The organism is Duganella sp. S19_KUP01_CR8, from assembly GCF_036688705.1.
Lineage (GTDB): Bacteria > Pseudomonadota > Gammaproteobacteria > Burkholderiales > Burkholderiaceae_D > Rugamonas.
Window position 1 is genome coordinate 1 of the sequence record NZ_JAQQPR010000038.1, and the last position, 55,246, is coordinate 55,246.

General features: G+C 66.0%; 42 protein-coding genes. 26 read left to right on the forward strand and 16 right to left on the reverse strand.

The genetic code is table 11. The features are described from left to right. The first annotated feature begins 117 nt into the window (after nucleotides 1–117). Genes V6M89_RS27410 through V6M89_RS27420 form a run of 3 tightly spaced genes read left to right on the forward strand, consistent with a single transcriptional unit; the run spans nucleotide 118 to nucleotide 5,104 of the window. Nucleotides 118–1,473 carry a hypothetical protein gene (locus V6M89_RS27410; protein WP_332856182.1) on the forward strand — a complete coding sequence of 452 codons (1,356 nt, stop codon included), beginning with the start codon at nucleotides 118–120 and terminating at the stop codon, nucleotides 1,471–1,473. Continuing rightward, on the forward strand, nucleotides 1,466–2,269 hold the full coding sequence (locus V6M89_RS27415) for a hypothetical protein (protein ID WP_332856183.1): 804 nt from the start codon (nucleotides 1,466–1,468) through the stop codon (nucleotides 2,267–2,269). The genes V6M89_RS27410 and V6M89_RS27415 overlap by 8 nt, the downstream gene beginning before the upstream one ends. Nucleotides 2,270–2,272: 3 nt before the next feature. After that, nucleotides 2,273–5,104: an ATP-binding protein gene (locus tag V6M89_RS27420; protein ID WP_332856184.1), complete on the forward strand. Its 2,832-nt coding sequence runs from the start codon at nucleotides 2,273–2,275 to the stop codon at nucleotides 5,102–5,104. A gap of 16 nt (nucleotides 5,105–5,120) precedes the next feature. Here V6M89_RS27420 and V6M89_RS27425 read toward each other — a convergent pair whose 3' ends face one another. The 3 genes from V6M89_RS27425 to V6M89_RS27435 form a co-directional block, all read right to left on the reverse strand. Then, nucleotides 5,121–5,660: a hypothetical protein gene (locus tag V6M89_RS27425; RefSeq protein WP_332856185.1), complete on the reverse strand. Its 540-nt coding sequence runs from the start codon at nucleotides 5,658–5,660 to the stop codon at nucleotides 5,121–5,123. Nucleotides 5,661–5,761: 101 nt separating this feature from the next. Beyond that, complete coding sequence (locus V6M89_RS27430; RefSeq protein ID WP_332856186.1) at nucleotides 5,762–6,004, reverse strand: helix-turn-helix domain-containing protein; 243 nt, start codon at nucleotides 6,002–6,004, stop codon at nucleotides 5,762–5,764. Further along, a complete protein-coding gene (locus tag V6M89_RS27435) occupies nucleotides 6,004–6,525 on the reverse strand; it encodes a DUF2975 domain-containing protein (protein WP_332856187.1) in 522 nt (173 codons plus the stop codon). Before V6M89_RS27435 ends, V6M89_RS27430 begins: the two co-directional genes overlap by 1 nt. Nucleotides 6,526–6,605: 80 nt before the next feature. Between V6M89_RS27435 and V6M89_RS27440 the strand changes: the two genes are divergently transcribed. Beyond that, a complete protein-coding gene (locus tag V6M89_RS27440) occupies nucleotides 6,606–7,439 on the forward strand; it encodes an alpha/beta hydrolase (RefSeq protein WP_332856188.1) in 834 nt (277 codons plus the stop codon). A 90-nt stretch (nucleotides 7,440–7,529) separates the two neighbouring features. Here V6M89_RS27440 and V6M89_RS27445 read toward each other — a convergent pair whose 3' ends face one another. Then, nucleotides 7,530–8,063 carry a hypothetical protein gene (locus V6M89_RS27445; RefSeq protein ID WP_332856189.1) on the reverse strand — a complete coding sequence of 178 codons (534 nt, stop codon included), beginning with the start codon at nucleotides 8,061–8,063 and terminating at the stop codon, nucleotides 7,530–7,532. A 165-nt stretch (nucleotides 8,064–8,228) separates the two neighbouring features. Here V6M89_RS27445 and V6M89_RS27450 point away from each other — a divergent pair, with 165 nt between their 5' ends. After that, nucleotides 8,229–10,688 (forward strand): alpha/beta hydrolase family protein, encoded by a 2,460-nt coding sequence (locus V6M89_RS27450; RefSeq protein ID WP_332856190.1) that lies wholly within the window; start codon nucleotides 8,229–8,231, stop codon nucleotides 10,686–10,688. Between the two features lie 286 nt (nucleotides 10,689–10,974). Here V6M89_RS27450 and V6M89_RS27455 read toward each other — a convergent pair whose 3' ends face one another. Then, on the reverse strand, nucleotides 10,975–15,480 hold the full coding sequence (locus V6M89_RS27455; RefSeq protein WP_332856191.1) for a translocation/assembly module TamB domain-containing protein: 4,506 nt from the start codon (nucleotides 15,478–15,480) through the stop codon (nucleotides 10,975–10,977). Next, a complete protein-coding gene (locus V6M89_RS27460) occupies nucleotides 15,480–17,354 on the reverse strand; it encodes an autotransporter assembly complex protein TamA (protein ID WP_442882006.1) in 1,875 nt (624 codons plus the stop codon). Before V6M89_RS27460 ends, V6M89_RS27455 begins: the two co-directional genes overlap by 1 nt. A gap of 106 nt (nucleotides 17,355–17,460) precedes the next feature. Here V6M89_RS27460 and queC point away from each other — a divergent pair, with 106 nt between their 5' ends. Both queC and V6M89_RS27470 read left to right on the forward strand, forming a co-directional pair. Beyond that, the gene (queC, locus tag V6M89_RS27465) at nucleotides 17,461–18,168 is read left to right on the forward strand and encodes a 7-cyano-7-deazaguanine synthase QueC (RefSeq protein ID WP_332856193.1); all 708 of its coding nucleotides are present in this window, start codon (nucleotides 17,461–17,463) and stop codon (nucleotides 18,166–18,168) included. Next, nucleotides 18,169–21,228 (forward strand): sensor domain-containing diguanylate cyclase, encoded by a 3,060-nt coding sequence (locus V6M89_RS27470; protein ID WP_332856194.1) that lies wholly within the window; start codon nucleotides 18,169–18,171, stop codon nucleotides 21,226–21,228. Nucleotides 21,229–21,243: 15 nt separating this feature from the next. Here V6M89_RS27470 and V6M89_RS27475 read toward each other — a convergent pair whose 3' ends face one another. Together V6M89_RS27475 and V6M89_RS27480 are read right to left on the reverse strand one after the other, a co-directional pair. Then, the gene (locus V6M89_RS27475) at nucleotides 21,244–21,636 is read right to left on the reverse strand and encodes a hypothetical protein (protein ID WP_332856195.1); all 393 of its coding nucleotides are present in this window, start codon (nucleotides 21,634–21,636) and stop codon (nucleotides 21,244–21,246) included. Nucleotides 21,637–22,175: 539 nt separating this feature from the next. Beyond that, nucleotides 22,176–22,832: an Npun_F0296 family exosortase-dependent surface protein gene (locus tag V6M89_RS27480; RefSeq protein ID WP_332856196.1), complete on the reverse strand. Its 657-nt coding sequence runs from the start codon at nucleotides 22,830–22,832 to the stop codon at nucleotides 22,176–22,178. Nucleotides 22,833–23,182: 350 nt separating this feature from the next. On the opposite strand from V6M89_RS27480, the gene V6M89_RS27485 reads away from it, so the two are divergent. From V6M89_RS27485 to V6M89_RS27495, 3 genes are all read left to right on the forward strand, one after another. After that, complete coding sequence (locus tag V6M89_RS27485; RefSeq protein ID WP_332856197.1) at nucleotides 23,183–23,683, forward strand: hypothetical protein; 501 nt, start codon at nucleotides 23,183–23,185, stop codon at nucleotides 23,681–23,683. Between the two features lie 140 nt (nucleotides 23,684–23,823). After that, entirely contained in the window at nucleotides 23,824–24,363 is a 540-nt protein-coding gene (locus V6M89_RS27490) for an FxDxF family PEP-CTERM protein (protein WP_332856198.1), read from the forward strand. A gap of 123 nt (nucleotides 24,364–24,486) precedes the next feature. After that, the gene (locus tag V6M89_RS27495) at nucleotides 24,487–26,430 is read left to right on the forward strand and encodes a GAF domain-containing sensor histidine kinase (protein WP_332856199.1); all 1,944 of its coding nucleotides are present in this window, start codon (nucleotides 24,487–24,489) and stop codon (nucleotides 26,428–26,430) included. Nucleotides 26,431–26,499: 69 nt separating this feature from the next. On the opposite strand, the gene V6M89_RS27500 is transcribed toward V6M89_RS27495, so the two are convergent. From V6M89_RS27500 to V6M89_RS27510, 3 genes are all read right to left on the reverse strand, one after another. Further along, a complete protein-coding gene (locus V6M89_RS27500; RefSeq protein WP_332856200.1) occupies nucleotides 26,500–27,417 on the reverse strand; it encodes an SAM hydrolase/SAM-dependent halogenase family protein in 918 nt (305 codons plus the stop codon). Nucleotides 27,418–27,429: 12 nt separating this feature from the next. Next, a complete protein-coding gene (locus V6M89_RS27505) occupies nucleotides 27,430–29,907 on the reverse strand; it encodes a TonB-dependent receptor plug domain-containing protein (protein ID WP_332856201.1) in 2,478 nt (825 codons plus the stop codon). A gap of 89 nt (nucleotides 29,908–29,996) precedes the next feature. Further along, nucleotides 29,997–31,502 carry a DUF3369 domain-containing protein gene (locus tag V6M89_RS27510; protein WP_332856202.1) on the reverse strand — a complete coding sequence of 502 codons (1,506 nt, stop codon included), beginning with the start codon at nucleotides 31,500–31,502 and terminating at the stop codon, nucleotides 29,997–29,999. A gap of 334 nt (nucleotides 31,503–31,836) precedes the next feature. Between V6M89_RS27510 and V6M89_RS27515 the strand changes: the two genes are divergently transcribed. Beyond that, a complete protein-coding gene (locus tag V6M89_RS27515; RefSeq protein WP_332856203.1) occupies nucleotides 31,837–33,795 on the forward strand; it encodes an acyltransferase family protein in 1,959 nt (652 codons plus the stop codon). Nucleotides 33,796–33,839: 44 nt separating this feature from the next. Here the strand turns inward: V6M89_RS27515 and V6M89_RS27520 are convergent, their stop codons facing one another. Beyond that, nucleotides 33,840–35,762 (reverse strand): PhoX family protein, encoded by a 1,923-nt coding sequence (locus V6M89_RS27520; protein WP_332856204.1) that lies wholly within the window; start codon nucleotides 35,760–35,762, stop codon nucleotides 33,840–33,842. A 229-nt stretch (nucleotides 35,763–35,991) separates the two neighbouring features. Here V6M89_RS27520 and V6M89_RS27525 point away from each other — a divergent pair, with 229 nt between their 5' ends. Next, nucleotides 35,992–36,483 (forward strand): DUF3016 domain-containing protein, encoded by a 492-nt coding sequence (locus V6M89_RS27525; protein WP_332856205.1) that lies wholly within the window; start codon nucleotides 35,992–35,994, stop codon nucleotides 36,481–36,483. Nucleotides 36,484–36,497: 14 nt separating this feature from the next. Here the strand turns inward: V6M89_RS27525 and V6M89_RS27530 are convergent, their stop codons facing one another. Then, entirely contained in the window at nucleotides 36,498–36,941 is a 444-nt protein-coding gene (locus V6M89_RS27530) for a thioesterase family protein (RefSeq protein ID WP_332856206.1), read from the reverse strand. Nucleotides 36,942–37,070: 129 nt separating this feature from the next. Between V6M89_RS27530 and V6M89_RS27535 the strand changes: the two genes are divergently transcribed. Beyond that, nucleotides 37,071–37,574, forward strand: a complete 504-nt coding sequence (locus V6M89_RS27535) for a hypothetical protein (RefSeq protein ID WP_332856207.1) — start codon at nucleotides 37,071–37,073, stop codon at nucleotides 37,572–37,574. On the opposite strand, the gene V6M89_RS27540 is transcribed toward V6M89_RS27535, so the two are convergent. Beyond that, nucleotides 37,571–38,269 carry a dienelactone hydrolase family protein gene (locus V6M89_RS27540; RefSeq protein WP_332856208.1) on the reverse strand — a complete coding sequence of 233 codons (699 nt, stop codon included), beginning with the start codon at nucleotides 38,267–38,269 and terminating at the stop codon, nucleotides 37,571–37,573. The genes V6M89_RS27535 and V6M89_RS27540 overlap by 4 nt on opposite strands. Nucleotides 38,270–38,327: 58 nt before the next feature. Further along, the gene (locus V6M89_RS27545; protein ID WP_332856209.1) at nucleotides 38,328–39,956 is read right to left on the reverse strand and encodes a M28 family peptidase; all 1,629 of its coding nucleotides are present in this window, start codon (nucleotides 39,954–39,956) and stop codon (nucleotides 38,328–38,330) included. Between the two features lie 85 nt (nucleotides 39,957–40,041). Between V6M89_RS27545 and V6M89_RS27550 the strand changes: the two genes are divergently transcribed. The 3 genes from V6M89_RS27550 to V6M89_RS27560 all read left to right on the forward strand — a co-directional run bounded on the left by V6M89_RS27550 (nucleotide 40,042) and on the right by V6M89_RS27560 (nucleotide 41,546). After that, nucleotides 40,042–40,848 (forward strand): SDR family oxidoreductase, encoded by an 807-nt coding sequence (locus V6M89_RS27550; RefSeq protein WP_332856210.1) that lies wholly within the window; start codon nucleotides 40,042–40,044, stop codon nucleotides 40,846–40,848. A 143-nt stretch (nucleotides 40,849–40,991) separates the two neighbouring features. After that, the gene (locus V6M89_RS27555) at nucleotides 40,992–41,261 is read left to right on the forward strand and encodes a hypothetical protein (protein ID WP_332856211.1); all 270 of its coding nucleotides are present in this window, start codon (nucleotides 40,992–40,994) and stop codon (nucleotides 41,259–41,261) included. A 39-nt stretch (nucleotides 41,262–41,300) separates the two neighbouring features. Continuing rightward, on the forward strand, nucleotides 41,301–41,546 hold the full coding sequence (locus tag V6M89_RS27560) for a hypothetical protein (RefSeq protein ID WP_116992640.1): 246 nt from the start codon (nucleotides 41,301–41,303) through the stop codon (nucleotides 41,544–41,546). Between the two features lie 40 nt (nucleotides 41,547–41,586). On the opposite strand, the gene V6M89_RS27565 is transcribed toward V6M89_RS27560, so the two are convergent. Then, a complete protein-coding gene (locus V6M89_RS27565; RefSeq protein ID WP_332856212.1) occupies nucleotides 41,587–42,099 on the reverse strand; it encodes a hypothetical protein in 513 nt (170 codons plus the stop codon). Between the two features lie 411 nt (nucleotides 42,100–42,510). Here V6M89_RS27565 and V6M89_RS27570 point away from each other — a divergent pair, with 411 nt between their 5' ends. The 10 genes from V6M89_RS27570 to V6M89_RS27615 all read left to right on the forward strand — a co-directional run. After that, nucleotides 42,511–42,810, forward strand: a complete 300-nt coding sequence (locus V6M89_RS27570; protein WP_332856213.1) for a hypothetical protein — start codon at nucleotides 42,511–42,513, stop codon at nucleotides 42,808–42,810. Between the two features lie 48 nt (nucleotides 42,811–42,858). After that, on the forward strand, nucleotides 42,859–43,104 hold the full coding sequence (locus V6M89_RS27575; protein ID WP_332856214.1) for a hypothetical protein: 246 nt from the start codon (nucleotides 42,859–42,861) through the stop codon (nucleotides 43,102–43,104). Between the two features lie 226 nt (nucleotides 43,105–43,330). After that, entirely contained in the window at nucleotides 43,331–45,598 is a 2,268-nt protein-coding gene (locus tag V6M89_RS27580; protein ID WP_332856215.1) for a DEAD/DEAH box helicase, read from the forward strand. Between the two features lie 279 nt (nucleotides 45,599–45,877). Then, nucleotides 45,878–47,704, forward strand: a complete 1,827-nt coding sequence (locus V6M89_RS27585) for a Mu transposase C-terminal domain-containing protein (protein WP_332856216.1) — start codon at nucleotides 45,878–45,880, stop codon at nucleotides 47,702–47,704. 279 nt (nucleotides 47,705–47,983) lie between these two features. Then, nucleotides 47,984–49,591, forward strand: a complete 1,608-nt coding sequence (locus V6M89_RS27590) for a flavin monoamine oxidase family protein (RefSeq protein WP_332856217.1) — start codon at nucleotides 47,984–47,986, stop codon at nucleotides 49,589–49,591. Then, entirely contained in the window at nucleotides 49,588–50,007 is a 420-nt protein-coding gene (locus tag V6M89_RS27595; protein WP_332856218.1) for a c-type cytochrome, read from the forward strand. The genes V6M89_RS27590 and V6M89_RS27595 overlap by 4 nt, the downstream gene beginning before the upstream one ends. Nucleotides 50,008–50,018: 11 nt before the next feature. After that, nucleotides 50,019–50,546 carry a RidA family protein gene (locus V6M89_RS27600; RefSeq protein ID WP_332856219.1) on the forward strand — a complete coding sequence of 176 codons (528 nt, stop codon included), beginning with the start codon at nucleotides 50,019–50,021 and terminating at the stop codon, nucleotides 50,544–50,546. Nucleotides 50,547–50,591: 45 nt separating this feature from the next. Continuing rightward, complete coding sequence (locus tag V6M89_RS27605) at nucleotides 50,592–53,027, forward strand: TonB-dependent receptor plug domain-containing protein (RefSeq protein WP_332856220.1); 2,436 nt, start codon at nucleotides 50,592–50,594, stop codon at nucleotides 53,025–53,027. Nucleotides 53,028–53,164: 137 nt separating this feature from the next. Then, the gene (locus V6M89_RS27610) at nucleotides 53,165–54,070 is read left to right on the forward strand and encodes an alpha/beta hydrolase (protein WP_332856221.1); all 906 of its coding nucleotides are present in this window, start codon (nucleotides 53,165–53,167) and stop codon (nucleotides 54,068–54,070) included. 45 nt (nucleotides 54,071–54,115) lie between these two features. Then, nucleotides 54,116–55,246: helix-turn-helix domain-containing protein (locus V6M89_RS27615; protein ID WP_332856222.1), on the forward strand; the 1,131-nt coding region annotated here is incomplete at its 3' end.

Genomic DNA, 55,246 nt, shown 5'->3' on the forward strand with positions numbered 1-55,246 from the left:
CTGCTGTAGTTGTCGCTACAGCAGAGCTCGTGCACAAATGGGGGACCTGACCCCGGGTGGCTGTTATACTGACGCCCCCGCAATCCAGTCGTTGCGATGCGTACAGAATGGCAAAGAATGATAGAAATTATAACAAGTGAGCTGGATCAGCAACAGCAGCAGGACAGCCTGCAAGCCCACTTCCAGCCGAATTTTTCGGCCGACGAGATCGAGCAGGTCTACCAGCTGAAACGCGCGCAGCCGCTGCTGCAGGTATTCACGGCGCTGTTCCACGGCGGTTTTGACGGTGTGCTGGTGCGCCTGCTGGTGCTGCGCGAGCTGGCCTCGGACGCCGCCTCGTCCACCTTCTCGCGCGCCGACATCAACACCCGCCTGGCCTACCTGCTGCCCGAGTCGCTGGAAACGGTGCTGATGCGCCTGCGCACCAACCAGCTGCTGGCCTGGGACGCGCAACAAGCCGTCTACCGCGTCACGCCGATGGCGCGCAACGTGCTGTCGGCCATCGACGGCCTGCTGGCGCTGGGCAAGGACGAGGACAACGCCGACATGGGCTTCCTGCTGTCGCAGGTGGCCGGCGCCCAGGTGATGGGCGGCGTCACCGTCGACCAGCTGAATCACCTGCTGGGCCGCCTGGTCGACCTGACCGAAGAATTCTCCGACGCCATCGCCTCCGGTTCCGAGTTCCGCCTGCGCGCTTCGCAAGCCAAGTGGCACACCGCCTGCGACTGGGTGGAGAAGGGCTCCGAGATCCTGCGCGCCATCCTGTCCGACGAAAACGCCGACGGCGCCACGCACAAGGCGGCGCAGGCCATCGGCCGCGCGCAATCGGCGCTGCTCAATATGCAGGGCATGTTCTCGCGCGCGCTGAACCAGATCGAACGTCAGCGGGTGCACCTGGGCCAGTCCGGCCTGTCCACCACCGACATCAAGCGCTGGCTGCTGCTGCACGAAGACCTGGCCTCGCTGGCCGAAGGCGCGATCGACCAGCCGGTGGTTCCGCTGTTTATCACCCCGGCCGAGATGATCGACGTCGCCGAGACCGAACTGCTGCAGGATCGCGTCGCCAGCGCCGTCTCCGGCGGCCTGCCGGCCGGCACCGACGCCCCGACCACCATCAGCGACGGCCCGCAGATGCAGCGCGAGCTGGACGACTGGCTGGCGCGCTTGTCCGACTTCGCCGCGCTGGGCAACTTCCCCAGCATCGCCGACGAAGGCCCGAAATCGATCCCGGTGCAGGATTCGCTGTTGCCGGCGTCGTTCGCCGTGGCCTCCTACCGCGCCTCGCTGCTGCCGTTGTTGGGCGACGCCGACGAGGCCCGCCTGCAAGGCGCCACCGCCGAACTGGCGCGCCTGCCGGTGACCTTCACCCCGACCGACGAAATGATACAGCTGCCCGATTTGCACGTGGCGGCGATGTCCCTGGCCTCCCTCTCACTGTCTTTGAATACGGAAGGCGACAAGTCAGATGAATGACGATTCCCAAATCCTGATCGCGCGCCTGCTGACGCATCAAACCCTGCGCCGCGACGATAAACTGGTCAAGCGCGTGCTGTCGGACGAATTGTTCCGCGCCGAAGTCGACGCGCGTTTGCTGGCCACCGGCCTCAAACTGCTGGACAACGTCTACGCCGACCACGTGACGATCGCGCTGCACCGCGCCATCGAGCCGAAGATCTTCGGCGCCCGCGACGTCTGGCAGAACAATAACTTCGGCCTGTCGCGTGACGGCGTGGCCCTGCTGGTGGTGCTGTGGGCGCAGATCATCCTGCCCAAGCGCGAACGCCAGGAGACCCACCAGCACGCGGACGACGACCAGAACGATATGTTCGGCGTCGAGAAGCCGCTGCCGCGCGCGGAAGACACCTCGATCGGCATCGCCTACAAGGCGCTGCTGGCCGACTTCGGCGACAAGCTGGGCAAGAAGACCCGCCTGGACATGAACCTCGGTATTTTGGCCAAGCTGGGCTTCATCGAGCGCCGTGGCGACATCATCGTCGAAGGCCCGCTGCTGGACCTGATGATGGATACCGACCAGCTGAAAGAGCGCATCATCAACGGCGCGCTGGCCGACGTGTTCAAACGCTCGCCGGCGCAGATCATCCCGGTGCCGCGCAGCGCGCCGCCGGTCGCCGCCAACGACGAGGCGCCGCTGGAAGAACCTGCGCCGGAAGACGCGCCCGCCGAGGAAGAGATCATCCCGGCATTCGAAGCGCCGCCGCCGGCGCCGCTGCCCGAATCGATCGACACCGAACTTCCAGCCAAGGACTAAGCCATGTTTCACATTAAATCGTTAGAACTGGTCCACTGGGATTACTGGCAGCGCATCAAGAACATCCCGCTGGACGCCAAGATCATCACCATCGCGGGCCAGAACGGCTCCGGCAAGACCACCTTGCTGGACGCCCTGCGCACGCTGTTCGGCCTCGATTGCTCGATGGGCCGCACCTACAAGCACTACGCCCGCCACAGCGGCCAGCAGACCGCCTGGCTGCGCGCCGTGGTGGACAACAAGAACGTCGGCAAGCAGCTGTCCAACCGTCCGTTCCGCAGCTCCGGCTTCTTCAGCGACGACGAAGTCACGCTGTTCTGCCAGATCCAGAAAAACGGCGGCGACTGGAAGCGCCAGTACCTTATGCGTCCCGGTAACGTGCAGATCGAAGACATCGGCGAAGCCGGCAACGACTGGCTCGGCGTCGAGAATTACCGCAAGCGCCTCGCCAACGCCGGCCTGTCGCCGGCGATGGCGAAAGTGCTGGCGCTTGAGCAGGGCGAAACCGACAAGCTGTGCGAATACGCGCCGCGCCAGTTGCTGGACCTGGTGTTCCAGGTCTTCGGCGACAAGGAAGTGCTGGACGCCTACGACGAAGCCAAGCGCCACCAGCGCGACACCGAAGTCGAACTGAAACGCTTCGAGTCGGAACTGGAAGCCTCCAAGACCAACCTGGAGGGCCTGCGCCTGCGCGTGGCCAATTACCACCAGTGGGAAGACCTGAACAAGGAACGCCGCAACCTGCAGGAAGAAGTACTGCCGACGCTGGAGTACCACGAAGCGCGCGAGAAGCACGCCAACATCAGCCGCCAGTTGCGCGATGCCCGCAAGCCGCTGATGCAGGCCGACCAGCAGCTGACCGACAAACGCAACGCGCTGGCCGCGCAAGCCAAGGCGCTGACCGACGCGCAGCAGCACGAGACGGTGCTGGAGCAGGAATCGACCGCGCTGCAAAGCCGCCTGAATCAGATCAACGGCAAACTGAAGCCGTTGGACAGCCTGCTGGAACAGAAGGTCCGCCTGCAAAAGCTGGCCGACGACGCCGGCGGCGACCTGGCCGCGGTGGCGCAGCAGTTGCAGGAAAAAGAAGTCGAACTGGCGCGTCAGCGCATGGCGCGCGACGCCGTCGCCACCAAGATCGCCGGCGAACTGTCGACCATCGCCGCCTTGCAGGGCAAGACCGCGATGCCGGAACCGGAAGCGCAACGCGGCATGCGCCGCGCGCTGAACGACGCCGGCATCAGCCACGCCATGCTGTCCGACATCGTCGAGGTGACGGACGCGCGCTGGCAGGGCGCGATCGAAGGCGTGCTGGGTGGCTATGCCTCCGTGGTGCTGCTGGATAAATCGTCCGATGCTTCGGCCGCGTACCGCCTGGCGGAGAAGGAGCGCTATCGCCACTTCATCGTGCCGGACCTGGTGCACGCGCCGACGGTCAAGGACGACTCGCTGATGTCGGTGGTGAAGTTCTCGGCCAAGGTGCCTTCGTGGCTGGTGGAGCAGCTGTCTCGCATCACCCGCGTGGACACCGTGGATGCCGGCGCCAAGCTGGGCAGCCACGACGAGTGGATCACGCCGGACGCCTACCACCGCGAACGCCGCGGCGGCCGCTCGCTGTTCGTGGAAGCTTCGCGCTACCGCTTCGGCTCCGCCGGCCGCACCCAGCGTATGGAAGCGATCCAGAAATCGCTGCCGGCGCTGGAAGCGCAGGAAGATGGACTGACCCTGATCGTGTCCAAGCTGGCGACCGAAATCAGCTCGCTGAAATCGCGCCTGGCCGGTGTGGACGCCGCCAAGGAACTGGCCGCGCGCCAGGAGGAATTCGACGAGGCGGCGCGCAACGCCGTGCCGTTGAAGGAAGAACGCACCGAAGTCGGCACCCGCCTGGGCGAGCTGCAAACGCTGATCAAGAACGCCGTCGTCACGCGCACCCGCGCCGACACGACGTGGCAGAACGCGCGCTTTGCACTGTCGGAATCGGAAGCCGGTCTGCGCCTGAACAACAAGCGCCAGATCGAACAGCGCTCCGACCACGCGCGCGCCTTGCTCACGCTGCGCAAGGCCTGGCGACACCTGCCGAAGAGCTGGCGTCGTCCGGCGCGCCGTGCAGGCCTGGTCAGCGAACATCAGAACTCGCACCAGGTGGTGTTGCGCGTCCATTCGCTCGAAGCCAGCCTGGCCCGCAGCGACTGGGAACTGGACGCCACCGTGATCGACCAGTACCAGCGCCTGAACGACCAGCTGCATGGCCGCCAGTCGGAGACCGAAGAGCGCCGCTACCAGAACAACCGCGCCATCGAGGCCACCGGCAACGCGCGCGGCGCCTACATGGAGCGGCTGCGCTACACCATCAAGACCTACTCCAAGAACATCAAGGAGCTGGGCGAGCTGGCGGGCATCGAGGTGCATTCCGATCCGGTGCGCCTGGAGAACGACGATACGCTGCTGTCGCAGGCCGGCCTGCACGTTCGTTTCAAGTTCGACGGCAAGGGCATCATCGGCATGAACGACGGCGAAGCGTCCGGCGGCCAGCAGGTGATGAAATCGCTGGTGCTGCTGATTGGTTTGCTGAAGTCGGAAGAAGGTTCCGGCGGCTTTGTGTTCATCGACGAACCGTTTGCCCACCTGGATATCCGTAACATCCAGCTGGTCGGCGAGTTCCTGAAGAACACCGACGCGCAGTACCTGATGACGACGCCGCTGACGCACAACACCGACGTTTACGATCCTTCGGAGCTGACGCTCATCACGAGCAAAAAGAAGAAGGACACGGAGTGGGCGCAGCCTATCTTCGTGCTGCAACGCCGTCCGGTGGAAGCGGCGAAGGTGGCCTGAGTCTGACCGTTCGCGCTCAGGCTTGGGCCGGGCGGTCGTCGAGCAGCTGGTCCAGCTGTTCGGCGAGGGTGGCGGCGGCGAAGTTGCCCTTGGCTCTTTGCACCGCGTCCAGATAGGGGAGGCGCAGCTCGCGCAGCTCTTCGACGGAGCTGGCTTTTTCCACCTTCAGCTGCAAGGTGAAGCCGCGCAGGCCTATCGTGCTCTTGATGGTCTTGTTATAAAACTCGTACAGCGCCTTGAATTGACTGGCCTGTGCGACCGCCACCGGGGCCGGGGCTACGGGCGCCGGCACTGGCGTGGGCGGCGCGAGATTCGCGACCGGCGCCACCGCCATCGTTGCATAGCTGGTTGATAACACGATGAATTCTCCTTCCAGCAGTTCGTTCAGGGCGGCTATGGTGAGTCCCAACCCCGCTACATTCCGCAGCAATTCTTCTTCACTACGACGGCCGTCGATCAATACCAGCAGGCTGCGGAGACGTGGCGCGAGCTGGTACTTGCGCGTCGCGATCTCGTCCCGGCCCTTGGCGGTCTTGTCGTAAATCGAAGTATTCATGAAAGTGCAGATTAGTTGCTCTGTGGATACTCTCAGAATACCACCAAACGTTCTCCACACCGCAGGAAATACGATAGCACTGTCGTTAAAAAGACGTCGCTCTATAAGAGCTCGCCTGTGTCGCTGCCGGTCTCTCCTTCGTCCTGCACCCAGGTCAGGATGTCGCCGGGCTGGCAGGCCAGCCGTTCGCAGATCTTCTCCAGCGTGGAAAAGCGCATGCCCTTCACCTTGCCGGATTTGAGCAGCGACAGATTCTGCTCGGTGATGCCGACATAGGCCGCCAATTCGCGCGACTTGACCTTGCGCTTGGCCAGCATCAGATCGAGGTTGATCAGGATCGCCATCAGACAAAGCCCTCGTTCTCTTCGCGCAGGCGGCGGCCTTCCTGCATCAACCGCGTGATCAGGTAGAACATGCCGCACACCAGTATCAGCATCAGCTGCTCGGAATTGACGCCGATGGCGAAGTGCTGGTCGCCGTTGCCGGTCATGCGCAGCGCCAGCGTGCGCACCGGCAGTTCGAGGATGGACAGCAGCGTCGAAAGCAGGGTGGCGCCGGCGAAGGCCCGCAGGTGGCCGATCGACTGCGCCGTGAACAGATCCTGGCGGCGGAAGTTGAGCAGCAGCCGGTCCAGCCGCCACAGTCCATAGAACAGCACCAGCGTGATGGGCAGCGCCAGGGCCGCGCCGATCGCGCGCTGGGCCGGCGTCAGCGCCAGCTTGGCGCCGAAGGGCATGCCGATGGCGGTCATGTCGATGACCATGGAGCCGATGCTGGGCGCGTAGGTGGTCCAGGCCAGCACGAAGAAGGCCGCTTGCACGGCAACGCACAACCACAGCAGCGCGCGGATCAGGGTGATTTTCATATTTATCGTAATACAGTAAAAAATTATCGTTTTACATTAAAACTTTGTTGTTATATATTGTACATTCACTGGAGATAATCATGAAACTCATATTGGTACTAATGGTGGCGATGTTGTCGGGGTGCGCGGTGCAGATCGGCGAGGGCAGCGTGGTGCGTCCCGACCGCAAGGGCGAGGCCAGGCCTGCGGGCCAGGTCGGCGACGCCGGTACGGCTGCCTACAAACTGGCGCCGGTGTCGCTGGCGGCGGACGATGCGCAACTTAATGGTGTGAGCGCCAGCGGCGACGGTAATGCGCTGACGGTGCTGTACTTCGGCGGCAACGGCTTCCATCTGGACGAACATGGCGACCATGTGCTGGCCGCCGTCGGCCCGTGCCGCGCGGACGTGGTGATGATCGATTATCGCGGCTACGGCCGCAGCACCGGCGTGCCGACCATCGCCACCATGAAGGCCGACGCGCTGCGCGAGTTCGACCTGGTCAACGCCCGGGTGCCGGGTAGGGTGATCGTGCATGGACAGTCGCTGGGCAGCTTCATCGCCGCCTACGTGGCGCAGCAGCGGCCGGCCGTGCGCGGGCTGATACTGGAATCGACCACCACCAATGCGCGCGACTGGGCCAACAATATGCTGCCCTGGTATGCGTGGCCGTTCGTGCGGGTGGAGGTGAGCGAGTCGCTGAAGGGGATAGACAACGTGGTGGCGGCTTCGGGCTTCGCCGGGCCGGCGCTGGTGCTGGAGGGCAGCGACGACAAGGTCACGCCGCCACGCCTGGCGCGCCAGGTCTACGACGCCCTGCCGACGCAATCCAAGCGCATGGTGATGGTGCCGGACGCCGGCCACAATGGCGTGCTGTCCAGCGCCGCGGTGCAGCCGGCCTACTGCGAGTTCGTGCAGCAGCTGGCGGCGCGGTAGTACCCCGCACGGCCAAGCGGGGTCAGACCCCGTTCGGGGTCTGACCCCTAAGTGGCGCCGCATGCGTATCGCTTAAGCATGCGGGGTATTTCACTTGATATCGAAGATATCGATCGGGCGCGGCACCGGCTTCACGCTGCGGCGCCAGCGCAGCAGCATCAGGTGGTAGCAACCCCAGAAGCCGGCGGTCAAGCCAAACACCACGGACGACAGTGGATTGCCGATGAAGTCCGGGTCCAGCGGCAGATGGTCGTGCATGTGCAGGTAGGCTTCGAACAGGCGGTAGATCAGGCGGCCGAAGAACAGCATCGTCACCAGCAGGCCGAAACGGCGGTTCTGCGTGTAGAAGAAGCCTTCGGCCGTGTTTTGCAGGCGGGTCAGTTTCATGTTGCGGTGGCCCAGCGCGGCGCCGACGACGGCGCCGACCAGCAGCGCGGCCAGCGCCTGCCATTTTCCGATCAGGACCACGGCCAGCACGGCCAGCGTCACGCCCGCTACCGCCGCGTAGGTGGCGTGGCGCCATATTTCGGATTTGTTGCGGCCCATCATGCGTTTCAGGCGCGAGTAGATGCGCCAGATGGCCAGCGGCACCAGCAGCAACAAGACGATAGTAGGCATATCCATAAGCGATTCCAACGGCGTGATTCGAAGAACCGCGATTGTACGCCAACCGGCCGTCCCGCCACAGCGTTACAGATTGTCACGCATTATCCGGCAGTGATTGACAATCCCGGATAGCATAAGCAAACTGAACCGCAGCAGCCTCGCTTCTGGACCGAAAGGATATCCATGAACAAACCGTTAACCTTGCTGCCCCTGAATCTGGGATTGATGGCCGCCTCGCCGCAGGCCGGCGCGCAGGAGGGTGGTTACCGCCTGCCGCCTTCCGCCTTGCTGGACATTGTCGACGCGCCGCGCGCGCCGGCGCTCAGCCTGAGCCCCCAGCGCAACCTGGTCGCCGTGGTGCAAACGCCGCCGCTGCCGGGCATCGCCGAAGTGGCGCAGCCGGAGCTCAAGCTGGCCGGCCTGCGCATCAACCCTCGCACCTGTTCCTCCTCCCGTTTCTCCTTCGGCACCGACCTCGGTCTGCTCGACATTGCCACGCAAAAGGAAAGCCGTATCCGCGGCCTGCCGCGCGCGCTGCGGCTGGCGGACCTGGCCTGGTCGCCGGACCAGCGCTACCTGGCGTTCTCGCACGTGGCCTACAAGGGCGAGCGCGGCGCGGTGGAGCTTTGGCTGGTGGATATCGCCAAGCGCAAGGCCTCGCGGCTGTCGGCGCAACCTTTGTCGGCGGTGCTCACGCGCGGCTTCAACTGGCTGCCGGACAGCAGCGGCCTGCTGGCGCATTGGCGTCCGGCCGGTATTGGCAAGGCGCCGCAGTCGGACGGCGTGCCCACCGGCCCGATCCAGCAGGACAGCGAACCAGGTGGCGCCGCGCGCCAGCTGCGCACCTATCAGGATCTGCTGAAGAACGAGGACGACGCGCGCCTGTTCGAGTACTACATCACGGTGCAGATGGTGCTGCTGGACCTGCACGGCAAGCCGCGCATGATAGGCGCGCCGGGGCAGTTCTCGCGCACCTCGATCGCGCCGGGCGGCCAGTACCTGCTGACGCAAAGCGTGACGCGGCCTTACTCCTACATCGTGCCGGCATCGAGCTTCGGCGAGCGGGTCGACGTGCGCGACCTGAATGGCGACGTGCTGCACACGGTGACCACGCTGCCGCTGGAAGAAGGCCTGCCGCAGGGGAATGACGCGGTGTCCGAAGGCGTGCGCCATGTGTCGTGGCGGGCCGACGTGCCAGCCACGCTGGTGTGGGCCGAGGCGCAGGACGGCGGCGATCCGGCGCGTCCGGTGATCGACAACATCCGCGACATGGTCTACATGCACGCGGCGCCGTTCCGCGAACCTCCGCTGGTGCTGGCGCGGCTGACGATGCGCTACGCCGGCATCGCCTGGGGGCGCGGCGATGTCGCGCTGATCAACGAACGCTGGCACAAGACGCGCGACTACAAGCAGTGGATGATCGAGCCCGAACACCTGTCCGCGCCGCCGGAGCTGATCTACGCCGGTTCGTACGAGGACCGCTACAACAGTCCCGGCTCGCCGGTGATGCGGGCCGACGCCAGCGGCTTCCCGCGCCTGCTGATCGGCCCCGGCACCACGGTGTTGCTGGACGGCGCCGGCGCCACGCCGGAAGGCGACCGTCCCTTCATCGACCGTCTGAGCCTGACCACCAGGCAGAAGGTGCGCTTGTTCCAGAGCGCCGCGCCGTATTTCGAGAATGTGGCGGCGGTGCTCAACGACGAAGGCACGCTGCTGCTGACGACGCGCGAATCGCCGACCGAGCGGCCCAACTACTACCTGCGCGACCTGACCAAGCCGGTCGATGCGCAGCTGACCGCGCTGACCAATTATCCGCATCCGACCCCGCAGCTGAAGGATGTGCACAAGGAGCAGATCCGCTATCCGCGCCACGACGGCGTCGAGCTGACGGCCACGCTGATGCTGCCGTCCGGGTACGACGCCGGCCGCGACGGCCCCTTGCCGCTGTTGATGTGGGCCTATCCGCAGGAATTCAAATCGGCCGGCGCGGCCAGCCAGACCACCGGTTCGCCCTACCGTTTCAATGCGGTCAGCTACTGGGGGCCGGCGGCCTTCCTGGCGATGGGGTACGCGGTGCTGGACAATCCATCCTTTCCCATCATCGGCGCCGGCGAAGAGGAACCGAACGACAGCTATCTGCCGCAGCTGGTGGCGGACGCGCAGGCGGCGGTGGACGAGGTGGTGCGGCGCGGCGTGGCCGACCGCCACCGCATCGCCATCGGCGGCCATTCGTATGGCGCTTTCATGACCGGCAACCTGCTGGCGCACACGCGTTTGTTCCGCGCCGGGATAGCGCGCAGCGGCGCCTACAACCGCACGCTGACGCCGTTCGGCTTCCAGTCCGAGGAGCGGCCGTTCTGGCAGGCGCAGGAGGTGTATCAGGCCATGTCGCCGTTTAATAACGCCGACAAGATCAAGGATGCGATGCTGCTGATCCACGGCGCCGAGGACAGCAACACCGGCACCTTCCCCTTGCAGAGCGAGCGCATGTTCCAGGCCATCAAAGGGCTGGGCGGTACGGCGCGGCTGGTGATGCTGCCGAACGAATCGCACGCCTACCGCGCGCGCGAGTCGATCCTGCACATGCTGTACGAAACCAATGCGTGGCTGGATAAATACGTCAAGCACGCCCAACCCCGGTAGAGCGGGGTCAGACCCCGTACGGGGTCTGACCCCATGCCGAAGCCGTCGGGGTAAAATGGTGGCACGTGTCAGCTCAAGGAGTACCGACCATGCACAACACTCACCGCGCCCCCGATCCCGTACCGGTGGATGATCCGGCGCCGCCGGCCATCCCCCATCCCGTGCCGCAGGACGACCCGGTGCCGGACCACAATCCGAGCTAGCCCCGGTCATTCCCGCGCAGGCGGGAACCCATGCTTCCCGTGCTCTAAGGCGTCGTATGGATTCCCGCCTGCGCGGGAATGACTTAGTCAAAGGCCCAGGTGTAGAGCACGTCCAGCGCGTTGTTGGTGCCGGTCTGGAATTGCAGCGAGATGCGCGGGTTCAGCTTGTATTTGAGCTTGACCAGGCTGGTCGCCGTGCCCGCGCCCTGTTCAAAGCTCAGGTAAGCGCGCGACGACAGGCGCTTGCCCACCGTGACCACCGTGGTCTGCAAACCGGTCGCCGCGCCGGCCGCCGTGCCGGCGGCCTGGCTCACGCCCAGTTCATCCACTCCCAATGCATTGGCCAGCTTGCCCTGGCCTCCGCCGAACAGCGCGCCCGCCGCAGCGCTGAGCAGCGCCATGTCGTTGCCGCCGGTGTTGTCGATGCCGTGGCCCAGCACCAGCCAGGCCAGCTTGTCGCTGTCCGACACGGCCGGCGTGGACACCAGCTTGGCCACCGGCGCCAGCGCCGTGCCGCGCACTTCCACGCCCGCTTCCACATTGGTTTCGCTGAGCGCTTCGCCTTCCGGCCCACGGCGCACCGCCAGGATGTTCAGGCCGGGGTTGTCGTAGGCGCCGGTGAAGTTGATCACGCCACGGTCGATCGCCAGTTTTTGTCCGTAGGCCGCATAGGTGCCGCTTTCCACCCGGATGCTGCCGGTGACGCGCGGCGGCCGGCGGTCCGCCACGCGGATGCGCACCGTGCCCGCCAGTTGCGCGTCCAGGCCTTTGCCTTTCAGTTTGAAGGCGTCGCCCAGGTCGGCCTCGAGGTCGATGTTGAGCGGCTGGCCTTGCGGCGTTTTGACCGGGGCCGTGCCCTTGCCGATGATGACCACGTCGTCGCTCAGCGTCGGCGTGTTTTCGCCGGCCAGTTCGATGTTGGCGCGGTCGGCGCGGAACTTGCCGTCCAGCTGGAAGCGCTTGGCGTCGCGTATCAGCGTGCTCTGGCCGCTGATGACCAGGATGCGGTCGGGCCGCGCCAGCACTTCCAGCTTGTCGGCGCCGAGCTTGAGGTTCATGGTGGCTTCGTTGCCGGCGTAACGTATCCAGCCGTCGGCCTGGGCGTGGCCCTCGGCGCCGTCGAAGGCCAGCTTTTGCAGTTGCAGCTGGTCGCCGGAGAGGCGCGCCTGCAACTGGCCGTTGCGCAGCTTGATGCCCTGGTCGACCCAGTTCAGCACCAGCTTGTCGCCGCTGATGTCGCCGTTCAGCTGCGGCGCGCCCAGGGTGCCGCTGCCGCTGACGGCCAGCTTCAGGGCGCCGTCGATTTCCAGTCCCGGTTGGCCGGCCAATGGCGCCAGCCAGGCCAGCGAGCCCATATTGGCGTTGCCGTTCAGCGTGATGGCGCTGCTCTCGGCCAGGCGGCCTTCCTGCAGCTGCGCGGTGGCGTCGATGCGGGCCTGGCCGGCGCGGGTGCCGTCCAGGTTCAGTTGCAGGTGCAGGGTGCCGTCGTTGACGTCGACGCGGCCGTCCAGCGTGCGCAGGCCGAGCGGCTGCGGCAGGTCGGCGCCGGTGATGGTCAGGTCGCCCTGTTCGCGGTACACGTGCAGCATGCCGCCGAGGACCGGCGGGTTGCCCTTGCTGGCCGCTTGCAGGTTCATGCTCCATTCCGCGCCGATGGTCATGTTGCTGCGGACGTTGTCGCGCCAGGCGTCGGAGAGCTGGGCCAGGTAGTTGACCGGCACGCCGGCGGCGAGGCCTTTGCTGCGCCAGGCGGGGCCGGTTTTTTCCAGGCTGTCGATGCGGATGCTGCCGTCGGGGAGCTTGATGGTGGCGCTGCCCAAGGCGATCTGCTCCGGGTGCAGCAGGCCGGCCACGCCGCTGCCGGCGGGGGCGGTCAGCTTCAGCGGCGCCGGCGCGGCCAGCGTCAGGGCGAAGCGGCCGCGGTTTTGCAGGGTGTCGATGGCGCCGGTCCAGCTGTCGTTGGCCCAGCCGCCTTTGACGCGCACGGCGGCGTCGAAGTCGGCGTTGCTGGCGCTGACTTGCAGCGTGTGGCTGCTGCGGGTGCCGCTGGTTTGCAGGCGCGCCTTGTCCAGCGTCAGGGCAGGGGAGACGTAGCGGGTGATCTCGATGTCGCTGACCAGTGGGACGTCGGCGTAGGTGTCGGTTTCGGCGGCGCCGCGTGCTGCCGCGCCGCGCTTGGCTGGCGTTCCCGGCGTGGTCGCTGTTGCGGCGCTGGCCGTCATGGCAATGGTGCTGCCCAGCGTGGCGCTGCCGCGTATCGTGCCGATCTGCTGCTGGCCCGGGGCGCGCAGGTTGGCGCCGTCCAGCGTGAGGGCCAGCGCCGGCTTGGCGCCGGTGCCGGACAGGGTGCCGCTGGCGCGCAGCGCGCCGGCGAACTGCGGACCCAGCGCGGCCAGTTGCGGCGCGTTGAGCTTCCATTCCAGCTTGTCGAGCGCGCTGCCGAAACTGCCCTTGGCTTGCAGGCTGTTGGCGGCCAGCTTCAGGTCGATGTCGGCGTTGCTGATGCTGTTCTTGTCGGCGTTCAGTTTCGCATAACCGCTCAAGGGGGCGTTGGCGAAGGTTGATGGTTGCAGTGTCAGGTTCAGGCCTGCGCGCCAGTCGCTCGCCAGCCGCGCATCGGCCGTGAAGGTGGCGTTGACGGAACCCGCCTGCGCCGCACCGAATGCGGCGGGATTCAGGCGCTGTATGGCTCCGTTCATTTTCAGCTCGGGCGTTTTCTTCGCCCCGGCCAGTGCGATGTCGCCGGCGGCGTGGATCAGGCTATCGGGCGCCGGGCGTTTGGCGGAGGCCAGGCCCAGGCCCTTGACGTCGGCTTCGAAGGTGGTGCGCGGCGCTTCCATGCTGCCGCTGACGATGCCGCTGGCGCTGACGGCGCCGATCAAGTCGCTGGCCACCGCCGACAATTGGCGGGCGTCGATCTTCCAGCGCAGTTGTTCGCCCGGCGCGCCGAAGCTGCCGCTGATGTCGGCGGTGTTCTGCGCCATCGCCAGGTGGGCGTCGACGCCGCTGATGTGTTTTGCGTCGGCATTCAGCTTGCCGTTGCCGGACAGGGTTTGGCCCGCCAGTTTGCTGGCCTTCAGGTCGAAGCTTGCGGCGACCTGCCATGCCGGGACGACGTGGCCGCTGGCGTTGATGTCGGCATTGAGGTCGGCGATCGGATAGCCGGCGCCCAGCGCGGACGGGTCGAAGTGCTCGGCGCGCAGTTTGGCGCTGAACTCCTGCTTGTCTTTCAGGCTGGCCTGGCCGGTGGCGGTGATGCTGCCTTTCTTCGCCAGCAGGCGCGCCTGCTGCAGTTGCAGCACGGCGTCCGCCAGCGTGGCTTGCAGGTCGAGGCGCAGGCCGTCCTGCGACAGCCTGGCGTCCAACGTCTGTTTGGTGGGCGTGCTGGCCAGCGTGATGTCGCCGGCGACGCTGGTTTTGTTGATGCTGCTGTGGATGTTCTTCAGGTCGAAACGGTCGGTGTGCAGCGTGAACTGCGCGGCGTCGATGCCGGCTTCCGGGCCGCTGCGCTTGACGTGGCCGCCGCCGGTGAAGCGTCCCGCCGCGCCCAGGTCGAGCAGCACGCTTTCCAGCGTGGAGGCAGTCAGCGTGCCGGCCAGCTTGCCGCTGAAGGCTTGCAGGGGCAGGCCTTGCTGGTCGAGCGGGGCGGCCTTGTCCTGGTTCAGCAGGGCGAATTGGCCGGACAGTTTCTGGTCCGCCGTGATGGCGGCGCTGGCCTTGAGGCTGAACTTCGCCTGCGGCCAGCCGGGATTGAAGCCGGCCGGATTGAGATCGCTGGCGTTCAGGTCCAGTGTGCGCAGGATAATGGGATCGAACGGCGCCAGCGCCAGATTGGCGTTGCCGCTGGCGCCATTGGCGCTGCCCTGCGCCTTCAATGTCAGCAGCGCCAGGTTGCCGCCGGCTTGCAGCGACAGTTGCGCAGCACCGGTACCGGGAGCTTGCGCCAGCGATGCCTTGCCTTGCAGCGCGAACGGCTTGTTGGCGGCTATCGTCAGGTCGGCCCGGGCGTCGCCGAAAGCAGTGTGTGCGCTGGCGTCTTCCAGGTGCCAGCTGCTTTTGTCGCCGGACAGCTTGAAGCGCAGGCGTTCAATGACATTGCTGCCGGTGGCGCTGGTCAGCGTCAGCTTGTCGAGCCGCGCGTCGGACAGGTTGAGGCGGAACGGCGCGGCCAGCGACTCAGGCATCTTGGCCGGTTCGGACGGGCCAAGGCTCTGCACCGTCAGCGCGGCCACATGCAGCTCGCTGATGGACAGGCCTTCCGAAAAATACTGCAGCGGCGACCAGTTGATGTCGATGTTATCCGCCGTGATGACGCTGTCCTTGCTGCGGTAGACCAGCCGTCCGATGTGCATGCGGTGGTACAGCGATCCGCTCACGCCGGTGACGGTGACCTGCCCGCCGCTGGCGTTGGCGATGCGCTGCACCAGCTGCTGCAAGGTCGATTCGCGGCCCAGCAGCCAGAAGGCGCCGGCCAGCAGGGCCACCAGCACAGCCAGCGAAATCAGCACGCGTTGCGGCCAGCGGCGACGTGGGATCGCTGCAGCGGCGTCCGGCGCGTCCGGTGGCGGATTGTTTTTGTTGTCAGCCATCAGAAGGTGAATCCCAGCGAGAAGTGCAATCGATATTTGCGTACGGCGTGGCCGTAGGCGACGTCCACGTTGATCGGGCCGACGGGGCTCTTCCAGCGCCCACCGGCGCCGTAGCCGGATTTCGGATGCAGCGCGTTGAAGGTGTCGCCCGCGTTGCCGGCGTCGTAGAACACCGCCATGCCGTAGGTGGGCTTGAACCAGTACTGGAACTCGGCGCTGGCGGTGGCCAGGTAACGGCCACCGGTGATCGCAGCGCCTTCGCGCACGCCCAGCTCCTGGAAGGCGTAGCCGCGCACCGACTGGTCGCCGCCGGCGCGGAACAGGTACACGGCCGGCACGCCGTTTTTGTCGCGCGAGGCCAGCGCGCCGAGCTCACCGCGCAGTATCAGGTTGGTGCTGGCGGTCAGCGGCCGGTACCACACGGTGCGCGCATAGCCGCGCACGAAGGCTTCGTCGGTCAGGATGGGTAGCAGCGCGCCGCCCAGCTGCGCGTTGAGCGCGTAGCCCTTGGTCGGGAACAGCAGGTTGTCCAGCTTGCGCCAGGTGACGCCGTACGTCAGCGGCAAACTCTTGCTGGTGCTGGATGGGACGCCGTCGAGGGTCTTGGTCTCGGTCAGCAGCTCCAGCGACAGGCTGCGCTCCAGCAGCGGCGTGCCCCAGGCGCGCTTGCCGGCCACGCTGGCCACGCTGGTGACTTCGCCCGAAATGTCGCTGCGCTCGAACGAGGCGCCAAAGCTGTCGTTGTAGCCGTCCGCCGTGGTGGGGAAGTAAAAGTCGCTGCGCGCGGTCTGCTTCTTGGTCTCCAGCGTCAGCGCGCTTTTCATGCGCAGGCCGAACACCGACAAATCGTCATAGGTCAGCGAGGCGCGGTTGCCGGTGTTGGTGCTGAAACCCAGGCCGGCGCTGACGTTGCGGCGCTTGTTCTCGGTCACGCGCACCAGCAGCGGCAGCGGCGCCATCGCGGCGTCGGCGTTCTGCGCCGGGGTGGCGGCGCCTGCTTCCAGCTGTTCGTTGAGGATGGCGCCCATGTCGGCGCTCACTTCCACGCTGCTGAAGTAGCCGGTGTCCTGCAGGCGCGATTGGTAGGCTTGCAGCGCGGCCTCGCTGTAGTAGTCGCCGGGATGGATCTGGTTCAGGTTGCTGATGATGGCGGCCGGGTAGCGCTTCAGGCCTTCGATGCGCAGTTCGCCGAAGCGCAGCTCCGGGCCGCTGTCGAGCACCACGCGCAGCGCGGCCAGGTGGTTGTCCGGGTCCACCGTGGCCTGGCTGTCGGTCAGCTGCGCGCGCGGGTAGCGCGTCTGCACCACCTGGCGCAGCAGGCCGCGCTTGGCCTGTTCCCAGTCGGTCTGGCGGAACACCTGGCCCTGCTTGAGTGTCCAGCCGGCCTTCAGCGCGGCGGTGTCGAACTGCTTGTCGGCGGCCAGGCCGGGCACGGGCGCGAAGCCCTCCAGCACCAGGTCGATCTCGCCGACCCGCACCGGCTCGCCCGGCTGCACGCTGATCTCGACCTTGGGCGTTTCGCCGTCGCGATCGAGGCGGGCGCTGACCACCGGCGAGTAGTAGCCGTCGGTGGCGACCAGCGTCTTGACCTGGGCCGGCGCGGCGCGCACCAGGCGCACCAGCTGTTCGCGGTCCATGCGCGCGTTGCCGCGAAAGCGCACCAGGTCAAGGTTTTGCTCCAGCAGTTCCTCCAGCGCGCCGGGGGCGTCGATGTGGACGTCGTATTTCAGGCCCTGGGCGGCGGCCGGCGGCGCGAGGGCGGCCAACACTCCGGCCGATATGCCCGCTATGGCGAGGCGGCCGGATACTTTTGTCACAACTTGTGCCAAAATTCGTGATCCTGCCAATATTTTTGCTGGTGATGCCGGTAACATGAGACTCCATCTGGGTGTACGCTGCTTGCCATGTTACCGGATTGCCCTAAAAGATGGCGTACTTATAACGTTGCAACGCCTTGCAAGCCCTTGAAAGAACAAAGTAATGCTGCCTACCGATACCGCCCTGGTCCTGTTTAGCGGTGGCCAAGATTCCACCACCTGCCTGGCCTGGGCGCTGAAGCACTACGCGCGCGTGGAAACCATAGGCTTCGACTACGGCCAGCGCCACGCCATCGAGCTGACCGTGCGCCCGACCGTGATCGCGCGCCTGCGCGCCCACTCGCCCGAATGGAACGCCAAGCTGGGCGAGGATCACATGATCGACCTGTCGCTGATCTCCGAGATTTCGCAGACCGCGATGACGCACGATATCGCCATCGAAACCCAGGCCAACGGCCTGCCGAACACCTTCGTCCCCGGCCGCAACCTGCTGTTCATGACGGTGGCGGCCACCGTGGCCTACCGCCGCGGCCTGACGGTGCTGGTGGGCGGCATGTGCGAGACCGACTTCTCCGGCTACCCGGACTGCCGCGACGACACCATGAAGGCGCTGCAAGTGGCGCTCAACCTGGGCATGGATACCCGCCTGAAGCTGGAAACCCCGTTGATGTGGCGCGACAAGCGCCAGACCTGGGAGCTGGCGCAGGAGCTGGGCGGCCAGGAGCTGGTCGACCTGATCCGCGATGGCACCCACACCTGCTACCTGGGCGAGCGCGGCGCGCTGCACGATTGGGGCTATGGTTGCGGCACCTGTCCTGCATGCGCGTTGCGCGCGCGCGGCTACCGCCAGTTCGCGGGCACCGAGGTGTAGATGTCTCCCGGCGCCCAGGCCAGGCTGCGCCGGCTGCTGCAGGATACGCTCTCGCCGGGCGTCCTGCCGCTGCTGGTGCTCGCTGGCTGCCTGGGCGCGACCGGCGTGCTGTGGCTGGGCGCGAGCCAGCATGCCGACCAGCAGGCGCAGGCCGATTTCGACAGCCGCGTGCGCGAGCTGGTCAACAATCTCGACCGGCGCATGCAGACCTATGTGCAGGTGCTGTACGGCGTGCAGGGCCTGTTCGCCAGTTCCGTCGCGGTCGACCGCGACGAGTTCCGCGCCTACCTGGCCGGACAACACCTCAACCTGCACTTCCCCGGCATCCACGGCGTCGGCTACATCGCGCTGGTGGCGCCGGCGCAGCGCGACGCCCATGAGCGCGCGATACGGCTGGGCGGCCACCCCGGCTACCGCGTGCGGCCGGACGGCGCGCGCGCCTGGTACGCCCCCATCATCTACCTCGAGCCGTTCGACGCCAACAACCGGCGCGCCTTCGGCTACGACGTCGCGTCCGAACCGGTGCGGCGCGGCGCGCTGGAGCAGGCGCGCGATTCCGGCCTGCCCGCCGTCAGCGGCAAGATCCGACTGGTGCAGGAGCAGGAAGAAGTCGAACCGGCCCAGTCGGGTTTCCTGATGGTGCTGCCGGTGTTTGGCCGCGGGCAGCCGGCCGCCACGGCGGCGCTGCGGCGCGCCGCCATCGAGGGCTGGGTGTACGCGCCGTTCCGCGTCGGCGACCTGATGGCGGGGCTGGGCGGGCCGCGCGCCGGCGCGCTGGACGTGAAAATCTACGACGGCGACGCCATCGCGGCGGCCGCGCTGATGTACGACAGCCGTCCGGGCGCGGGCGCCGGCCGGCGCAGCAGCCTGCAGCAGATCAGCGTCGGCGGCCACCGCTGGACGCTGGACATCGCCGCACGCGCCAGCGCGGCGGCGGACAGCGCCAGGGCTCAGCAGGTCGCCGTCGGCGGCGTATTGCTGAGCGCGCTGCTGGCCGGGCTGACCTGGCTGCTGGCGCGCGGCCGCGTGCGCGCCCGCGACGCCCAGGCGCGCGCCGAACGGCTCAGCGGCGAGCTGCAACAGGGCCAGGCCGCGCTGCTGGTGCTGGCCGAGGGCGCGCAACGCAGCCAGGCCATGTTGCGCAGCATTCTGGATTCGACCGTCGACGGCATCCTGGTCGACAACCTGAAAGGCGGGGTGCTCAGCGCCAACCGCCGTTTCCGCGAACTGTGGAACCTGCCCGATCACCTGGACTGGCAGGCCGACGGCGCCGTGCTGACGGCGCACATGGCACAGCAGATGCTCCATCCCGGCCAGGCGCCGCTGCTGGAGCCGGGGCCGCAGCAGATGGCGCTGCCGGGCCTGCAGCGGGACAGCCAGCTGGAGCTGCTGCACCTGAAGGACGGCCGCGTGATCGAGCAGCACGCGCGCGGCATGCAGCTGGGCAGCGAACCGGCGCGCTTGTGGTCGTTCCGCGATATCACCGAGCGCACCCAGGGCGAGCAGCGCGAGCAGACCCGGCGCCACGTGCTGGAGTTGCTGGCCACCGGGGCGCCGCTGCAAACCATCCTCGAGAGCGTGGTGCAGGGCGTCGAGGCGGGCAACGAGGAAATGTTGTGCAGCATCCTGCTGCTGGACGAGAGCGGCGAGCACCTGCTGGTGGGCGCCGCGCCCAGCCTGCCGGCTTTCTTCAACGCCGCTGTGCACGGGCGCGCCATCCACGGCGCGCCGGGCGCCTGTGCCCAGGCGGTGCTGACGCGCAGCCGGGTGATCGTCGAGGACATCCGCCAGGCGCCGACCTGGATGGAGTACCGCGACCTGGCCTTGCAGGCCCGGCTGGGCTCGTGCTGGTCCGATCCGATCTACGGCGTCGGCGGCAATGTGCTGGGCACCTTCGCCATCTACCACCGCGAGGCCCGCCTGCCCAGCCTGGCCAATATCGCGCTGATCGAGCAGGCGGCGCGGCTGGCCGGCATCGCCATCGAGCAGGCGCAGGCTGCCGTGGCGCTGCGCGCCGGCGAGGCCCGCTTCCGCAGCCTGTACGACCACGCGCCGGTGGCGCTGTGGGAGCAGGACTGGTCGGGCGTGCACGCCGCGCTGGCCGAGCTGGAGTTGTCCGGGGTCGACGACCTGGGTCGCTATCTGCAGGCCAACGCCAGCCAGCTGCAACGCCTGGCCTCGCTGGTGCGCATCGTCGACGTCAACGCCGCCGCGCTGGCGCAGGTGGGGGCGGCGCCGGGGCGCAAGGATTTATCGCAGCTGAGCCTGGCGCAGAACTTCGACCTGGCCGCCATGCCCAGCTTCGCGCTGGCGCTGACCGCGCTGGCGCAGGGCCAGCATTTCTTCGCCTGCGAAGGCAGCTACACGCGCCTCGACGGCACGGCCCGGCTCAACGAGCTGACCCTGCTGGTGATGCCTGGTCATACGCACAGCCTGGATTTCGTCATCGTCTCGACCCTGGACGTGACCGAGCGGCGCCGCATGAACGACGAGCTGCGGGTGCTGGCCACCACCGATTTCCTCACCGGCCTGCCGAACCGGCGCGAGTTCATGCGCCGCCTGGAGGACGAGCACGCCCGGCTGCAGCGCGACATCGGCGCCTGCGCCGCCGTGCTGCTGCTCGATGTCGACCATTTCAAGCACATCAACGACGAGCACGGCCACGCGGCCGGCGACGCCGTGCTGCGCCAGCTGGGCGCCCTGCTGCGCGACGGCCAGCGCAAGATCGACATGCTGGGCCGCATCGGCGGCGAGGAATTCGCGGTGCTGCTGCCCGGCACGACGCTGGACGCGGCGGCGGTGTACGCCGAGCGCCTGCGGCTGCGGGTGGCCGAGGCGGCCATGCTGCTGGACGACGGGCTGCGGCTGACGGTGACGGTGACGGTAAGCATAGGCATCGCCGCGCTGGGCGGGGCCGACAGCGGCGGCGATGTGGCCTTGCGGCGCGCCGACCAGGCCTTGTACTGCGCCAAGCGCGGCGGGCGTAACCGGGTGGAACTGGCGGAGGCGGGGATGAAGGCGGATCGGCCGGGAGTTCAGGTCCCGGCCGCTTCCGATTGAAACGGTAAGTACTGCTTAGACTGCGTGTTCCAGCATGGCGCGCTGCTGCTGTTTGCGGGAGCGCGAGCGGAAGATCATGTAGATGCCGACCGGGATCAGCAGCGGCAGCAACAGGGGCGAGACCGCCGCCGCCACCACCACCGCCAGCAGCACCATGCCGCTGATCATCAGGATGCCGAGGCCGGCGAACAGCACGCCGACGAACACGGTCGCGCAGGTGATGGCCACGGCGGCGATCAGCAGGCCGCCGCCGGCGAACAGGGTGCCGAGCAGGAAGCCGATCGGGCCGTCGATCTCGTCGCCGTCGATGTTGACGTGCATGCCGTCACCGAACACCGACTGCCATGCGGAGGCGGCCAGCAGGATGATGAAGGCGGCGAATACCAGTTTTTTAGCGGTGATTTTCATGGCTGACCTCGGTGGTTGGGTTGTTTCGTATTTCTTTTGCCGTTTGGCATGGTTGAACTTTACCGAGCCCGCCCGGCGGCGGCCAGCGGATTGCGACAGACCGGCAAATTGGCGGGATGGAAGGCCGGTCCGGCGCGATGAGCGGGGAATGTTCCTTGATTTAAAGTTATGCCTGCCTATACTGATAATCTACCTATTGCAGGGAGGGCTTTAACATGGCTTGGCTAGATTTGAGCGAGGGTCAATCGATATCCTCGATGTGCAAGCGGACTCGGCGCCAACGTAGCGCCCAGCAGCTTTCCGGAGGAGGACCGAAAGGCCCGCCATCGGCGCCGCCGACGATACCGCCTATCATCATTACGCCGTTCAGTTACCACATGCCGGATCCGGCCATCGATCCGCGCATTACGCCCCTGCGGCCGCCGATCATGCCGCCGCCGCGGCCATGCATCTCGTGCTGAACGTCGTCGACTGACCGCCAACCGCCAGACGTAAAAAAAGCCCGCTCAACGCGGGCTTTGGTGCTGGGCCCATCGGGCTCAATAGAATTTCTCGTCATCGGCCTTGCGACGGCTGCTGGCAAAACCCAGCAGGCCAAGGCCGGTCAACAGCATCGCATAGACTTCGGGTTCCGGTACGGCCGCGATGTAGGAATGGTTATCCGACTCGAAGGCGTTCTGGTTGGCCGAGAACGTGACCTTGGTGATGGTGGTGCCGCTGTTGGTGAAGAAGTTCATGTAGAAGCCGACTTGCTGGTTGCCGTTGGCCATCAGGTTGGCGGCGCCCGCCATATCGTTGCCGTTGATTTGCAACACCATCGTATTGCCGCTGTACATGGTGACGATGTTGTAGTCGTCCGGCGAACCCATGTAGTAACCAAAATAGCTGACGCCCATGCCGCCGAAGGTCACGCTGGACGACGATGGCTGGCCGTTGCTGACGCCGACCGAGAAGAAGGCGGTGGGGTCGCCCGGCGGCTGCGCCGCATAGCCGGAATTGCCCGGCGACGGGATCAGCGCGCCAAGTTGATCGTAGGTGGCGAAGCCGATCGGCAGCAGGCCGTCGTCGAAGGTGTTGGTGGTGACGCCGCCAACGCCGGAGGTGAGGCCGCCGGAGGCGCTATAGGTGACGGCGGCGCTGGCGCTGAGCGCGGCGCCGGCCAGGGCGAGGGCCAGCAAGGTTTTGGAAATGGACATTTTGGCGTTCCTTATGTGAGGCCGGTGAACGATTGCACCGTGCTTGAGCTTTTATTAACTACTGGAAACTGGTGATTCAAGATTGATAATAGTAATATTCCCTTGACAATGCCCGTTCAACTTTAGAGTGTTTGTTCGGTTTATGTTAATTTCCATGCCTGTTTGTGACATTGACGTGTCGCTGGCGGCGGAAATACCGGCACCAGCCCCTCAGTGACTAGCAACTTGCTGATGAGAAAGTTAAATCGGCTATGGCGCGTTATTGACAATTTGCTGCAAAAAACTAACAGCCGGCCGCGCCGGCCGCTTATCATTTCACCCCCATCCATTTTTCACCACGAGCCGACAGCATGAGCGCAGACTACCCCGATACCGAACAGCAGCAGGACGACGACGCCCCGATCCAGGAGGCGCGCGTATGGCAAGGGAATGGCTGGACCGCGCGCGTCATCAAGAACGATGACGACGAGGGCTGGGCGGTGGCGATGATCAAGGATGGCGAGCCGGAACCGGCGCTGGTGGGGCCGTGGACCATGGGCCGCGACAAGAAGAACCCCAAGCCGCTGGACGTCAACGCCTTCAACACCCTGGTCAAGACCGCCAACGAGGTGATCCGCCGCCACGAGCAGCAGCTGCATGCCCAGTTGCACAAGAACGTCTTCGTCAACGGCGAGGACGGCCAGGTCAAGGTCTGCCTGGACATCGTGCCCGACGAGGACGACCCCTACGCCACGCTGAGCGCCTTCGACCCGTATGGCGAGGAGCTGGCGCGGGTGCGGGTGGCGCCGACCTTCAAGCTGAGCGTGACCAGCGCCTCGGCATGGATGGAGAACGGCTACCGCAAGCCCTAGTTTCCCGCGTCATTTGTTCTTTACTGGAATTAAGATTTCGTTAAATAAACGTGTAAGAGGATGTAACATTCTATCGTGCGCGGCCGGTTAAAAATGATGAGACTGCTACATTTTGGACTCCCATTTTTTAGGAGTTCGATATGATAAAAGTCAAAGTTTTGGTTGGCGCCATCGCAATGGCCGGCGCTGCTTTGCTGTCGCAAGGCGCGTTTGCGGCAGACATCAGCAATCCCGACACCCCGCTCGATCTGAGCAGCGGTGCGGACTTCGGTGGCCACTTCATTACCGGTGGCCACAAAGACGATACCTTTGCCGACAAATACACCTTCACCCTGACCGGCGCCTCGACCATTTCGGCTGACGTCTACTCGCATTCGGGCAATGCGAGGAACGGCCTGGACATCAGCGGCCTGGCGCTGTACAACGCCGGCGGCCTGCTGCTGGGCGGCAACCAGCTGTCGACCGGCGAGACCGACCAGTGGCAGCTCGATTCGGCCGTGCTGGGCGCCGGCAGCTACTACGTGTTGATCAGCGGCCATGCCATGTCCAACTCGTCGGGCGTGTATTCGTCCGGCGTCACCGTGACGGCCGTGCCGGAACCGGAAACCTATGCCATGCTGCTGGGCGGCCTGGGCCTGATCGGCGCGATGGTGAGCCGCCGCCAGCGCAAGCAGGCTTAAGCCTTTGCCGCACTGATCGACAGCCAGGCCGTTGCGACGGCCTGGCTGTTTTTGTTTCTGTGGCCGGGGCGGGCCGGACCTGCTAGTATTTCCTATGCGCATTAGCTCACAATAGGAAAATCGATGGAAAGTCGTCTCACCCGCCTGGAAGCCGTGCAAACCATGCTGCTGGAAATCGGGCAGAAGTCGAGCAGCTGCACCGATATCAGCGAGTTCCTGCAGGCCGTGCATGCGGCGCTGGGCCGCATCATGTATGCCGCCAATTTCTTCGTGGCGTTGAGCGACCGCGACGGTCCGGTCAACCAGGTGCGCTTCGTGTATTTCGTCGACGAGGTGGACGATCCGCCCAGCCGCGACGAGCTGTTCGAGCTGGTCGAGGGCGAGTCGCCGACGGCGACCGTGATCAACACCCGCGCGCGCATGGTGATGACGGCGGCCGAGCACCAGTCCCGGCGCGAGGCCAACGCCGGCTTCGGCATCGGCACCATCGCCGAGCACTGGATGGGTTGCCCGCTGCTGGACCAGAACCACCAGTCGCTGGGCGCCATCGTGATCCAGAGCTACGACAAGGAACACACCTTCAACGAGGAAGACCAGGCGCTGTTCGCGCTGATCGCCAACCACGTGTCGAGCGCGCTGCAAGGCTTGCAGAGCATGGACCGGCTGGAACGCGCGGTGCAGGAGCGCACCGCCTTGCTGGCGCACGAGGTGGCCGAGCGCCGCCGCGCCGAGAACATCCAGCGCGCGCTGTACGAGCTGGCCAACCTGTCGGCCACGGCCACCGGCGGCAGCCGCCTGAACATGCGGCTGCACCAGATCATCAGCGAGCTGGTGCCGGCGCAGAATTTCCTGATGGCGCTGTACCACCCGGACACCAAGGAAATCAGCATCCCGTACTTCGTCGACGAGAAGGACCAGCAGGCGCCGGTCAAGCGCTTCGACTACGGCGTCGGCATGTCCTCGTATGTCCTGCAGCGCAAGCAGGCCATGCTGCTGGACCGCGCCGGCTTCAAGGCGCTGGTGGCCAGCGGCGAGATGGATCACCCGCTGGGCAATACCGACATCGCCAGCTGGATGGGCGCGCCGATGCTGCTGGGCGACGTGGCCTACGGCGTGATCATCGTGCAGAGCTACGACGACTCGGTGACCTATACCCAGGCCGACCTCGACATCCTGGCCTTCATGGCCAGCCACGTGGCGGTGGCGATCGCGCGCATGCAGGCCGACCGCGAGATCCGCCGCGCCAAGGACGCGCTGGAGGAGCAGAACGCGGCGCTGGAGAATGCGCTGACCTCGCTCAAGGATGCGCAGGGCGAACTGGTGCGGCAGGAGAAGCTGGCCTCGCTGGGCCGGCTGGTGGCCGGCGTGGCGCACGAGATCAACACGCCGCTGGGCATCTGCGTGACGGCCACCAGCCACCTGGTGGAAGAGCTCAAGCTGACGCGCGAGGACATGGCGGCCGGCACGCTGGACGAGGACGGCCTGAACCAGTTCTTCGACATCATCTCGCAATCGCTGCGCATCATGACCACCAACACGCAGCGGGCGGCGGCGCTGGTGCGCAGCTTCAAGCAGGTGGCGGTGGACCAGTCGTCCGACGATATCCGCAGCTTCAACCTGCGCAAATACCTGGACGAGGTGCTGCTGTCGCTGCAACCCAAGCTGAAGGGCAAGCCGATCGCCGTCGAGATCGATTGCGACGAGCACATCAACATGGCCAGCTTCCCCGGCGCGGTGTCGCAGATCGTCACCAATATGGTGGTCAACTCGCTGGTGCACGGCTTCGAGGAGGGACAGTCCGGCAAAATCAAGATCAGCGGCAAGGTGGACGGCGACTTCGTCGACTTCGACTACAGCGACGACGGCGCCGGCATGGACAACAGCACGCTGGCGCAGCTGTTCGATCCCTTCTTCACCACCAAGCGCGGTTCGGGCGGCAGCGGGCTGGGCGCGCACATCCTGTACAACCTGGTCACCGGCGCGCTGGGCGGCACCATCAAGGTGGTCAGCGCGCCCGGCATGGGCTTGCACTACAAGCTGCGCTTCCCCAAGGTCAAGCGCAAGTAAGGCCTACCCCGCACGGCAATGATGCTCTGGGGTCAGACCCCGTACGGGGTCTGACCCCGCTGTGCCGGGTTACTTCGTTGCCTTGCTGATCTCGATTTCCCAGTCCACGCCGGAATCGATGTGGTGCTGTTTGGCATAGTTGCCCTGGCTGACGGCGACCGCCACATCCAGCAGGCTGTTCAAATAGACCAGCGGCTTGCCCTGGGCGACGCCGCCGAAGGTGTGTTCGAACGGCGCCACCACCTTGTCCACTTGCTTGCCCTTGTGCAGGATGCGCACCTGCACGCGCTCGTGCACGCCGATGCCCAGCTCGTCGAACAGCGCTTTCGGGATATTGGTCCAGACATTGCCGTACTTGATGTCCAGCACAGGGATGATGCCGCGCACCACCTTGCCCTGGCGTACCGCCTTTTGGTAAGGGATCTTCACCACCGATTCACTTGTCAGCACCGGGCCGACCTGCTCGAAGTTGATCGCGCCCGAGGCCAGCCGCGCGCCGACGTAGGCATAGACGTCGCGGCCGTGGAAGGTGTAGGACTCGCCGGAGCCGGCCAGGCGGTTGACCTTCTCGTCGATCTCGCGCAGCTCGGCCACGCCGTCGCGCTCGGCGATCAGCGTGAACAGGCCGTTGTCGGGGCCGACGAAATAGCGGCCTTCTTTGGTTTTCAACACCACCGACTTGCGGGTGGTGCCCACGCCGGGATCGACCACGGCGACGAACACGCTGCCTTGCGGCCAGTAGTTGGCGGTCTGGTACAGGCGGTAGGCGCCCAGCCAGATGTCGTAGTCGGGGATGTTGTGGGTCAGGTCGGAAACGTTCAGCTTGGGATCGACGCCGAAGGCCACGCCGTGCATGGCGGAGACGGCGCCGTCCGAGGTGCCGAAGTCGGTCAGCAGCACGAGAGCATTGCTGGCGTGGGCTTGCGCGGCCATCAAGGTGCTGAGGCAGGCGGCGGCGAACAGGGTGGAGATGCGGGTGAGCTTCATGGAGTCCTCAGTTTAAAAAGTGTAGCGCAGGCGGCCGTAGAAGTATGCGCCGTTGACGCCGATCGGGTTGATGAAGTTGTATGGCAGCGCGCCGCCGTAGGTGGCGTTGTTGGTCTGGCGCACGCGCTCCGGATAGCGGTCGAGGATGTTGTCGCCGCCGACGGCCAAGGTCAGTTGCTTGTTCAGCTTGACCTGCGCTTCCAGGTCAACCGACCATACCGCACCGAACGATTGCGCATGCACGCCGTCGTCGAGGGGCGCGTCCTGGTCGTACGAGAAATCCTTCAGCGCGCCGAAGCGGGTGGCGCGCGCCAGCAGGCTCCAGCGCGCGGCCTGCCAGTCGGCGCTCAGCACCAGCTTGCTGGTCGGCGAGGCGTGGCGGATGCGGAACAGGCTGGTGTCGGTCAGCAGCGTCAGCGACGGATCGATGTTGGCCAGCGCGGCCGAGCCTTGCCGCACGTGGTCGATGCGGGTCTGGTTCAGGTTGAGCGCGGCGTTCAGGTCCAGCTTGCCGCCGGCGAAGCGCAGGTCGTGGTTCAGCACCGCGTCCAGGCCGGTGGTGCTGGTGTCGAGCAGGTTGGCCAGGTAGGCCACCGACTGGATGTCGCTGCGGCCGATGCTGGCCAAATACGCGGTGGCGGCGTCGCTTTGCAGGTCGCTGGTGCGGGTGATGCGGTCGCGGATCTTGATGCGGTAGGCGTCCAGCGTGAAGCTGGTGTTGCGCTGCGGCCGCCATGCCAGGCCCAGCGACAGGTTGGTCGACTTCTCAGGCTTGAGCGCCTCGGCGCCGAAGCTGCGCGCCAGCGGATCGCTGGCCGGCAGCAGCGAGGCGGTCTGCAGGCCGCTGCCGTCGCTGTTGAAGTTGAGCGTGGAGAAGCGGAAGCCGGTCTGCACCAAGGCCGGCGCGCGGAAGCTGTTGGACAGCGAGCCGCGCAGCAGGAAGGACTCGCTCAGCTTGTAGCGTGCCGACAGCTTGCCGGTGCTGGCGCTGCCGAAGTCGCTGTAGTCGGAGTAGCGGGCGGCCGCGCCCAGCAGCAGGCGGCTGGTGATATCGCTTTCGAGGTCGGCGTACACCGAGCGGATAGCCCGGCTGCCGTCGAAGGCGTCCTGCGGACGCAAGCCGGGGCCGGCCTGCGCGCCCGGCGGCGCGTCGACGATGGGGCCGGCCGCGTAGGAGGCTGCGTCGCCCGGCGAGCTCTGGTAGGTTTCGTGCATCAACTCGGCGCCCAGCGCCAGGTTGACGGGCGCGCCCAAGCCCAGGTCGAGCTCGCGCGTGAGGTCGGCGTTGAGCGCGTTCTGGCGGAAGTCGAAGCTGGCCAGGTGGAAGTGGGTCGGACTCTGCGCGCCCAGCGAGGCGTTGGCCGAGTTGCTCAGGTCGTAGCGGAACAGGTTGCCGCCGTGGCGCGCGCTCAGGTCGGCGTTCCAGCCGGCGGCGGTGAAGCGGGCGCCGGCCACGATGCTGGTGTCGGTCATGTCGCCCTGGGTCACGGGGCGGTAGCCGGCCGGGTACAAGGCCGGCACGTTGGACGGGTCGCCCGGATAGCGGAAGTAGGCGCTGCCGTCGGACTTGCGTTGGTTGACGGTGGCGAAGGAATAGGCGTCGACGCCGTTCGCCAGCGGCAGCAGGGCGTTGTAGAACAGGTAGTTGTTGTTCTGGTGAGAGTCGCCGGATTTGAACACCACCTTGCCGTCCAGCGCCAGGTCGGCCGGGGTGGCGTTCCACGAAGTCCAGCCGGCGTCGCTGAAGCCGGCGCGCTGGGTCGGGGCGCGGCTGCGGGTATCGAAGCCGAAGCGCAGGAAGCCGGCGTCGCCCAGCGGCACGCCGTAGTCGGCGCTGGCGGTCTTGGTCTGGCCGTCGGTCTTGCTCTCGTTGGTGGGCTTGAAGTCGGTGTGGTTGGCGCCGTAGCCGACCGAGGCCGAGCCGCCGCTGCGGGCACTCTTCAGCACAATGTTGATGACGCCGGCCACGGCGTCGCTGCCGTACTGGGCGCCGGCGCCGTCGCGCAGGATTTCAATGTGGTCGATGGCGCCGGGCGGTATCGCGTTGACGTCGACCGGCACCGTGCCGGCGAAGCTGCTCTCGGTGTCGAGCACGGCGCTGGTGTGGCGGCGCTTGCCGTTGATCAGCACCAGCACCTGGTCCGGCGCCAGGCCGCGCAGCTGGATGCCGCGCACCGAGTCCGAGGCGCCGCTCGATTCGATGCGCGGGAAGTTGATCGACGGCGCCAGGTTTTGCAAGGCCGCGCCCAGTTCGCCGCTGGACAGGGCGTTCTCCACTTCGCGCTGGCCGAAGCGGTCGATCGGCACGGCGCTGTCGTACACGGTGCGGTTGCGCGCGCGCGAGCCGACCACGGTGACCTGGTCGATGGCGGCGGCGTCGGCTTGTTGCGCCTGCGCCTCGGGCAGCGCGGCCAGCAGCAGCGCGCAGGCAAGCACGCTGCGGCGCAAAGGCAAGTGGGGGAGGGCGTGCGGGTACTGGCTGCGTGGCATCGTGAATTCCTTGCGTGGACCGGACTACGATCTTACGGGCAAGGAATTCAGTTTAACAAAGATCTATTGCAAATATGCTTATGCGAGGCTCAGTCCGGGAAGCGCTCGTTGATGGCGACCGCCTTGTCGATGTTCTGGCACAGCAGGTCGACGAAGACCGGGTCGAGGTGATGGCCGGCCACTTCACGCAGGTGCTCGACCACCTTGTCGATCGGCCAGGCTTCCTTGTAGCAGCGCTTGTGCATCAGCGCGTCGAACACGTCGGCCACGGCGACGATGCGCGCGTACAGGTGGATGTCGTGGCCCTTCAGGCCTTGCGGATAGCCGCTGCCGTCGAATTTTTCGTGGTGCTGGTGGGCGATCACGGCGGCCGCCTTCAGGATCGGGCGCTGCGAGCCGTCGAGGATGGACAGGCCGACGGTCGGGTGCTGCTTCATGATTTCCCACTCGGCCGCGTCGAGCTTGCCCGGCTTGAGCAGCACCGCGTCCGGCGTGGCGATCTTGCCGATGTCGTGCATCGGCGCGGCGTGGCGCAGCACGGCGGTTTCGTCGTCCGGCATGCCGGAGGCCTGGGCCAGCAGGTGGCACACTTCCGACATGCGGCGCACGTGGTTGCCGGCCTCGTTGGAGCGCGACTCGACCACGTCGCCGAGGCGCAGGATCAGCTCGGCCTGGGTGTCGGTGATTTCCTGGGTCAGCAGGATGTTGTCGAAGGCGATGGCGACGCCGGAGCAGAACACTTCCAGCAGCTTGGTGTCGATCTCGGAGATTTCTTCCACGCCCTTGAGCACCAGCAGCGAAGCCTTGCCGCTGTTGTTGGGGAAGTAGCCGATGTAGGTGTCGCCTTCGACGCGCGAGATCTTGTTGCTCTTGGCGGCGTCGAGCTGGGCCAGCACGGCGGCGTCCAGCAAGGTGCCGTCCTCGTCGCCGATCTGGGCCAGGATTTCGTATTCGTTCTCGCCGCTGATGGCGGTGGCGCCGCGCAGGCGCAACAGCATGCTGTGCTCCAGGCGCAGCAGCGCCACCACTTGCTGCAGCAGGCCGTTGGCGAAGTCTTTCAGGTTGCGTTGCTGGAAGATGTGGGCCGAGGCGGCGATCACGCGCTCCAGGCCTTCGCGGTAGTTCAGTTGCTGGCGGCGGGCTTCCTCGACCTTCATGATGTCGCGGTAGGCGCGCAGCGCGGCGAAGGTGGTGGTGAACAGCTTGGTGCGGTCGAGCTCGGTCTTTTCCTTGTAGTCGTTGATGTCGTAGTTGACGATCACGCGTTCTTCAGGGGCCTGGCCGGGCTGGCCGGTGCGCAGCACGATGCGGGTGAACTGGTTGTCGAGGTCTTCGCGCATCCAGCGCGCCACTTCCAGGCCGCTGTCTTCCTTTTCCATCACCACGTCGAGGAACACCAGGGCGATGTCGGTTTCGCGCGCCAGCACTTCCTTGGCTTCGGCGCCGCTGTAGGCGTGCACGAAGCTCAGGGCGCGGCCGTCGAGGCGGAAGCGGCTCAGCGTCAGTTTTGTAATGTCATGGATGTCCGGTTCGTCGTCGACCAACAGGACTTTCCAAGGCGCTAGCTTAGGCGAGGCAGAAGACAAAAAGGACATAGGGACGGGTTCCGCAAAATGGCACTACCAAATAGTTTTTCGATTGTAGTCTTACCCACTGCTCTTAACAACAGGCAACAAAAATTCCTGTTGCTTTGCACAACACTCCCGAGGTGTTTCCGGGCGCTCTGATTGTACGTCGCGCCTGAGCGCGGCGGCGCAGCGTTAGTCTTCTGTAACGCTTATGTGCAGCCGAAACAATACTTCGTTTTTGGCAATATTGCTATCTCTGTGAGAATTATTTTTACCGGCGTGTGACAGGACGCCGCCGCCGCCGAGAGGGGGGATGTAAATAAATGTAAAATAGAAACTTTCCCACTGGTAACTCCAATAGATGTCTGTCATTTCCACGGTCCGCCCCGCCCACGCCGCATTGCCTTACCGCCCCGACATCGACGGGCTGCGCGCCCTGGCGGTACTGGCGGTGGTGTTCTATCACGCCTTTCCCGACAAGCTGCGCGGCGGCTTTGTCGGCGTCGACGTTTTCTTTGTCATTTCCGGTTATCTGATCTCCCTCATCATTTACCGAGGTCTGCAGCATGACGCTTTCAGCTTCGCCAGCTTTTACGGCCACCGCATACGGCGCATCTTTCCGGCGCTGGTACTGGTGCTGGCGGCGTGCTACGGCTTCGGCGCGGTGGCGCTGCTGGACGACGAATTCGCTCAGCTGGCGCGCCATACCGCGGCCAGCGCCGGTTTCGTGCAAAACCTGGCGCTGTATCGCGAGTCCGGCTATTTCGACAATGCCGCCGAGTTCAAGCCGCTGATGCATCTGTGGTCGCTGGCCGTCGAGGAACAGTTCTACCTGGTGTTTCCGGTGCTGGTCTGGGCCGTCTGGCGGCGCGGCTGGAACCTGGCCGCCGTGGTCGGCGGGGTAGCGCTGTTGTCGTTCGGGCTGAACGTGGCCGGGGTTGACGCCCATCCGGCCCGCACCTTTTTCTTGCCGCAGACGCGACTGTGGGAGTTGCTGGCCGGCGCGCTGCTGGCGCAGGCGCAGTGGCGCGCTGGACCGGCGCCGCGGTTCGCTGCGCTGGGCGGCAACCTGTGCGCGCTCGCCGGCCTGGCGCTGCTGCTCGGCAGCGCCACCGGCTTGAGCAAGGCGCAGGCCTATCCCGGCTGGTGGGCGCTGCTGCCGGTGCTGGGCGGCGTGCTGCTGATCATGGCCGGACCACAGGCGCTGATCAACCGCCATCTACTCGGCAGCCGGCCGCTGCGCTGGATCGGCAAGATCAGCTATCCGCTGTATTTATGGCACTGGCCGCTGCTGGCGTTCTCGCGCATCCTCGACGAGCTGCCGATCGGCGAACGCAATGCGGCCGTGAGCATGAGTTTCGTGCTGGCCTGGCTGACCTGGCGGCTGGTGGAACAGCCGCTGCGCTACGGTGGCCACGGCGCGCGCAAGACGGTGCTGCTGGGCGTGGCGCTGGCCTGCCTGGCCGGCCTCGGCCTGCATCCGGTCGAGCTGGGACGGGCGGGGGTGCAAACGGCGCAGCTGCGCAACAGCCTCAACCGTTTCGACTATCCGTACAAGCAAAGCTGCCAGCCCATGCTGGGCACAGGCTACGACGGCGGCTGGTGCAATGCCGGCAACGCCGGCGCGCTGGCGCCCGATACCCTGCTGGTCGGCGACAGCTTCTCGAACGCCTACGCGCCCATGCTGGCCGAGCATGCGCGTGACGGCGGCGATGGGCGCTTCGTGCAGATCGGCATGGGCGGCTGCCCGGTGCTGGCCGACTACGGGCGGCCGGACTGCCGCGCCTTCAGCCAGGCCGTGGCCGGCTATCTGCAACGCACGCCGTCGCTGCGCACCGTGATTCTGGCGGGACACTGGCCGGCTTATGTCGACCACCAGGAGCTGGGGCCGCAGGTCGAGACCGCCGCCTCCTTCGACCAGGCGTTCGCCCGCACGGTGGCGCAGTACCAGGCGCGCGGCTTGCAGGTGGTGGTGCTGCTGGCGCCGCCGACCGGCAGCAAGCCGCGCGCGTGCATCGCGCGGCCGATTACGCTAACCACGAAACGACTGTGCGACGTGCCGACCGCGACCGCGATGGACAACGATGGCGGCTACCGGCTCCGCATGCTGCCGCTGCTGGCGCAGCACCAGGTGGCGGTGTTCGACCCGTTCCCGGTGCTATGTCCCGGCAAGGTCTGCAAGACCCTGGACGGCGAGCGCATCCTGTACGCCGACATCAATCACCTGAGCCTGTTCGGTGCCCAGTACCTGGCCCGCAACGGCAGGCCGGCGCTGGACGCTGTATTGCCGCGCCATGAAAAAAGCCCGCAAGGAGCGTGACGCTCGTTGCGGGCCGGGACAGCTGGGGTAACTAGTTCAACGGCTTAGCTCAGGGTCGGCAGGCCGGTCAGGTAGCCGACGGCGGCGCCGAAGCGGTCGCGGTAGTTGGCGCGGATCAGCGGGTCCAGCGTCGTCTGCACCTTGCTGTGCAGCGCCGAGTCCCAGTCGCCTGGATGCTGGAAGTTGCTCATGATGTAGGCGAAGCCGTTCATGTCATCGACCGCGTGCAGGCCGGTCGACTCGGCGCCGGCCGGGGTCGACAGCAGGCGCGTCAGCGCCTTGGTGTCGACGTTGTACGCCCACAGGAAATTGTTGACGTGCATGCCGCTGTCTTCGCCGATGAACAGCGTGCGCAGTTTTTCCGAGAACTTGATGTTGTCCGGATTGGCGATCTTGTCCGGGTTGGCCAGGTTGCCCAGTGCATCAGGCTTGGCCAGGTCCTCGCCCACCAGCGCCGGCACGGCGGCCATGTCAACCGGCACCCATTCGCTGTTGATGGCGGCGCCGGTGTCGTCCACCTGGCCGGCCTTCAGGTTCAGCGCGTACACGATGCCGGCGCTCGGACCCTGGATCTTGATGCCGCCGGAGCCGTCCTTCATGGCGCCGTTGATGTAGCTCATCGCCGAGTAGGCGATCTTGTCCTTGGCGTTGACGGTCGTGCCTTCCATCTTGGTGAAGCCCAGGCTGCCGCCTTTGAGCGCGGCGTAGCGGTGGGTTTCCAGGAAGGCCGCGGCCTTTTCCTTGCCCGGCACGATCTTGATCCAGTTGCTCTTGCCGCTGAACGGGATCTTGGTGTACGTGGCGTCGGTCGGGTCGGTGGTCTTGACGCTGAGGATGTCGGCCGCCTTCAGGGTGTCGGCCAGGGCCTTGATCTCGGCGCTGGTGGCGCTGCCCAGCTTGATCCACGACAGCGTGGCCGAACCGCCGTTTTCGGCGGTCTTCTGGGTCCATTTGGCGACGTACAGGGTGCCGCTCGACAGGTCCTGCGCCTTGTCGGCGACGAACATGAACAGGCCGCCGTTGGTGGCGTCGTCGCCCATCAGCGCGGTGCGCTCGTCCGGCATCACCTGCACCAGCTCGTGCGAGATGCGGCCCATGCAGTAGTGCTTCTTGACGCTGCCGGTACCGTCCGGGTTGACGGTGATTTCCGGCATGTGGCCGTAGTGGTATGGGTTGGCCTTGGTGGCGTCGCCGTACAGGTTGGTGCTGAAGTTGGCGAACTGGGTGTTGCTGGCGATGCTGGTCGCGTCCGGCTCGTACTCTTCGCTCGACAGGTGGGTGTTCCACGGCGAGCGGCTGGCGCCGCAGGTGATCCACAGGCCGTTGACGCCGCTGGTGTTGACGTTGTGGTACTTGACCAGGGTCAGCGCGCCGGTGGTCTTGTCCTGGTCCAGGGTCAGCACGGCGATCGGCGACGGCAGCATGCCGTACATCGAGTCGCCCTTGACGTTGCGGGTAGCGTATTCGAACTGCACCACGGCGAACACGGTGTTGCCCTTGATGCCAGGCACGGTCGGCGCGGCCAGCTTGAGCAGCGAGGTGCCATCCGGGCAGTCGGAGAAGAACTGGCGCTGGGCGGCGTCGGTCTTGTCGACGATGGGCTGGTTGTTGATGTCGTAGTAGCCGCCGGCCAGCACGGTGCCGCCGCTGCCGTTGGACACTTTGGCGCCGGTGATGAAGAAGGTCTGGTAGGCCAGCGAATAAGGCTGGGTCTTGCCGTCGGAGTAGGTCATGTTCAGCGTCGAGCCGACCGTGGTGGTGGCCATGGCGGCGGCGTCGCTCAGCGACGGCGCGGCCATGCCGGTGAAGGTCACCGACAGCAGCTGCGGCGCTTGCGCGGCGGTGTCGCCGCCGCCGCAGGCGGCCAGCAGGGCGGCGGTGGCGCTGCCGCCGGCCAGCGGCAGCAGCGGCGCGCTGGACAAGAATTTGAGGATGCTGCGGCGGGACAGATCGAGCGACTCGGTCATGGGAAAAATCCTGTTGTAATAGTGGCCATTCCATGTGCGGCGCCGGGCGCGGCATCATGCGAGGCGGTGGCTTCACCTCGACGGGCGCAATAGTAGTGATTTGATATGACAGGGGCGTGACATGGCGACAAACGGCAGGTAAAGTAAATCCGGTAACAAAGCAATTCAGCGCGGGCTCGCGACGGCGAAACGGGCTATATTGAAAGCATCAACCGTGAAGGAGAAGCAAATGCGAGGACTTACCCGTACCATGCTGGCGGCCGCACTGGCGCTGCTGGCCAGCGCCGCCTGGGCCGACGTCAGCGTCAGCTACGTCAAGCCGGACGACTTCGCCGACGTGCCGCGCAACGGCGTCGACCGCGAACGCGTGCTGAAGGATTTCAGCGATTATTTCGCCACCCTGAGCAAGAAACTGCCGGCCGGCCAGAACCTGAAGATCGAAGTGCTGGATATCGACCTGGCGGGCCGCATGTGGCCGCGCCGTAACGGCGGCGAGGACATCCGCGTCATGAACGGCGGCGCCGACTGGCCGCGCATGCACCTGCGCTACACGCTGGAGCAGGACGGCAAGACGCTGCGCAGCGGCGACGAGCAGCTGTCGAACATGAACTACATGCAGGGCATCAGCCGCTACAACGACGGCGACACGCTGCGCTATGAAAAGCAGATGCTGGACGACTGGTTCAACAAGGTCATCGTGCCGAAGGTGGCCAAGCGCTGAGCTGAGGCCTCGCCTCAGTCGAGGCGGTTGACCTTGGGGAACTTGGCCAGGAATTCCGGCGCCATCGGCGTCACCTGGCTGGTTTTGTAGTTGAAGAAGACGAAGCCGGACTTGGCCATCGCCACCAGCTTGCCGTCCTTGGGGCGGGTCACGCGGAAGGTGATGTCGCCGCCGTAGGCGTTGAAGTCCATCACGCCGATCTCGAACAGCAGCTGGTCGCGCGCGTGGGCTTCGGCCTTGTAGGTGGTGGCCAGGTCGGTGACGATGATACCAAGGCCGTCGCTGCCGGTTTCCGGCACGCCGAAGTCGTACAGGAAGCGGGCGCGCGCCTCGGAGATCATCGAGATCATCGAGTCGTTGCCCAGGTGGTTGGCGCCGTTGATGTCGGTCACGCGCACCGTCAGCTGGGTGGAAAAGTAGTATTGGTCTTCCGGGAAGTCCAGTTTCAAACGGGCCATGTGCTCACCTCTGTATCGATCCACGCATTCTAACGCAGGCGGCGCCTGGCCCTTTCGGGATAGGACCGGGCCGGCAATAGCGAGTACTATCAAAGTGGCAACTGAGTGCCAACTTTGAAAGGACATTCCATGTATGGTCTCACCCAGCTCGGCGTCATTCACACCCTGATCAGCCTGGTCGCCGTGGCGGCCGGCGTGGCCGCGTTCGCTCGCTACGGCCGCATCGACCCGGCCAGCCGCACCGGCAAGGTGTACGTCTACACCACCATCCTGACCTGCCTGACCGGCTTCGGCATCTTCGCCCACGGCGGCTTCGGCAAGCCGCATGCGCTGGGCGTCATCACGCTGCTGACGCTGGGGCTGGCGTGGTGGGCCGACCGCGGCAAGTTCGGCGCGCGCTCGGAGGCGGTGTCGGTGTGCGCGTATTCGATCACGTTTTTGTTCCACATGATCCCGGCCATCACCGAGACCAGCACCAGGCTGCCGCTGGGCAGCCCGCTATTGGCGGACGCCGAGGCGCCGGAGCTGAAGATCGCCACCGGCCTGCTGTTGCTGCTGTGCGTGGCCGGCACCAGCTACCAGCTGCGCCGGCTGAACCGGCCGCGCGAAACGCGCCCGGCGGCGGCGGCCTAGAGCTGCTCGCCGAGGAACAGCAGCGTGTTGCCGTGCGCCTGGGCGGCGGCGCGCTGGTGGTAGGACGCGCGATGGTTGCAGTTGAAGCCGTGCTCGGCCCCCGGGTAGATGTGGATCTCGACCTGCTCGTTGTCCTCGAAGCGCTCGGCGATGCTTTGCACGGCGGCCGGCGGGATGTGGCTGTCGGCGCCGCCGAAGTGCATCAGCATCGGCACCGTGACCTGGCCGGCGCGCTCCAGCGCGTTGTGGATGCCGCCGCCGTAGTAGCACACCGCCGCGTCCACCAGGCCGTTGGCGGCCGTGTGGTAGGACAGGCGGCCGCCGTAGCAGTAGCCGATGCTGGCGATCTTGTCGCCGACGCCGTCGGTCGCCCGCAGCGCCTTGACGGTGGCGGCGATGTCGGCCTGCGCCAGCGCGAAGTCGTTGGCGTTCATCAGCTCGACGGCGCGCTTCCAGCTCGCGTCGTCGTAAGCCAGTTCGATGCGCGCACCCTGGCGCCAGAACAGGTCCGGCGCGATCACCACGTAGCCGTCGGCCGCGTACTGGTCGGCGACGTTGCGGATGTGCTGGTTGACGCCGAAGATCTCCTGCAGCAGCACGATGCCCGGCCCCTTGCCGCCGCGCGGCAGCGAGACGTAGGCGCCGAAGCTGCCGTCGGCGGTGGCGATATCGATCCAGTGGCTGTTGGTTTCCATGGTGCTCCTTGTGCGTGGTGAATGGGGGCGGAGCGGCCATCCTACCTTTTTTTACGGCTTAGCGTTTGACCTTGCCGAAGGCGTCGCCCGCCTTCCAGCTCTGCATGGCCGGTGCGTTGCCGACCGCGTAGCCCAGGTTGAGCGTGAACTGCGCCTGCTGCACCATGCCCGACAAGTCCCAGTCGGCGTGGTATTCGTCGCTGACCTGGTGGTAGTCCTTCTTGAACGCGACCAGGCGCGCGGCCGACTTGACCGGGTCCTTGACGAACTCGAAGTGGCCGTCGCCGGAGAACACCGCCGAGCCGACGTTAAACGCCGGCACGCCGGCCTTGGCGAAGTTGAAGTGGTCGGCGCGGAAGTAGGCGCCGGACAGGTCGGGGATGGCCGGCGCCAGCTTCAGCCCCATTCTGCGCGCCACCACGCCGGCCGCCTCGTACAGGCTGCTGCGCTCTGCGCCGGCGACGCCGATGTCGCGCGTGGGGCCGACGAAGTTCATGCTGTCCAGATTGAGGTCGGCCGTGGTCTGCGCCAGCGGCCAGGCCGGTTTCTGCACGTAGGCGGCGCTGCCCAGCAGGCCTTGTTCCTCGGCGGCCGGCCACAGGAAGACCTGGGTGCGCCTGGTCGGATGCTTGACCGCTTCGGCCGCCATCGCCAGCAGCGCGGCGGCGCCGGAGGCGTTGTCGATGGCGCCGTTCCAGATATGGTCGCTGCGGTCGTCGCGGCGCACGCCTTCGTCCATGCCCAGGTGGTCCCAGTGGGCCGAGTAGACCACCGCCTGCGCCTTCAGTTTGGCATCGGTGCCGGGCACGATGCCGGCCACGTTGAACTGCTCGATCTGGCGGATCGCGCTGTGGATTTCGGCGTGTACGCTGGTCTTCAGGTCGACCGGGCGGAACTCGCGGGTCTCGGCCCGGGCGCGCAGCGCGTCCAGGTCGAAGCCGGCGGCGGCGAACAGCGCGCGCGCGGTGTCCTCCTGCAGCCAGCCCTCGACCGGATTGCCGGCGCCGGCCAGGTGGAAGCGTTCGTGACTGAAACCGTTGGCCGGCACGCTCCACGGGTACGAGGCGGAAGGCGTGGTGTGGATCAGCAGCACGCCGGCCGCGCCCTGGCGCACCGCCTCCTCGTATTTGTACAGCCAGCGGCCGTAGTAGGTGTAGGCCTTGCCGGCGAAGCGGTTCGGCTCCGCGGCGGTGGGCTGGGGATCGTTGACCATCATGACCAGGATCTTGCCCTTCATGTCGACGCCCTTGTAGTCGTCCCATTTCTCTTCCGGCGCGATGGCGCCGTAGCCGACGAACACCAGCGGCGCGTCGATGATGGTGTCGGCCTTGCCGCCGGCGGTGCCGAACACGATCTCGCTGCCGTTTTGCGGGGTGATGCTCTTGCCGTTGGCGTCGAACCGCACGAGGCTGTTGGCCAGCAGCTTGGTGCCCTCGATCTTGACCGGCATGCGGTAGCCGCCGCCGGCCAGCGGCTTGAGGCCGATGACGGCGGCCTGGGTTTCCAGGTAGCGCACCGCGAGGTCGCCGCCGCGCTGGCCGGTGCCGCGGCCTTCGAACAGGTCGTCGGCCAGGAAGGACAGGTGGGCGCGCAGCGGCGCTTCCGTCAGCACCGGCGCTTCCTGGGCGGCGGCGTGGAGGGAAGCCAGGCCAAGACCGGCGGCGATTGCGAAGGCTGGAAGACGCATATTTACTCCGTTTTGTGTGATTCGGTGCAGAAGCGGGCTATCTTACTGCACTTGTCAAAATTATTTGCCCAAATAAAGGAGAGCCATGAAAGTCATCATCATCACCGGCAGTTCGGACGGCATCGGCGCCGAGATGGCGCGCCAGCTGGCGCGCAGCCATGGCGGCGGCGTGGCGCTGGTGCTGGCGGCGCGCAACGCGGCGGCGCTGGAGCAGGTGGCCGCCGATTGTGCGGCGGCCGGTGCGCAGACGCTGGTGGCGTCGACCGACGTCTCGGTGCAGGCGCAGTGCACGGCGCTGGTGGCGGCCTGCGTGGCGCGCTTCGGCCGCGTCGATGCGCTGATCAACAACGCCGGCCGCTCGGCGCACGCGCTGTTCGAGGAGGTCGACAACCTGGCCTGGTACGAAGAGCTCATGAAGATCAACCTGTGGGGCAGCGTGTGGTGCACCCATGCGGCGCTGCCTTATTTGAAGCAGTCGCGCGGCAGCATCGTCGCGGTGTCGTCGCTGGCCGGGCTGGTCGGGGTGCCGGGGCGCACCGCCTACGGCGCCAGCAAGTTCGCCATGAGCGGCTTCTTCGAGGCCTTGCGCGCTGAATTGAAGGCGGCCGGCGTGAGCGTGACGATCGCCTATCCGGGCGTGGTGGCGACGCAGATCCGCTATCGCGGCTACAACGCGGCCGGCGGGGCGCTGGGCAGCAGCAGCCTGAAAGAGGACAAGGCGATGCCGGTGGAGGAATGCGCGCGGCTGATCGTCGACGGCATGCAGGCGCGCCGGCGCGAGGTGGTGATGTCGGCCAAGGGCAAGCTTGGACGGTGGATGAAGCTGATCGCGCCGGGACTGGTGGAGCGCATGGCGCTGGCGGCGCTGAAGGATGACGTGAAGCCACATTGAGGGTGTTTGCGGCGAGTTGTAAGCGAGTGTAAGAGTCGGTAAGAGCTTGTAATGGGCGTCAACTGATCGGATGGCTGCGCCGTTTTTTGCTCATGCGACACGGGATTGTCCCGATGCCGAAACCTAGAAAGAGGAAATACATCATGACCAAAATTATCGCTTCCCTGATCGCCGGCCTGTTCGCTACCGCAGCATTCGCACAAGCGCCAGTCGCCGCCACCACCGCGCCGGCCGCCAAGCCAGCCGTGGTGAAAACCGAAGCGAAGGCTGAAGTGAAGACTGAAGTGAAAACCGCAGAAGTCAAAACCGAAGCCAAAGTCCATCACAAGGCAAAAGAATCCAAGGTCGCAGCGCCAGTCGCCGCTGCGAAAGTAGAAACCAAGGTTGCCGCGCCAGTGGCCGCAGCCAAGTAATTAAATAAACTATATAAATCGTTTAAAGGAAATCACATCATGAAAAAAGTAATCGCTACCCTGATCGCCACCCTGTTCGCAGGCGCCGCATTTGCTCAAGCTCCAGCCGCTTCGGCCTCCGCAACCGTCGCCGCATCGACCCCGGCTCCAGCGGCATCGGCGCCAGCGGCCAGCGCACCGGCCAAGAAAGTGCATCACAAGAAGGCCAAGGCAGTCAAAGCCGCCAGCGCACCGGCAGCATCGACTCCGGCACCAGCAGCATCGGCTCCAGCAGCCAGCAAGTAATCCACGACGCAGTACGGCTTCGGCCCGAATGCCGCCCAGTTCACACTGGGCGGCATTTTTTTTGGGGTTCATCGCGGATTTCCGGGAAGTTGTTGTTGTCCCCATGTAAACGCGCTATCGCCGCTTTCCGCGCCGACCGGCAGACCTCGGCCATCAGCCATTCGTCGCTGCCGGGAAGGCGCAGCCAGATGGCTTTCCAGGCATTGCGGTTGCCGCTGCCGTACAGATTCGCAAAGCAGGACGGCGATACCGCGTGCTCGCCGTATTTGATTTCCGCCCCCTTCACTGTGGCGAAATACTGCTGGCGGTCGAAGCTGGCGCGCAACTGTGTTCCCTCTGGAAGGAAGACCTGTTTCCATTGGTATCCCGCCTCGGACGCCGCAGCCGGCTGCTGCGGGGCCGGCGGCGCGGGGTTGATGTAGTTGCGAATTGCCTCGATAACGAAGGGCTCCAGGTGCAGAGAATCCGACCAGAAATGGCCGGTGAATTCGCCCAACTCGACCAGCACATCGTCGGGTACGCGAATCGGAAATTGGAGGCTATACCTGGGCATGGTGGGGGCTCCCCTAAAATCGGTTTTTACTAAGCGCTGCTAACCACTACTGACCTGTACTACAGTGCGCTAACACTTACTAAAAATGCCGTGCTGAATACTAAATGCCGCTATATTTTCGGCCTGTATTCGTTAGAGGCGGTTAGTGGCTTTTAGTTCCAAAAATAGTGCGGAGCCGTACGAAATATCGATAGTTAGCGCTAGGTAGTAGTGGTTATCGTGTTTTAGTAAAAGCGAAAAAAACAGGACCCGCCCTGTGCATGCCAACGGCCTGGCGCCGCGAGTTGTAAGCGAGTGTAAGAGTCGGTAAGAGGTTGTAATGGGCGTCAACTGATCGGGCGGCTGCGCCGTTTTTTGCTCATGCGACACGGGATAGTCCCGATGCCGAAACCCAGAAAAAGGAAATACATCATGACCAAAATTATCGCTTCCCTGATCGCCGGCCTGTTCGCTACCGCAGCATTCGCACAAGCGCCAGTCGCCGCCACCACCGCTCCAGCCGCCAAGCCAGCCGTGGTGAAAACCGAAGCGAAGGCTGAAGTGAAAGCCGCTGAAGTCAAAACCGCAGAAGTCAAAACCGAAGCCAAAGCCGAAGTGAAGACCGCGAAAACCAAAGTCCATCACAAGGTCAAAGAATCCAAAGTCGCAGCGCCAGTCGCCGATGCGAAAGCAGAAATCAAAGCCGACACCAAAGTCGCAGCAGCCAAGTAATTCAAGTAATTATATAGACTATATAAACCATTTTAAGGAAATCACATCATGAAAAAAGTAATCGCTACCCTGATCGCCACCCTGTTCGCAGGCGCCGCATTCGCTCAAGCTCCAGCGGCTTCGGCCTCCGCAACCGTCGCCGCATCGACCCCGGCTCCAGCGGCCAGCGCACCGGCCAAGAAAGTGCATCACAAGAAGGCCAAGGCAGTCAAAGCCGCCAGCGCACCGGCGGCATCGGCACCGGCAGCTTCGACCCCGGCGCCGGCAGCATCGGCTCCAGCAGCCAGCAAATAAGTCGCATCCGCTAGCGCAGGACGTGCCGCCCCGGACCTCTGGCCTGGGCGGCGCAAGAAAAAGGGACAGGCTCAGGCCTGTCCCTTTTTTTGGGCGTCGGATGTCGCGCTTTTGCCTGTAAATGGCGGTTTTTGTCCATTTTTCGGCTCAAAGTGTCGATAGAGAGTAAACTACGCACAAATTTCTTTCGCAATTAGGCGATTCGAACATACTTGTGAGTGACGCCATGTCTGAAACCCCAACCTCCCCGATTACCCTTTTCACCGACCTGAACCTCAGCGCGCCCTTGATTCAAGCGCTGAAAGATGTCGGCTACGAGTCGCCGTCGCCTATCCAGGCCGCGACCATCCCGTCGCTGCTGGACAACCAGGACGTCCTGGGCCAGGCGCAAACGGGTACGGGTAAAACCGCCGCCTTCGCGCTGCCTATCCTGTCGCGTATCGATATCAAACAGACCACGCCGCAGGCGCTGGTGCTGGCGCCGACGCGCGAACTGGCGATCCAGGTCGCCGAAGCCTTCCAGACCTACGCCGCGCATATCCCCGGCTTCCACGTGCTGCCGATCTACGGCGGCCAAAGCTACGGCCCGCAGCTGTCGGCGCTGCGCCGCGGCGTGCACGTCGTCGTCGGCACGCCGGGCCGCGTCATCGATCACCTGGACAAAGGTTCGCTCGACCTGTCCAAGCTGAAAACGCTGGTGCTGGACGAAGCCGATGAAATGCTGCGCATGGGCTTCATCGACGACGTCGAACGCATCCTGCAGGAGACCCCCGAAACGCGCCAGACCGCGCTGTTCTCGGCGACCATGCCGTCGGCCATCCGCCGCATCGCCAACACCTACCTGCGCAATCCGAAGGAAATCACGGTCGCCGCCAAGACCGGCACCGCCGAGAACATCCGCCAGCGCTACTGGCTGGTGTCCGGCATGCACAAGCTGGACGCGCTGACCCGCATCCTGGAAGCCGAGAACTTCGACGGCATGATCATCTTCTCGCGCACCAAGCTCGGTACCGAGGAACTGGCCAGCAAGCTGCAGGCGCGCGGCTTCTCCGCCGCCGCCATCAACGGCGACGTTCAGCAGCAGCAGCGCGAGCGCACCATCCAGCAGCTCAAGGACGGCAAGATCGACATTCTGGTGGCGACCGACGTCGCCGCGCGCGGCCTGGACGTGGAGCGCATCAGCCACGTGGTCAACTACGACGTGCCGCACGATCCGGAAAGCTACACCCACCGCATCGGCCGTACCGGCCGCGCCGGCCGCAGCGGCGAGGCGATCCTGTTCATCACCCCGCGCGAAAAGAACTTGCTCAAATCGATCGAGCGCGCCACCCGCCAGCCGATCGGCATGCTGGAGCTGCCGACCATCCAGGCCGTCAACGACGTCCGCATCGCCAAGTTCAAGTCGCAGATCAGCGAAACCCTGGCCCAGGGCGAGCTGGAACAGTTCCAGTCGCTGATCGAGGACTTCGAGCGCGAACAGAACATCCCGGCGGTCGAAATCGCCGCCGCGCTGGCCAAGATGGCGCGCGGCGACGTGCCGCTGCTGCTGGACAAAAAACAGCAAGTGGCCGCCGCCACCTGGGACGAGCGTCCGGGCCGTCAAGTCGGCTTCGAGCGCAACGACCGCAATGATCGTGGCGACCGTGGCGATCGCGGCGACCGTTTCGAGCGTGCCGACCGCGGTGAACGTCCGGACCGCAGCGAGCGTTTCCCGAAAAAGGAACGCATCGTGCGCGCCGCCGATCCTGGCATGCAGACCTTCCGCATTGAAGTGGGCTACCAGCACGGCGTCAAGCCGGGCAATATCGTCGGCGCCATCGCCAACGAAGGCGGCATCGACTCCAAGAACATCGGCCGCATCGAGATCTACGACGACTACAGCGTGCTCGATATGCCGGACAACCTGGCCGGCGACGTGCTCGATCACCTGGCCGGCATCAAGGTAGCCGGCCAGCAGCTGCGCATCAGCCGCGATAACGGCGAGGGCGCACCGTCGTCGGCGCCAGCGCCGGTTGCGGCCCGTCCGGTACCGCCGCGCGCGCCGGCCGCCGCCCGCCCTGCACCGTCGGCCGCTCCGGCAGCTTCGCCGCTGGCCAAGGCCGCGCGCGTGGAATCGGCTGAAGTGGAAGAGGAAGCCGCTCCGAAGAAGAAAAAGGAAAAGCCAGGCAAGGTCACCCTGCCGATGAGCGCCTTCCGCATCGAAGTGGGCAGCAACCATGCGGCCACGCCGTCCAACATCGTCGGCGCCATCGCCAACGAGGCTGGCCTGGAAGCCAAGCATATCGGCCGCATCGAGATCTTCGACACCTACAGCATGCTGGAGCTGCCGGACGGGATGCCGCCGGAACTGTTCAAGCATCTGGGCAAAGTATGGGTCGGCGGCGCGCAGCTGAAGATCAGCCACGCCGAGCGCATGCCGCCGGAATCCGGCAAGGCGACCCCGCCCAAGAAGCCGGCGCCGGGCGCCAAGGGCACGTTCAAGAAAAAATATTGATCACTAAGTCGTAGATCGTTTCACACCACAGGGCCGCAAGGCCCTGTTTTCATATGGGCCGCCTGCACGCGCACGGTGCGCCCGGCGTCGCTGGCGCACCAAAACCACGCCGGGCGCGGCATGCCGGGAAGGCCCGATTGGTATCGTTTTCATAGGAGCGGGCGCGCCTGTCGCCTTCTGGCCCGCTTATTGCATTGAGGATGGGATAAACCGACAAGTCGTTGAGCAAGGAGCACGGAATGACCGCATTGTTTCTACACTCCCGCATACGAGGCGCCGATGCTGTTGCGGAATGACCTGCTGCACTACACGCACCCGTCTCCGCGCACAGTCCGCGTCCTGTGGATCGCCCCCGAGCAAAGCCACGCCTACGTGTTCGACGTGGCGGCGCGGTCGGCCGACGTCGAACTGGTGACGCTGCCGGCGCTGCACGCCGACATCCACGCCGGTCATGCACGGGTGCTGGCGGCCGATCCCTACCTGATGGTGGTCAGCCAGGAGCTGCTGCCGCCCAAGCACCTGCAACTGCGCGCCCGCGCGTGGCAGATCGTCGAAGCGCTGGTGGCGCTGGAGCCGGGCATCTACGAGGCGCGCCAGCGCGGCCAGCTGATCGCGCAGGCCACCGCCACGCACGGCGTCTCGCATCCCACCATCTACCGCTACCTGCGTCGCTACTGGCAGCGCGGCCAGACGCCCAACGCGCTGCTGCCGGACTACTGCAACTCCGGTGGGCGCGGCAAGGTGCGCCAGGCCTCGGCCGGCATCAAGCGCGGCAGGCCGCGCAAGAACGGCGCCGACGATGGTCCCGGCATGAACGCCGACGAGGAAATCCGCCGCACCTTCCGGGTCGCCATCGCGCACTACGCGGCCGGCCACGCCAGGTTCTCGCGGCTGGGCGCCTACCAGCAGATGCTGGCCGACTTCTTCGGCGGTCGCCGCGTCGACGCCGACAGCGGCCGCGTGCTGGCGACGTCCGGCGCGCAGCCAGCCGCGCTGCCGACCTTCGGCCAGTTCAACTACTGGCTCGATCACGACGACGACCGGCCGCCGGAAGTGGCGCGCCGCAGCGCCGCCGCCGCAGCGCGCGGCTCGCGGGCCGCCAGCCAACAGGCCGTCGACGCTGCGGCGCTGTCTGGCCGGCCCGGCGCAGGCTTCTACCTGGACGTGGTGCGCGCCGAAGTGCAGCTGGTCTCGCGCGCCGACCGCCAGCAGGCCATAGGACGGCCGCTGGTGTACGTGGTGGTCGATGTCTTCAGCCGCATGGTGGCCGGTGTCTACATCGGCCTGGGCGCGCCCAGCTGGCAGCACGCGATGCTCGCGCTAGCCAACTGCGGCGCCGACAAGCAGCGCTACAGCCAGCAATACGGCCGCGCCATCGATGCCGGACAGTGGCCCAGCCGCCACCTGCCGGAAACCCTGGCCACCAACGTCGCCCTGAGCGGCGGCGCCCAGTGCGAAACACTGCTCAACAACTTCAACCTGCGCTGCACCGACGCCGGCGACGGCCCGGACGAATGGAAGGCCGTGCTGGAAAAACGCTTCCTGCTGCTGGCGCCGGGCGACGCCGGCACGGCCTGCCGGCTGGACGGCGTGCTCGATCTGGACCAGTTCACCCGCATCGTCATCGACGCCATCCTCTACCACAACAATAGCCGCCGCTTGCCCAACCACGGCCATGCCACGCCGCGCGAACTGTGGGAGTGGGGCGTCGCCGAGCGTGGCGGCAGCCTGAAGACCTATCCGGAACAGCTGCTGCGCTGCAGCCTGATGCCTGCCACGCAGGCCACCGTCACCGCCGACGGCATCGTGCTGTTCGACAGCGTCTACACCTGCGCGCGCGCCATCAACGAGCGCTGGTTCGAGCGCGCGCGCCAGCGCGGGCAGTGGCAGGTGCGCGTCGCCTACGATCCGGCCGACATGGACATGATTTATTTGCTGGACGCCGGCGCGCCCATGCAATTCCACGCCTGCCACATGGCCGACAGCAGCAGCGCGCAGCGCCACCTCGCCGCGGCGGAAATCGCCTACCTGCCACACCCCATCCAAACCGTCTCCGCCACACCCCTACGTAGCACTACGCACGCTTACGCCAGCTTCGCTAACTGATTTTCAAAACCGATAGCACACGGCGCTGTCCAGCGCCGTGCATGCCACTTTCCGCCATTTCGGTGCACGCCTCCCGCTGGTGCGTCGCGCCATTTTTTCCGTTCCTTGCGCCGGATGCGCCGCAAATAAAGTCTGTCGATGGAAGTGCATTCAAGGATGGCGGATCGCCTTATTCCATAAGGCTCGCTTCAACGATGAAGCAAGTTTATTTTGCTTGGCGTTGTGGCACGGCGATTGCTAGATGAGGACTATGGATTCGCAAGTCACGAGAGGAAATCGATGAATAGTAAAACAGTCAAATCGTTTAAATCGTTTAGTGCATTAACGCGGAGGGATTTCCTGTATCGGGCTGCGGCGGTCGGCGGCACCGGCCTGCTGTTGAACACCATGAACGCCTGGGGCATGGGCATAGGCTCGACCGCCTCCGCGCCGCCGGCGCTGAGCGGCAGCGGCAAAGGCAAGAAGGTGCTGATACTGGGCGCCGGCCTGGCCGGCATGACCGCCGCCTACGAGCTGGGGAAGCTGGGCTACCACTGCCAGATCCTCGAAGCGCGCTCGTTCGCCGGCGGCCGCTGCCAGACCGCGCGCAAGGGCTTCAGCCTGACCGAGCTTGGCGGCGAAAAGCAGACCTGCGAATTCGACGACGGCCAGTACATCAACCACGGCCCGTGGCGCATCCCGCTGCACCACCAGTCGACGCTGCACTACACGCGGCTGTTCGAGGTGCCGCTGGAAGTCATGGTCAACGATAACGACCATTCCTTCGTCTACTCGGAAAACGCCGGCCCCTACGCCGGCAAGCGCATGCGGGTGGCCGAGATCAAGGCCGACATGCGCGGCCACGTCTCCGAGCTGCTGGCCAAGTCGGTCAAGAGCAAGCAGCTGGATGCCGAACTGACGGCCGACGACCAGCGCCTGCTGCTGGACTACCTGGCGCACGAAGGCCAGCTGGCCGGCGCCGACCTGCAATACAAGGGGCGCAGCGGCCGCGGCTTCGCCGTCAACCCCGGCGCCGGCATCGTTCCGGGAGCGGGCACGCCGTCCGACCCGCTGGGCTTCAAGGACCTGCTGGCCTCCAAGCTGGGCAACGTCTACAGCGCGGTGCAGGACTTCCCGATGCAGAACACCATGTTCCAGCCGGTCGGCGGCATGGACGCCATCGCCAAGGCGTTTGAAAAGCGCGTCGGCAAGAACATCCGCTACCGCTCGGAAGTGCAGACCATCCGCCAGAACGACAAGGGCGTCACGGTCACCTACAAGGACACCGGCACCGGAAAAAGCGGCAGCATCGCCGCCGACTACTGCCTGGTGGCGATGCCGCTGTCGGTGCTGCGCCAGATCGATACCGATTTCTCGGACAAGTTCAAGAAGGCCGTCGCCACGGTGGCCTACGCGCCGGTCGGCAAGATCGGCCTGCAGATGAAGCGCCGCTTCTGGGAGGAGGACGAGCACCTGTACGGCGGCCATGTGCTCACCGACCTCAAAGGCATCAACACCATCTCGATGCCGTCCTACGGCTGGCAAAAGAAGAAGGGCGTGCTGCTCGGTTATTACCAGTACCAGACGGCGGCGATCGAGACCAGCGCGCTGTCGCCGAAGGAGCGCGCCGCCTTCGCGCTGGAGGCGGGGCAGAAGATCTTCCCGCAGTACACGGAGAACTTCGAGAGCGCGTTCTCGGTCGCCTGGCACCGCGTGCAGTACAACCTGGGCGGCTGGGCCGAGTGGACCGACAAGACCCGCGCCGCCGCTTATCCAATCCTGGTGGAAGGCGAGGGCCGCGTGCTGCTGGCCGGCGAGCACCTGAGCTACCTGACCGGCTGGCAGGCCGGTGCCATCGAATCGGCGTGGCAGCAGATCGCCAAGATCCATGAAAGGGCCAGCGCATGAAGGAGGTATTGATCAAGGCGGCGATGGTGGTCATCGCCGTACTGGCGGCCGGCGCCACGGCGCCATCGCGCGCGCAGGACGCGGCGGCGGATGGCAAGGCGCTGTTCATGAAGAACTGCGCGGCGTGCCATCAGGCCAGCGGCAAAGGGATACCGGGCGCCTTCCCGGCGCTGGCGGGGAACAAGTTCGTGCAGGGGAAGGGGACGGAGGTCGCCACGGTGCTGCTGAAAGGGCGCGGCGGCATGCCGGACTTCAGCGACAGCCTGAGCGACCAGGAGATCGCCACCATTCTCAGTTTCGTGCGCAGCAACTGGGGCAACAAGGCTGCGCCGCTGAGCGAGCCCGAAGTGCTGGCGCTGCGCGATGTGCTGCAAGTCGACCATTTTAGTAACGGCCAGATGTCCAACAAACACTGAAAGAAGAACGCATGAACAAAGCAATCGCTTCCCTGTTGATTCCGGCCGCACTGGCGCTCATGCCGGTCGCTGCCAATGCGGCCCCCAAGGCGGCCCCCAAGGCCGCCGCTGCCGACATCGTCCGCTACAAGATCCCCGGCTCGGACTTCCCGATCGCGCTGGCCGTCACAGTGCCTTCCACCGCCGCCATCCACTTCGTCAGCGGCCAGGTGCCCGCCATCGCCGACGCCAGCGCCGCGCCGGATTCACTGGCCGCCTTTGGCGACACCAAAACCCAGTCCGAATCGGTGCTGAAGAAGATCAAGGAAGTCCTGGAGAGCATGAAGCTCGACATGACGGACGTGGTCAAGATGACCGTCTACCTGGTCGGCGATCCGGCCAAGGGCGGCAAGGCCGACACCAAGGGCTTCATGGAAGCCTACACCCAGCACTTCGGCGGCACGCAGACCAAGCTGCCGGCGCGCGCCGTGGTGCAGGTGGCGGCCCTGAGCAATCCGGGCTGGCTGGTGGAAATCGAAGTCGTCGCCGCAAAAAAATAATACGCGTCAGGTCTTACTTTCTTTTTTATTCAATGGGGATTCACTATGCATAAGGCCATACTCAAGACCGGCGTCGCCGCCGTGTTGTCCACCCTGTCGATGGGTTCCGTCTACGCCGCCGATGCGGCGGCAGCAGCCGACGACGCCACCGTCAGCGCGGTGATCGTCACCGGCACCCGCTCCAGCGGCATCAAGGTGGAGAACAGCGCCTCGCCGATCCAGGTGCTGGACGCGGCCTCCCTGCAACGCACCGGCCAGCCGGACCTGATCCAGGCGCTGGCGCAGAACCTGCCGTCGTTCACGGCGCAGGCCTTCGGCGGCGACACCGCCAACCTGACGCTGTCGGCCCGCCTGCGCGGCCTGAGCCCGAACAACACGCTGGTGCTAATCAACGGCAAACGCCGCCACGGCACCGCCAACCTGGCCGTGCTGGGCGGGCCATACCAGGGCGGCGCGGCGGCTGACCTGAACTACATCCCGGTATCCGCGATCGACCACATCGAAGTGCTGCAGGACGGCGCCGCCGCCCAATACGGCTCCGACGCCATCGCCGGCGTGATCAACATCATCCTCAAATCGAACAATCATGGCGGCACCGCCAGCGCCACCGGCGGCGGCTATTCCGACGGCGGCGGCCGCACCGGCGACGCCTCGGCCAACATCGGCGTCGAACCGTTCAAGGACGCCTACCTGAGCCTGACCGCCGAATCCAAGTACCACGGCTACAGCGACCGTGGCGGCATCGATCCACGCGTGATCACCGCCGCCAACATGGCGGCGTATCCAGGCATGTTCCAGCAGGCCGGCTACCCGCACGTCAACCACATCTCGGGCGACGCGCAATACCACCTGAACGTCCTGGCGGCCAACTTCGGCTACGACTTCGCGCCGGACAGCCAGCTGTACGCCATCGCCACCTGGGGCCACAAGGAAGCGCGCGCCTACGAGAACTACCGTCTGCCGAGCCGCCTGCCGAAGGTCTATCCGACCGGCTTCTCGCCGAAGGAAACCATGAAGCAGGACGACTACGCGCTGACCGGCGGCGTCAAGGGCGTGGTGGCCGGCTGGAATATGGACCTGAGCACCACCTACGGCAAGGACACCAGCAAGATCGGCGTCGCCGATTCGGGCAACGTCTCGCTGTTCAACGACACCGGCACCACGCCGACCGTGTTCCGCGCCGGTTCCTTCATCGCCAGCCAGCTGACCACATCGCTGGAAGCGAGCCGCGAGTTCGCGGTCGGCTGGGCCAAGCCGCTGAACGTGGCGGCCGGCCTTGAACACCGCATCGACAAGTACGAGATCGAAGCGGGCGACGCCGCCTCGCGCTACAAGGAAGGTTCGCAGTCCTATCCTGGCTTCTCGCTGACCGACGCCGGCAGCCACCGCCGCACCAACGAAGCGGCCTACATCGACCTGGCCGGCAATCCGGTCACCGACCTGACGCTGGACCTGGCGGCCCGCTACGAGCACTTCTCCGACTTCGGCAACGCCAAGGTCGGCAAGTTCACGGCGCGCTACGACGTCTCGCCGGTGCTGGGCGTGCGCGGCACCTTCAGCAACGGCTTCCGCGCGCCGACCCTGGCCGAGGAATACTACTCGGCCACCAACGTCGGCCCGACCACCGCCTTCGTGCAGCTGGCGCCGAATTCGGCCGGCGCCAAGCTGGTGGGCGTGGATGGCTTGAAGCCCGAACGTTCGACCAACTTCAGCCTGGGCCTGGTGCTGAACCCGGCCGCCAACCTGGCCATCACGCTGGACGCCTACCAGATCAAGATCCGCGACCGCATCGTCGGTTCCGGCGCCTTGTACGGCTCGGGCGGATCGGTCAACTCGCCGGCGGTGGTGGCGGCGATCAAGGCCAACGGCAATGTGCTCGACAGCACCGTCAGCCAGACCGGCATCAACATCTTCTCCAACGCGGTTGACACCCGCAGCCGGGGCTTGGAGTTCGTCGCCACGCTGAACCAAAGCTACGGCACGGCGGGCAAGGTGGACTGGTCGGTGGCGGCCAACTACAACAAGGTTGAAGTCACCAAGATCAACCAGGCGCCGGCCCAGCTGCTGCCGCAAACGCTGCTCGACAAGACCGCCATCTCCGACCTGGAAACCGCCTCGCCGAAAGTGCGCATCAACCTGGGCGCGCTGTGGAAGATCGGCGCCTGGACCATCAACCTGCGCGAAGCGATCTACGGCAAATCGTCGGAGTACGGCAGCGAGGACGGTTCGGTGTATCACCTGACCGAAATCTCGGCCAAGGCGATCACCGACTTGGAAGTCGGCTACAAGATCAGTCCCGCGTGGTCGGTGGCGGTGGGCGCCAACAACCTGTTCAACAAGTACCCGGACGGCGTGAACCCCTTGCTGCTGGCCGACCAGCGCGCGGCCGGCGACAACGCGGCGGTGAACGTGCTGCCATCGTTCTCGCCGTTCGGCATCAACGGCGGCTACTACTACGTCCGCGCCAACTACAAGTTCTAAACCCCTGGGGTCAAGTCTGACAATCGGACACGAACCCTGCCGTAGCGACGACTACGGCAGGGTTCGTGTCCGAATGTCAGACTTGACCCCGGTTTTTTTGCGTGTAGCATGGCGACATCGTCAAACGGAGCGCACGCATGTTGAAAACTATGGGCAGGAAGCTGCTGGCGGCGGCTGTCGCGGGTAATGTAGGCGGCGCCGGTGCGGCACCCATGACTTTGCAGGATTACCTGGCGCTGAGTGGTCCCGCGCCGACGCTGCACGTGGCTTATGGCGCGGCGCCGTCGCAGTTCGCGGAGCTGTTCCAACCGGCCGGCGACGGCCCGTTCCCGGTCGCGGTGATCGTCCACGGCGGCTGCTGGACCAAGGAATTCGGCGGCATCACGCAGATGCACAATATGGCCGGCGACCTGCAGCGGCAGGGCGTCGCGGTCTGGAATATCGAGTATCGCCGCTTCGACGAGGCGGGCGGCGGCTATCCCGGCATGTACCACGACGTCGCCACGGCGCTCGACCACTTGCGCGTATTGGCGCCGCAGCGGCGGCTGGACTTGTCGCGCATCGTGCTGGTCGGGCATTCGGCCGGTGGCCACCTGGCGCAGTGGGCCGCCTCGCGCGCGCGCCTGCCGCGCAGCAGTCCGCTGTACGTGGCCGATCCGCTGCCGGTCCCCACCGTCATCAGTCTGGGCGGCCTGGCCGACTTGCGCAACGAGGAAAAACTGATCAAGACCAGCTGCGAGCGCGACATGGCGCAGCTGGCCGGCAGCGCCAGCGCCGCGCGGCCGGATATTTTCTCGGACACTTCGCCGGCCGAGCTGTTGCCGTCCGGCGTGCGCACGCTGCTGATCCACGGCGAGTTCGACACCGTCTCGCCGTTGCGCGCGGGCCACGACTATGCGCGCCGGGCCCAGGCGGCCGGCGACCACGCCGAGGTGATCGTGCTGCCGGGTGGCAGCCATTACGACGAAGTGGCCGCCACGTCGCCGTCTTGGACCATCGTCTCGGCGCAGATCCGCAAGGCGCTGGACCTGCCGCCGCGGTGAGCGCCGGGCCGGCGCCGTTACAACGCGCCGGTGTATGCTGTCGCCATGGATTCCCTGATCGCCGCCTCCGCGCGCGCCCTCGCAGCCGGTGATGCGCTCGGCGCCCTCAAACGCGTCGCCCTGCGCGACGACCCGCCGGCCTTGGCCCTGCGCGGCATCGCCATGGCCCAGCTGGGCGAGCACGGGCGGGCGCGCGAACTGCTGCGCCGCGCCGCGCGCGGCTTCGGCTTCCACGAAGAATTGTCGCGCGCCCGCTGCGTGATCGCCGAGGCCGAGGTGGCGTTGGCGGTGCGCGATTTCGCCGGCTCGCCGCGCGCATTGACGGCGGCGCTGGCCACGCTGGAGGCCCACGCCGACCGCGCCAACGCGCTGCATGCGCGCCTGATCGCGGTGCGCCGCTTGCTGTTGCTGGGCCGCCTGGACGAAGCTGGATCGGCGTTGGCGCTGCTCGACGCGCGCGGCCTGCCGCCGGCGCTGGAGGCGGTGGCCGAGCTGGCGGCGGCGGAACTGGCGCTGCGTTCCCTGCGCATCGCGCCGGCCCGCTCGGCGCTGGAGCGCGCACAGGCGGCGGCCGCGCGCGCCGGCATCCCGGCATTGCTGGCCGAGGTGGAGGAGGCACGCAACGCCTTCGGCCGTCCCGCCGCCCGCCGCCTGGCCGCCGGCGCCGAACAGATGCTGCGCCTGGACCAGGTGGCCGCGCTGCTGGCCTCCGACACGCTGGTGGTCGACGCCTGCCGCCGTGGCGTGGGCACCGGCGCCGAGTGGCGCCCGCTGGCGCGGCGGCCGGTGCTGTTCGCATTGGCGCGCGCGCTGGCCGAGGCCTGGCCCGGCGACATCGCCCGTGTAGCCCTGATCGCCTCCGCCTTCAACACCCGCGACCCCGACGACACCCACCGCGCCCGCCTGCGGGTCGAGATCGGCCGCCTGCGCGCGCTGGTCAAGTCCCAGGCGACCATCGAGGCCACCGCCTGCGGCTTCGCGCTCAAGCCGCTGGGCGCGGGCGAGGTGGCCGTGCTGGCGCCGCCCATCGACGGCGAGCAGGGCGCGCTGCTGGCGTTGCTGGCCGACGGCGCGGCGTGGTCGACCTCCGCGCTGGCGCTGGCGATGGACGCCAGCCAGCGCACCGTGCAGCGCGCGCTGGCCGAGCTGGAAGCGGCCGGCCGCGCGCGGCCGATC

Coding starts and splice junctions, on each gene's coding strand:
- V6M89_RS27530 (WP_332856206.1), bottom strand. CDS start 36,941: ATGGCCCGTTTGAAACTGGACTTCCCGGAAGACCAATACTACTTTTCC.
- V6M89_RS27595 (WP_332856218.1), top strand. CDS start 49,588: ATGAAGGAGGTATTGATCAAGGCGGCGATGGTGGTCATCGCCGTACTG.
- V6M89_RS27475 (WP_332856195.1), bottom strand. CDS start 21,636: ATGAAAATCACCGCTAAAAAACTGGTATTCGCCGCCTTCATCATCCTG.
- V6M89_RS27425 (WP_332856185.1), bottom strand. CDS start 5,660: ATGAATACTTCGATTTACGACAAGACCGCCAAGGGCCGGGACGAGATC.
- V6M89_RS27520 (WP_332856204.1), bottom strand. CDS start 35,762: ATGACCGAGTCGCTCGATCTGTCCCGCCGCAGCATCCTCAAATTCTTG.
- V6M89_RS27480 (WP_332856196.1), bottom strand. CDS start 22,832: ATGTCCATTTCCAAAACCTTGCTGGCCCTCGCCCTGGCCGGCGCCGCG.
- V6M89_RS27570 (WP_332856213.1), top strand. CDS start 42,511: ATGACCAAAATTATCGCTTCCCTGATCGCCGGCCTGTTCGCTACCGCA.
- V6M89_RS27610 (WP_332856221.1), top strand. CDS start 53,165: ATGTTGAAAACTATGGGCAGGAAGCTGCTGGCGGCGGCTGTCGCGGGT.
- V6M89_RS27605 (WP_332856220.1), top strand. CDS start 50,592: ATGCATAAGGCCATACTCAAGACCGGCGTCGCCGCCGTGTTGTCCACC.
- V6M89_RS27560 (WP_116992640.1), top strand. CDS start 41,301: ATGAAAAAAGTAATCGCTACCCTGATCGCCACCCTGTTCGCAGGCGCC.
- V6M89_RS27485 (WP_332856197.1), top strand. CDS start 23,183: ATGAGCGCAGACTACCCCGATACCGAACAGCAGCAGGACGACGACGCC.
- V6M89_RS27415 (WP_332856183.1), top strand. CDS start 1,466: ATGAATGACGATTCCCAAATCCTGATCGCGCGCCTGCTGACGCATCAA.
- V6M89_RS27565 (WP_332856212.1), bottom strand. CDS start 42,099: ATGCCCAGGTATAGCCTCCAATTTCCGATTCGCGTACCCGACGATGTG.
- V6M89_RS27525 (WP_332856205.1), top strand. CDS start 35,992: ATGCGAGGACTTACCCGTACCATGCTGGCGGCCGCACTGGCGCTGCTG.
- V6M89_RS27470 (WP_332856194.1), top strand. CDS start 18,169: ATGTCTCCCGGCGCCCAGGCCAGGCTGCGCCGGCTGCTGCAGGATACG.
- V6M89_RS27500 (WP_332856200.1), bottom strand. CDS start 27,417: ATGAAGCTCACCCGCATCTCCACCCTGTTCGCCGCCGCCTGCCTCAGC.
- V6M89_RS27545 (WP_332856209.1), bottom strand. CDS start 39,956: ATGCGTCTTCCAGCCTTCGCAATCGCCGCCGGTCTTGGCCTGGCTTCC.
- V6M89_RS27540 (WP_332856208.1), bottom strand. CDS start 38,269: ATGGAAACCAACAGCCACTGGATCGATATCGCCACCGCCGACGGCAGC.
- V6M89_RS27600 (WP_332856219.1), top strand. CDS start 50,019: ATGAACAAAGCAATCGCTTCCCTGTTGATTCCGGCCGCACTGGCGCTC.
- V6M89_RS27505 (WP_332856201.1), bottom strand. CDS start 29,907: ATGCCACGCAGCCAGTACCCGCACGCCCTCCCCCACTTGCCTTTGCGC.
- V6M89_RS27555 (WP_332856211.1), top strand. CDS start 40,992: ATGACCAAAATTATCGCTTCCCTGATCGCCGGCCTGTTCGCTACCGCA.
- V6M89_RS27460 (WP_442882006.1), bottom strand. CDS start 17,354: ATGTTACCGGCATCACCAGCAAAAATATTGGCAGGATCACGAATTTTG.
- V6M89_RS27435 (WP_332856187.1), bottom strand. CDS start 6,525: ATGAAAATCACCCTGATCCGCGCGCTGCTGTGGTTGTGCGTTGCCGTG.
- V6M89_RS27490 (WP_332856198.1), top strand. CDS start 23,824: ATGATAAAAGTCAAAGTTTTGGTTGGCGCCATCGCAATGGCCGGCGCT.
- V6M89_RS27535 (WP_332856207.1), top strand. CDS start 37,071: ATGTATGGTCTCACCCAGCTCGGCGTCATTCACACCCTGATCAGCCTG.
- V6M89_RS27495 (WP_332856199.1), top strand. CDS start 24,487: ATGGAAAGTCGTCTCACCCGCCTGGAAGCCGTGCAAACCATGCTGCTG.
- V6M89_RS27575 (WP_332856214.1), top strand. CDS start 42,859: ATGAAAAAAGTAATCGCTACCCTGATCGCCACCCTGTTCGCAGGCGCC.
- V6M89_RS27455 (WP_332856191.1), bottom strand. CDS start 15,480: ATGGCTGACAACAAAAACAATCCGCCACCGGACGCGCCGGACGCCGCT.
- V6M89_RS27580 (WP_332856215.1), top strand. CDS start 43,331: ATGTCTGAAACCCCAACCTCCCCGATTACCCTTTTCACCGACCTGAAC.
- V6M89_RS27585 (WP_332856216.1), top strand. CDS start 45,878: ATGCTGTTGCGGAATGACCTGCTGCACTACACGCACCCGTCTCCGCGC.
- V6M89_RS27445 (WP_332856189.1), bottom strand. CDS start 8,063: ATGGATATGCCTACTATCGTCTTGTTGCTGCTGGTGCCGCTGGCCATC.
- V6M89_RS27550 (WP_332856210.1), top strand. CDS start 40,042: ATGAAAGTCATCATCATCACCGGCAGTTCGGACGGCATCGGCGCCGAG.
- queC (WP_332856193.1), top strand. CDS start 17,461: ATGCTGCCTACCGATACCGCCCTGGTCCTGTTTAGCGGTGGCCAAGAT.
- V6M89_RS27410 (WP_332856182.1), top strand. CDS start 118: ATGATAGAAATTATAACAAGTGAGCTGGATCAGCAACAGCAGCAGGAC.
- V6M89_RS27590 (WP_332856217.1), top strand. CDS start 47,984: ATGAATAGTAAAACAGTCAAATCGTTTAAATCGTTTAGTGCATTAACG.
- V6M89_RS27440 (WP_332856188.1), top strand. CDS start 6,606: ATGAAACTCATATTGGTACTAATGGTGGCGATGTTGTCGGGGTGCGCG.
- V6M89_RS27420 (WP_332856184.1), top strand. CDS start 2,273: ATGTTTCACATTAAATCGTTAGAACTGGTCCACTGGGATTACTGGCAG.
- V6M89_RS27430 (WP_332856186.1), bottom strand. CDS start 6,004: ATGGCGATCCTGATCAACCTCGATCTGATGCTGGCCAAGCGCAAGGTC.
- V6M89_RS27510 (WP_332856202.1), bottom strand. CDS start 31,502: ATGTCCTTTTTGTCTTCTGCCTCGCCTAAGCTAGCGCCTTGGAAAGTC.
- V6M89_RS27450 (WP_332856190.1), top strand. CDS start 8,229: ATGAACAAACCGTTAACCTTGCTGCCCCTGAATCTGGGATTGATGGCC.
- V6M89_RS27515 (WP_332856203.1), top strand. CDS start 31,837: ATGTCTGTCATTTCCACGGTCCGCCCCGCCCACGCCGCATTGCCTTAC.